This window comes from Photorhabdus africana (genome assembly GCF_035181445.1).
Lineage (GTDB): Bacteria > Pseudomonadota > Gammaproteobacteria > Enterobacterales > Enterobacteriaceae > Photorhabdus > Photorhabdus laumondii.
This window is the reverse complement of sequence record NZ_JAXBVE010000018.1, coordinates 1-57,671: the sequence shown is the minus strand read 5'-3', so window position 1 is coordinate 57,671 and position 57,671 is coordinate 1. Positions and strand designations below refer to the sequence as shown.

At 42.5% G+C, this 57,671-nt stretch carries 58 protein-coding genes, 1 tRNA gene and 3 pseudogenes (1 of these 62 running past the window's edge); 36 read left to right on the top strand and 26 right to left on the bottom strand.

Going from position 1 to position 57,671, the window contains the following annotated elements:
* Window positions 1-171 carry the final stretch of a beta-Ala-His dipeptidase gene (pepD, locus tag SLS51_RS12215; RefSeq protein ID WP_323838677.1) on the top strand. 1,290 nt of this gene lie to the left of the window's left edge, so the window shows 171 of its 1,461 coding nt (coding positions 1,291-1,461); its start codon lies beyond the left edge, outside the window; its stop codon occupies window positions 169-171.
* A gap of 35 nt (window positions 172-206) precedes the next feature.
* Here the strand turns inward: pepD and dinB are convergent, their stop codons facing one another.
* Window positions 207-1,262, bottom strand: coding sequence for a DNA polymerase IV (gene dinB, locus SLS51_RS12210; RefSeq protein ID WP_323838675.1), 1,056 nt, complete (start codon window positions 1,260-1,262; stop codon window positions 207-209).
* Between the two features lie 260 nt (window positions 1,263-1,522).
* Here dinB and SLS51_RS12205 point away from each other — a divergent pair, with 260 nt between their 5' ends.
* From SLS51_RS12205 to SLS51_RS12195, 3 genes and pseudogenes are all read left to right on the top strand, one after another.
* Entirely contained in the window at window positions 1,523-3,823 is a 2,301-nt protein-coding gene (locus SLS51_RS12205) for a TonB-dependent hemoglobin/transferrin/lactoferrin family receptor (RefSeq protein ID WP_323838673.1), read from the top strand.
* 135 nt (window positions 3,824-3,958) lie between these two features.
* Window positions 3,959-4,450 carry a sigma-70 family RNA polymerase sigma factor gene (locus SLS51_RS12200; RefSeq protein ID WP_323838671.1) on the top strand — a complete coding sequence of 164 codons (492 nt, stop codon included), beginning with the start codon at window positions 3,959-3,961 and terminating at the stop codon, window positions 4,448-4,450.
* Between the two features lie 7 nt (window positions 4,451-4,457).
* A pseudogene (locus SLS51_RS12195) lies at window positions 4,458-4,586 on the top strand (IS200/IS605 family transposase); the annotation flags it as partial.
* Between the two features lie 114 nt (window positions 4,587-4,700).
* Here the strand turns inward: SLS51_RS12195 and SLS51_RS12190 are convergent.
* A complete protein-coding gene (locus SLS51_RS12190) occupies window positions 4,701-6,632 on the bottom strand; it encodes a sigma 54-interacting transcriptional regulator (protein ID WP_323838669.1) in 1,932 nt (643 codons plus the stop codon).
* 277 nt (window positions 6,633-6,909) lie between these two features.
* Here SLS51_RS12190 and SLS51_RS12185 point away from each other — a divergent pair, with 277 nt between their 5' ends.
* The 14 genes and pseudogenes from SLS51_RS12185 (at window position 6,910) to SLS51_RS12120 (ending at window position 18,032) form a co-directional block, all read left to right on the top strand.
* Entirely contained in the window at window positions 6,910-7,392 is a 483-nt protein-coding gene (locus tag SLS51_RS12185; RefSeq protein ID WP_323838667.1) for an MSMEG_0572/Sll0783 family nitrogen starvation response protein, read from the top strand.
* A 29-nt stretch (window positions 7,393-7,421) separates the two neighbouring features.
* Window positions 7,422-8,429 carry a Nit6803 family nitrilase gene (locus tag SLS51_RS12180; RefSeq protein WP_323838665.1) on the top strand — a complete coding sequence of 336 codons (1,008 nt, stop codon included), beginning with the start codon at window positions 7,422-7,424 and terminating at the stop codon, window positions 8,427-8,429.
* Window positions 8,430-8,453: 24 nt separating this feature from the next.
* The gene (locus SLS51_RS12175; protein ID WP_323838663.1) at window positions 8,454-9,551 is read left to right on the top strand and encodes an MSMEG_0568 family radical SAM protein; all 1,098 of its coding nucleotides are present in this window, start codon (window positions 8,454-8,456) and stop codon (window positions 9,549-9,551) included.
* Between the two features lie 12 nt (window positions 9,552-9,563).
* Window positions 9,564-10,127: an MSMEG_0567/Sll0786 family nitrogen starvation N-acetyltransferase gene (locus tag SLS51_RS12170; RefSeq protein ID WP_323838661.1), complete on the top strand. Its 564-nt coding sequence runs from the start codon at window positions 9,564-9,566 to the stop codon at window positions 10,125-10,127.
* Window positions 10,124-11,179 carry a sll0787 family AIR synthase-like protein gene (locus SLS51_RS12165; RefSeq protein WP_323838659.1) on the top strand — a complete coding sequence of 352 codons (1,056 nt, stop codon included), beginning with the start codon at window positions 10,124-10,126 and terminating at the stop codon, window positions 11,177-11,179. The genes SLS51_RS12170 and SLS51_RS12165 overlap by 4 nt, the downstream gene beginning before the upstream one ends.
* A complete protein-coding gene (locus SLS51_RS12160; RefSeq protein WP_323838657.1) occupies window positions 11,167-11,457 on the top strand; it encodes an MSMEG_0570 family nitrogen starvation response protein in 291 nt (96 codons plus the stop codon). The genes SLS51_RS12165 and SLS51_RS12160 overlap by 13 nt, the downstream gene beginning before the upstream one ends.
* 12 nt (window positions 11,458-11,469) lie before the next feature.
* A complete protein-coding gene (locus SLS51_RS12155) occupies window positions 11,470-12,807 on the top strand; it encodes an MSMEG_0569 family flavin-dependent oxidoreductase (protein WP_323838655.1) in 1,338 nt (445 codons plus the stop codon).
* A gap of 473 nt (window positions 12,808-13,280) precedes the next feature.
* On the top strand, window positions 13,281-14,018 hold the full coding sequence (locus tag SLS51_RS12150) for a class I SAM-dependent DNA methyltransferase (protein ID WP_323838652.1): 738 nt from the start codon (window positions 13,281-13,283) through the stop codon (window positions 14,016-14,018).
* A gap of 651 nt (window positions 14,019-14,669) precedes the next feature.
* Entirely contained in the window at window positions 14,670-15,179 is a 510-nt protein-coding gene (locus SLS51_RS12145) for a hypothetical protein (protein ID WP_439126877.1), read from the top strand.
* A 50-nt stretch (window positions 15,180-15,229) separates the two neighbouring features.
* On the top strand, window positions 15,230-15,664 hold the full coding sequence (locus SLS51_RS12140) for a hypothetical protein (protein WP_323838650.1): 435 nt from the start codon (window positions 15,230-15,232) through the stop codon (window positions 15,662-15,664).
* The gene (locus SLS51_RS12135) at window positions 15,654-16,055 is read left to right on the top strand and encodes a DUF1240 domain-containing protein (RefSeq protein ID WP_323838648.1); all 402 of its coding nucleotides are present in this window, start codon (window positions 15,654-15,656) and stop codon (window positions 16,053-16,055) included. Before SLS51_RS12140 ends, SLS51_RS12135 begins: the two co-directional genes overlap by 11 nt.
* A 37-nt stretch (window positions 16,056-16,092) precedes the next feature.
* Window positions 16,093-16,499: pseudogene (locus tag SLS51_RS12130) on the top strand (DUF1240 domain-containing protein).
* A gap of 186 nt (window positions 16,500-16,685) precedes the next feature.
* Entirely contained in the window at window positions 16,686-17,543 is an 858-nt protein-coding gene (locus SLS51_RS12125; protein WP_323838646.1) for a KilA-N domain-containing protein, read from the top strand.
* Window positions 17,544-17,628: 85 nt separating this feature from the next.
* A pseudogene (locus SLS51_RS12120) lies at window positions 17,629-18,032 on the top strand (DUF1240 domain-containing protein).
* A gap of 258 nt (window positions 18,033-18,290) precedes the next feature.
* Here the strand turns inward: SLS51_RS12120 and SLS51_RS12115 are convergent.
* From SLS51_RS12115 to SLS51_RS12075, 9 genes are all read right to left on the bottom strand, one after another.
* Window positions 18,291-18,569, bottom strand: a complete 279-nt coding sequence (locus SLS51_RS12115; protein ID WP_214086752.1) for an LCI fold-containing protein — start codon at window positions 18,567-18,569, stop codon at window positions 18,291-18,293.
* A 571-nt stretch (window positions 18,570-19,140) separates the two neighbouring features.
* Window positions 19,141-19,368, bottom strand: coding sequence for a (Na+)-NQR maturation NqrM (gene nqrM / locus SLS51_RS12110; RefSeq protein ID WP_323838642.1), 228 nt, complete (start codon window positions 19,366-19,368; stop codon window positions 19,141-19,143).
* 12 nt (window positions 19,369-19,380) lie between these two features.
* Window positions 19,381-20,409, bottom strand: a complete 1,029-nt coding sequence (locus SLS51_RS12105) for an FAD:protein FMN transferase (protein WP_323838640.1) — start codon at window positions 20,407-20,409, stop codon at window positions 19,381-19,383.
* A gap of 87 nt (window positions 20,410-20,496) precedes the next feature.
* A complete protein-coding gene (nqrF, locus tag SLS51_RS12100) occupies window positions 20,497-21,723 on the bottom strand; it encodes an NADH:ubiquinone reductase (Na(+)-transporting) subunit F (protein WP_323838638.1) in 1,227 nt (408 codons plus the stop codon).
* Window positions 21,724-21,738: 15 nt separating this feature from the next.
* Window positions 21,739-22,335 carry an NADH:ubiquinone reductase (Na(+)-transporting) subunit E gene (nqrE, locus tag SLS51_RS12095; protein WP_011145527.1) on the bottom strand — a complete coding sequence of 199 codons (597 nt, stop codon included), beginning with the start codon at window positions 22,333-22,335 and terminating at the stop codon, window positions 21,739-21,741.
* An 8-nt stretch (window positions 22,336-22,343) separates the two neighbouring features.
* Window positions 22,344-22,973, bottom strand: a complete 630-nt coding sequence (locus SLS51_RS12090; protein WP_011145526.1) for an NADH:ubiquinone reductase (Na(+)-transporting) subunit D — start codon at window positions 22,971-22,973, stop codon at window positions 22,344-22,346.
* The gene (locus SLS51_RS12085; RefSeq protein WP_323838632.1) at window positions 22,966-23,763 is read right to left on the bottom strand and encodes a Na(+)-translocating NADH-quinone reductase subunit C; all 798 of its coding nucleotides are present in this window, start codon (window positions 23,761-23,763) and stop codon (window positions 22,966-22,968) included. Before SLS51_RS12085 ends, SLS51_RS12090 begins: the two co-directional genes overlap by 8 nt.
* Window positions 23,756-24,994: an NADH:ubiquinone reductase (Na(+)-transporting) subunit B gene (locus SLS51_RS12080; RefSeq protein ID WP_323838630.1), complete on the bottom strand. Its 1,239-nt coding sequence runs from the start codon at window positions 24,992-24,994 to the stop codon at window positions 23,756-23,758. The genes SLS51_RS12085 and SLS51_RS12080 overlap by 8 nt, the downstream gene beginning before the upstream one ends.
* A 4-nt stretch (window positions 24,995-24,998) precedes the next feature.
* On the bottom strand, window positions 24,999-26,342 hold the full coding sequence (locus SLS51_RS12075) for a Na(+)-translocating NADH-quinone reductase subunit A (protein ID WP_323838628.1): 1,344 nt from the start codon (window positions 26,340-26,342) through the stop codon (window positions 24,999-25,001).
* A gap of 419 nt (window positions 26,343-26,761) precedes the next feature.
* Here SLS51_RS12075 and SLS51_RS12070 point away from each other — a divergent pair, with 419 nt between their 5' ends.
* Entirely contained in the window at window positions 26,762-27,496 is a 735-nt protein-coding gene (locus SLS51_RS12070; protein ID WP_323838626.1) for a L,D-transpeptidase family protein, read from the top strand.
* On the opposite strand, the gene SLS51_RS12065 is transcribed toward SLS51_RS12070, so the two are convergent.
* Together SLS51_RS12065 and lpcA are read right to left on the bottom strand one after the other, a co-directional pair.
* Window positions 27,467-28,234, bottom strand: coding sequence for a class II glutamine amidotransferase (locus SLS51_RS12065; protein WP_323838624.1), 768 nt, complete (start codon window positions 28,232-28,234; stop codon window positions 27,467-27,469). The genes SLS51_RS12070 and SLS51_RS12065 overlap by 30 nt on opposite strands.
* Window positions 28,235-28,383: 149 nt before the next feature.
* The gene (gene lpcA / locus SLS51_RS12060; protein WP_323838622.1) at window positions 28,384-28,965 is read right to left on the bottom strand and encodes a D-sedoheptulose 7-phosphate isomerase; all 582 of its coding nucleotides are present in this window, start codon (window positions 28,963-28,965) and stop codon (window positions 28,384-28,386) included.
* A 259-nt stretch (window positions 28,966-29,224) separates the two neighbouring features.
* On the opposite strand from lpcA, the gene fadE reads away from it, so the two are divergent.
* Window positions 29,225-31,660 (top strand): acyl-CoA dehydrogenase FadE, encoded by a 2,436-nt coding sequence (gene fadE, locus SLS51_RS12055; protein WP_323838620.1) that lies wholly within the window; start codon window positions 29,225-29,227, stop codon window positions 31,658-31,660.
* A gap of 72 nt (window positions 31,661-31,732) precedes the next feature.
* Here fadE and lysA read toward each other — a convergent pair whose 3' ends face one another.
* A complete protein-coding gene (gene lysA, locus SLS51_RS12050) occupies window positions 31,733-33,025 on the bottom strand; it encodes a diaminopimelate decarboxylase (protein WP_323838618.1) in 1,293 nt (430 codons plus the stop codon).
* Window positions 33,026-33,153: 128 nt separating this feature from the next.
* Between lysA and SLS51_RS12045 the strand changes: the two genes are divergently transcribed.
* Window positions 33,154-34,089: a LysR family transcriptional regulator gene (locus SLS51_RS12045; protein ID WP_323838616.1), complete on the top strand. Its 936-nt coding sequence runs from the start codon at window positions 33,154-33,156 to the stop codon at window positions 34,087-34,089.
* Here SLS51_RS12045 and SLS51_RS12040 read toward each other — a convergent pair.
* Window positions 34,072-34,986, bottom strand: coding sequence for a LysR family transcriptional regulator (locus SLS51_RS12040; protein ID WP_323838614.1), 915 nt, complete (start codon window positions 34,984-34,986; stop codon window positions 34,072-34,074). The two genes, SLS51_RS12045 and SLS51_RS12040, sit on opposite strands and share 18 nt — an antisense overlap.
* Window positions 34,987-35,091: 105 nt before the next feature.
* Between SLS51_RS12040 and SLS51_RS12035 the strand changes: the two genes are divergently transcribed.
* On the top strand, window positions 35,092-35,976 hold the full coding sequence (locus SLS51_RS12035; RefSeq protein ID WP_323838612.1) for an MBL fold metallo-hydrolase: 885 nt from the start codon (window positions 35,092-35,094) through the stop codon (window positions 35,974-35,976).
* A gap of 31 nt (window positions 35,977-36,007) precedes the next feature.
* Window positions 36,008-36,649: a DsbA family protein gene (locus SLS51_RS12030; protein WP_323838610.1), complete on the top strand. Its 642-nt coding sequence runs from the start codon at window positions 36,008-36,010 to the stop codon at window positions 36,647-36,649.
* A gap of 48 nt (window positions 36,650-36,697) precedes the next feature.
* On the opposite strand, the gene SLS51_RS12025 is transcribed toward SLS51_RS12030, so the two are convergent.
* On the bottom strand, window positions 36,698-37,456 hold the full coding sequence (locus tag SLS51_RS12025; RefSeq protein ID WP_323838608.1) for a prepilin peptidase: 759 nt from the start codon (window positions 37,454-37,456) through the stop codon (window positions 36,698-36,700).
* 324 nt (window positions 37,457-37,780) lie between these two features.
* Between SLS51_RS12025 and rsmE the strand changes: the two genes are divergently transcribed.
* The 4 genes from rsmE to ruvX all read left to right on the top strand — a co-directional run bounded on the left by rsmE (window position 37,781) and on the right by ruvX (window position 40,565).
* A complete protein-coding gene (rsmE, locus tag SLS51_RS12020) occupies window positions 37,781-38,512 on the top strand; it encodes a 16S rRNA (uracil(1498)-N(3))-methyltransferase (protein WP_323838606.1) in 732 nt (243 codons plus the stop codon).
* Between the two features lie 9 nt (window positions 38,513-38,521).
* Entirely contained in the window at window positions 38,522-39,472 is a 951-nt protein-coding gene (gene gshB / locus SLS51_RS12015) for a glutathione synthase (protein ID WP_323838604.1), read from the top strand.
* A gap of 109 nt (window positions 39,473-39,581) precedes the next feature.
* A complete protein-coding gene (locus SLS51_RS12010; RefSeq protein ID WP_112878744.1) occupies window positions 39,582-40,145 on the top strand; it encodes a YqgE/AlgH family protein in 564 nt (187 codons plus the stop codon).
* Complete coding sequence (ruvX, locus tag SLS51_RS12005; protein ID WP_113043283.1) at window positions 40,146-40,565, top strand: Holliday junction resolvase RuvX; 420 nt, start codon at window positions 40,146-40,148, stop codon at window positions 40,563-40,565. It abuts the gene before it with no gap.
* 59 nt (window positions 40,566-40,624) lie between these two features.
* On the opposite strand, the gene SLS51_RS12000 is transcribed toward ruvX, so the two are convergent.
* A complete protein-coding gene (locus SLS51_RS12000) occupies window positions 40,625-41,662 on the bottom strand; it encodes a type IV pilus twitching motility protein PilT (RefSeq protein ID WP_323838601.1) in 1,038 nt (345 codons plus the stop codon).
* Window positions 41,663-41,683: 21 nt separating this feature from the next.
* On the opposite strand from SLS51_RS12000, the gene SLS51_RS11995 reads away from it, so the two are divergent.
* Genes SLS51_RS11995 through hemW form a run of 5 tightly spaced genes read left to right on the top strand, consistent with a single transcriptional unit; the run spans window position 41,684 to window position 45,536 of the window.
* Entirely contained in the window at window positions 41,684-42,379 is a 696-nt protein-coding gene (locus SLS51_RS11995; RefSeq protein WP_323838599.1) for a YggS family pyridoxal phosphate-dependent enzyme, read from the top strand.
* Between the two features lie 25 nt (window positions 42,380-42,404).
* On the top strand, window positions 42,405-43,226 hold the full coding sequence (proC, locus tag SLS51_RS11990) for a pyrroline-5-carboxylate reductase (RefSeq protein WP_323838597.1): 822 nt from the start codon (window positions 42,405-42,407) through the stop codon (window positions 43,224-43,226).
* An 18-nt stretch (window positions 43,227-43,244) separates the two neighbouring features.
* Window positions 43,245-43,793 carry a YggT family protein gene (locus SLS51_RS11985; RefSeq protein WP_323838595.1) on the top strand — a complete coding sequence of 183 codons (549 nt, stop codon included), beginning with the start codon at window positions 43,245-43,247 and terminating at the stop codon, window positions 43,791-43,793.
* Window positions 43,794-43,819: 26 nt separating this feature from the next.
* The gene (locus SLS51_RS11980) at window positions 43,820-44,413 is read left to right on the top strand and encodes an XTP/dITP diphosphatase (RefSeq protein WP_323838593.1); all 594 of its coding nucleotides are present in this window, start codon (window positions 43,820-43,822) and stop codon (window positions 44,411-44,413) included.
* Window positions 44,406-45,536, top strand: a complete 1,131-nt coding sequence (gene hemW / locus SLS51_RS11975) for a radical SAM family heme chaperone HemW (protein WP_323838591.1) — start codon at window positions 44,406-44,408, stop codon at window positions 45,534-45,536. Before SLS51_RS11980 ends, hemW begins: the two co-directional genes overlap by 8 nt.
* 447 nt (window positions 45,537-45,983) lie before the next feature.
* Here hemW and SLS51_RS11970 read toward each other — a convergent pair whose 3' ends face one another.
* The 5 genes from SLS51_RS11970 to trmB all read right to left on the bottom strand — a co-directional run bounded on the left by SLS51_RS11970 (window position 45,984) and on the right by trmB (window position 49,912).
* Window positions 45,984-46,955, bottom strand: coding sequence for a siderophore ABC transporter substrate-binding protein (locus SLS51_RS11970; protein ID WP_323838589.1), 972 nt, complete (start codon window positions 46,953-46,955; stop codon window positions 45,984-45,986).
* A 117-nt stretch (window positions 46,956-47,072) separates the two neighbouring features.
* Window positions 47,073-47,795: a YggN family protein gene (locus tag SLS51_RS11965; RefSeq protein WP_323838587.1), complete on the bottom strand. Its 723-nt coding sequence runs from the start codon at window positions 47,793-47,795 to the stop codon at window positions 47,073-47,075.
* 66 nt (window positions 47,796-47,861) lie between these two features.
* Window positions 47,862-48,788 carry a glutaminase B gene (glsB, locus tag SLS51_RS11960; protein ID WP_058588827.1) on the bottom strand — a complete coding sequence of 309 codons (927 nt, stop codon included), beginning with the start codon at window positions 48,786-48,788 and terminating at the stop codon, window positions 47,862-47,864.
* 78 nt (window positions 48,789-48,866) lie between these two features.
* Window positions 48,867-49,193, bottom strand: a complete 327-nt coding sequence (locus tag SLS51_RS11955; RefSeq protein WP_323838584.1) for a YggL family protein — start codon at window positions 49,191-49,193, stop codon at window positions 48,867-48,869.
* Window positions 49,193-49,912 carry a tRNA (guanosine(46)-N7)-methyltransferase TrmB gene (trmB, locus tag SLS51_RS11950; protein ID WP_323838582.1) on the bottom strand — a complete coding sequence of 240 codons (720 nt, stop codon included), beginning with the start codon at window positions 49,910-49,912 and terminating at the stop codon, window positions 49,193-49,195. Before trmB ends, SLS51_RS11955 begins: the two co-directional genes overlap by 1 nt.
* 363 nt (window positions 49,913-50,275) lie before the next feature.
* Here trmB and mutY point away from each other — a divergent pair, with 363 nt between their 5' ends.
* From mutY to SLS51_RS11930, 4 genes are all read left to right on the top strand, one after another.
* Window positions 50,276-51,316 carry an A/G-specific adenine glycosylase gene (mutY, locus tag SLS51_RS11945; RefSeq protein ID WP_323838580.1) on the top strand — a complete coding sequence of 347 codons (1,041 nt, stop codon included), beginning with the start codon at window positions 50,276-50,278 and terminating at the stop codon, window positions 51,314-51,316.
* A 30-nt stretch (window positions 51,317-51,346) separates the two neighbouring features.
* Entirely contained in the window at window positions 51,347-51,619 is a 273-nt protein-coding gene (locus tag SLS51_RS11940; protein WP_049583168.1) for an oxidative damage protection protein, read from the top strand.
* 63 nt (window positions 51,620-51,682) lie between these two features.
* Window positions 51,683-52,756, top strand: a complete 1,074-nt coding sequence (mltC, locus tag SLS51_RS11935) for a membrane-bound lytic murein transglycosylase MltC (protein ID WP_323838577.1) — start codon at window positions 51,683-51,685, stop codon at window positions 52,754-52,756.
* Window positions 52,757-52,923: 167 nt separating this feature from the next.
* Window positions 52,924-52,999: transfer RNA gene (locus SLS51_RS11930), tRNA-Phe, on the top strand.
* A gap of 387 nt (window positions 53,000-53,386) precedes the next feature.
* Here SLS51_RS11930 and SLS51_RS11925 read toward each other — a convergent pair.
* The 4 genes from SLS51_RS11925 to SLS51_RS11910 form a co-directional block, all read right to left on the bottom strand.
* Window positions 53,387-54,388, bottom strand: coding sequence for a tyrosine-type recombinase/integrase (locus SLS51_RS11925; RefSeq protein ID WP_323838575.1), 1,002 nt, complete (start codon window positions 54,386-54,388; stop codon window positions 53,387-53,389).
* 78 nt (window positions 54,389-54,466) lie between these two features.
* Window positions 54,467-55,984: a conjugal transfer nickase/helicase domain-containing protein gene (locus SLS51_RS11920; protein WP_323838573.1), complete on the bottom strand. Its 1,518-nt coding sequence runs from the start codon at window positions 55,982-55,984 to the stop codon at window positions 54,467-54,469.
* A gap of 436 nt (window positions 55,985-56,420) precedes the next feature.
* Window positions 56,421-56,702 (bottom strand): hypothetical protein, encoded by a 282-nt coding sequence (locus SLS51_RS11915; RefSeq protein ID WP_323838571.1) that lies wholly within the window; start codon window positions 56,700-56,702, stop codon window positions 56,421-56,423.
* A 221-nt stretch (window positions 56,703-56,923) separates the two neighbouring features.
* Window positions 56,924-57,671, bottom strand: a 748-nt coding sequence (locus SLS51_RS11910; RefSeq protein WP_323838569.1) for a DUF1281 domain-containing protein, incomplete at its 5' end; no start/stop codon positions are given.

Below are 57,671 nucleotides of genomic sequence, written 5' to 3'. Positions count from 1 at the left end.
GGGCTGGAATGTGGCCTATTCAAGAAACCTTATCCTGATATGGACATGGTATCTATCGGGCCAACCATTACGGGTGCTCACTCTCCTGACGAACAAGTGCACATCAAGAGTGTCGGGCAATATTGGCAACTGCTGACTGCAATTCTGAAAGCCATTCCTGAAAAGGCTTAATCAGCTCTCCCCTGCCCTATGCGATGGCAGGGGAATTACCATTCAAACAAGAGTTGCCGCTCAATTTCTGGGTCCTGCAACATCACGTGCAAACCCACTAAACGAACGCCACGCCCTTCCCGACGAGATGTCCATGTTTTCTGGGCCAATTGCAGTAAATCCTGCTTATCCAATAGTGGATGGACATGCTCCTGAGTTGTGAGTTGAAAATCATCAAATTTCAGTTTAACCCCCTGACGGGCAATCCGCAGATCAGGTTTAACGTTACTCAACCGTTTTTCTAATTCCAGATATAAACTTTCTATCAGTTCAGTACACTGTTCCCATTGATGAATATCTTTCGCAAGTGTCCGCTCCACACCAATTGATTTTCGCAGACGGTCTGGATTCACCAATCGTTCATCAATACCGTGACAACGATCCCAAAGTACCTGCCCAAATTTCCCCAACTGTTTCACCAAAACAATGACGTCATATTTTTGCACATCAGAACAGGTTTCCAGCCCCATATTAGCCAGCCGTTGCACCATGACTTTGCCAACCCCCGGAATTTTTCGCAAAGGTAAAACCTTAACAAAATCAGCCACTCGATCAGGAGGAATGACATACTGCCCATTCGGTTTATTACTATCAGAAGCGATTTTTGCCAAAAATTTCACCGGTGCAATACCGGCTGATGCCGTCAATTGTAATTCATCAAAAATGGATTGACGGATCTCCTGTGCGATAAGTGTGGCAGATCCATGACAATGATGACTATCAGTAACATTCAAATAAGCTTCATCCAATGACAGAGGCTCTATCCACTCAGTATAACGAGACAATATCTGATGGATATGCCGGGAAACCTCCCTATACAGTGCCATACGCCCCGGAAGAACTTTAAGCTGAGGACAGAGTTTCAGCGCCATTGCAGTAGACATTGCACTACGTACCCCAAAACGACGGGCAGGATAATTAGCTGTACTAATAACACCCCGCTTGTCTGCGTTGCCACCCACCGCAATGGGAATATGACGAAGTGACGGATCATCACGCATTTCAATCGCTGCGTAGAAACAGTCCATATCAATATGAATAATCTTTCGCATTCTGCTTTAGCCTATCAACAACAACTGTATAAACATACATAAAAATAGACTCAAGAGCAATCTAGTAACAATATCGGCTAGTAACACCATCAGAGCGACGGTTAAAAGACACTTTTAGCTCAAATTTGAAAATATCTTGACCAATAAAATAATTAATTAATACCGTTATTAACTTTTCCCTGCCCGATTCCTTGCGTTAAGTGACCTATCCTGTAAGTACAACTTTTCTACTTAACGACATTCCAAGGATGCTAATAACAATGAAAAATAGCGGGAAACCACAAAAAACCCCAATTACAGCGACTACACAGCCAATTAATCGCACTCTTCATTATGCTTTATCAAGCATAATTATGCTGAGTACTGGCCTGCCAGGTTATCTGGCTGCACAAGAAAATGAAGAGCAAAAGTCAAAAGAAAAACCGGAAAAATCAGAGAAAGTCATCACACTTTCTACACTTTCTGTTATTGGCGGATTGAATAACAGCGTCAGTGCCGGAAGCTCCGTATTGAAAAAAGAGGATATTGAACGTACTCAGGCAGATAATATTGCCGAACTGCTCGATCAACTTCCCGGCGTTTCTATGTCAGGATCGCCTCGTCCAGGCGGCCAAACTCTGAATATCTGGGGAATGGGCGATACCGAAGACGTTAAGGTCACCCTGGATGATGCACCGAAAGGCTTCGAGAAATATCGCCAAGGTTCTATCTTTATTGAACCCGAATTAATCAAACGAATCGATGTCGATAAAGGCCCACATAATTTACTTGATGGCAATGGCGGATTTGGTGGAACAGTTAAAGTTGTCACCAAAGATGCCAGTGATTTATTACGGCCGGGAGAAGATTTTGGTGGATTGCTGAAATACAGTTATCACACCAATGATCGCCAAAATATTTATAGCAGTGCAGTTTATGGCCGGACAATAGAAGGTTTCGCTGACGGCCTGTTATATATGAGTAAACGAGATGGCGGCAATATTAAACGACCGGATGGTACCCGCTTTGTTTTCTCTAAAAGTGATCAGGCATCTTATTTATTGAAAACAAATTTTTACCTGAACGATGCTAATACATTGACACTTTCCGCTATGCGTTCTGATTCTGATGGCTGGCAGCCGTGGGCAGCAAAACGTGATGAGATAGCCGTTCCGTCAGAAGCCGACATTGAAAAATATGGTTGGAATGAAGCCTGGCGCCGGAAGTTAGTTTATCGTGATCAAACAGACCAAAATTACACAGCTAAATGGAATATTGCACCAGAAGACAATCCGTTACTTAACCTGACAGCAACCTATGCCTATTCGAAAACCGAACAGCATGATAAACGCTCTGAAAAAGCCCACAGCGGTTTTCTTGGTTCATTAGGAAATGAAAGCTGGATCGACTATGTAGATAACTTAGCAGATATAAATAACAAAAGTGCTTTTATAACCGGACCAATAGAACACACATTATTAGTTGGAGTTCGTTGGCATAAAAATCAACGGAATACCCTTATCCATGATAAAAGTAAAGACAAAAAATCTGAATATAATTATGGCTATTTTCAGCCAACCTATATGCCTTCAGGCGAACAAAAAACGAATAGTTTCTATTTGCAGGATGCAATGGTTATCGGCGATGTTACTTTGACACCCGGTGTTCGCTATGACCATATCACCAATATTGGCAAACCCAATATCGCGGCAATCTACAATAATAATTCACCAAATATAGGGCACGATTACCGCAGTGTTACTTATACTGGCTGGTCTCCTCATTTTGGTATCATGTGGAAAGCAACACAAAACCTGTCACTATTTTCAGATATCAGCCGGACATGGCGCGCTCCGTTGGTGGATGAACAGTATGAAATGCAATATGCCCGGGCAAGTGTTACTGCCACCAGCCGTAACTTAGATGTAGAAAGAATAACGGGTTTACGCTTCGGTGCGATTCTGAATTTCAATAACCTGCTGGCAGACCAAGATAATTTGCAAATCCGTACAACTTTATTCCGTAATAGAGGCAAGGATGAAATATTTACCCGTCGCGGAATAGTGTGTAAATCACCGGATTGCGGAAAACCTTTATCCAACTACCGTAATTTACCGGGATACACCATTCAAGGGCTGGAAATCGAGACTTTCTACGACAGCAATGACTTGTTCGGAAAACTTTCTTATTCAACGATCCGTGGTCAGAGAGATGCTTCACCTCGCGATCCTTGGGGTAATAAAACCTGGATTGCGGAAATTCCACCCACCTCCGCCCGCGCCATGTTAGGGGTAAAAATCCCTCAATGGCAGATGGCAATAGGCTGGACCGGAGATTTTATCCGTAAACAAGACAGATCGCCGAAAGATGGAGATCCCATGGCAACACTCTGGTCAATACCCAAAAGCAAAGGTTATGCACTGCATGGCGTATTCGCCAGTTGGCAACCCAATTTCTGGCAAGGTCTTGAAGCACGTGTCACGGTAAATAACTTGTTTAATCGTGATTATCGCCCATACCTCGGTGAATCGGTTTCCGGGGTTGGACGTAACATTAAATTCAGCGTCTCGCAAAAGTTCTGATTTCTTACCTGATAGTTCCCTCTATTTGAGGGAACTCACTTAAGTCCAACAGCTTGACAGACGATGACCATATGAAAATAATAATCATTTTCATTTATAAAAATTGTTGGAAATCATAATACCAACACCAAAGACATGCCTAAAATTAATAGTTCTGCGCAACAATTTTACTTTGAACATCATGACTGGTTATACAACTGGCTACGCCATAAAGTCCCTTGCCCCTGCCATGCGGAAGATCTCACGCAGGACACTTTCCTGAACGTTTTATCAAGTTCAAATTTGTCAGATATCCGCCAACCACGGCCTTTTCTGGCGACCGTAGCTCGCTGCCTGGTTGCCAACTATTACCGTCGAAGGAAGACCGAAGAGAACTATTTGGAATATATAAACTCGACACCAAAAATGACTATGCCCTCTGCTGAAAGCAGAATCGCCACATTTGAACAGCTTGAGATCACTCTTGATAAATTGCCAGTTCCAGTAAAAAGCGCTTTTTTGCTGGCACAGCTACAGGGACTGCGTTATAGCCAAATAGCTGATCAACTCCAGGTTTCTTCCAGTTCAGTAAAACAGTATTTGCAACGAGCACATAACAAATGTAAAAAAATTCAAATTCTCACTTAAAATTCAAAAAACCATTCTGCGAAAGCAGTCTGATAGTGGGGGGCTATGATCACGCTCTTATTTCGCCTGTGGTGCAGACGGTACAACCATCGAGACACTAAAGGCGTATGTAGAATCGCAGAAAACACCGGGTTAGCTCCCCCTTATATCCCCGCCAGCATTGAGTCCGCAGTTTTTTGCGGGTTTTTGTAACTAGTAAATAAGGCGCTAATACATATAAAACGCATTTTCCAAGCTCCAGATGAGCTTTTTAATAACCAATTCCCAATTTCTTTAAGCGTGAGATCAATGTCGTTGGGTTCATTCCCAACAATTTTGCTGCGCCATCATCACCAAAAATTTTCCCTTTGCATTGTTTAACGGCAAGAGAGAAATTTTTAATTTCCAAGTCTTTCAGTTGCTGCATGGTCAGCACGACTTCAATTTGTTGAAGTCTATTGTGAATATTCTGATACGCAATTTCATTTTGCTGTTGATCTTGTTCTAGCAAATATTTAAAGGAAACAGTGCCTTGTTTCGCTATAATGAGTGCGCGTTCAATGACATTTTGTAATTCACGAATATTACCAGGCCAATCATATTGCTGTAATTCTAAAATATGCCTTTGTGAAAATGGGAGATAATTAATTTTACGCTTGTCACAAATCAACTTAGTAAAATGCGTAACCAAAAGTGGAATATCTTCTTTCCGGTCACGTAAAGCCGGTGAATAAATCGGGAATACATTTAAACGGAAATAGAGGTCTTCACGAAAGCGTTTGTGTTTAACTTCTTCTTTTAAATTGCGGTTGGTGGCGGCAATAATCCGCACATCCACATGTCGCGTTTTTTCTTCGCCGACTCGTTCAAAGGTTCCTTCCTGCAATACACGTAGCAATTTACTTTGTAGCTCGATAGGAATTTCACCAATTTCATCTAAAAATAGTGTGCCCTGATCTGCCAATTCAAAACGTCCGGCACGGTCACGCACAGCCCCAGTAAATGCACCTTTGACATGTCCAAAAAATTCACTTTCAAACAGTTCCGAAGGAATGGCGGCACAATTGACTCGAATAAGTGGTTGCTGTTTACGGTGACTGGATTGGTGAATAGCACGAGCAATCAGCTCTTTGCCTGTACCTGATTCACCATAAATCATCACATTGGCATCGGCTGGGGCGACCACCTTGATTTTTTCAATAATCTGTAAAATGGATGCACTCCTGCCAATAATTTCATCATATTGATTTTCATGTAAAATTTCTTCTTGCAGATATTCATTTTGCTGTTCCAATCGACTTTTTAAATCTTGTAGTTCTTCAAGGGCATGGGTCAGTTGTTTTTCGGTATTCAGCCGATCGGTAATATCACGGAACACCACTACCGCGCCAATAATTTCACTGTCACGAATCACTGGGGTACTGGTAAATTCCACCGGAAAGCAACTACCATCACGACGCCAAAAAATCTCCTGAACCCCTTCATGCACAATACCGTCATGTACCGCTGCATAAATCGGGCACTCTTCTTCAGGATAGGGTTCGCCATTTTCATGGGTATGGTGATGAATCTTATGGATATTGTCACTCAATACATCTTCAGGTTGCAGCCCCAACATTTTAGCCCCAACAGGGTTAATAAAGGTACACAAGCCTTGTTCGTTAATACTGTAAATACCGTCACCAACTGAACTCAGTAATAAATGCTTACCTGTGTCAGAGTCAATAAACAGCTCTTGTAAGGCTTGCGATTCTTTTAAACCTGTACGAATGGCTTTATCGGCATTTTTATTAAGTTGGCGCAGTTCTAACTCTTTGACATCCACCAACGACCATATCAGTAAGGTTTTATTTTTATAGGGCAATGAAACAGCGGTAATATCCAACTGGATTTTTTCACCGTTTTTATCAAAGATATACAACTCATTGTTCCAAGCCCGACCTTTTACCAAAGCTTCTTCGGTAAATGCCACAAGATATGGCAATTGTCTGAAATGACCAAAAATGGAAGTCACCGTTTTTTGAATAATTTCATGACGTTCATATTGTAATAATTGGGTGGCGCTAATATTCACATCAATAAACTGGTTTTGATGTGGATCTAGCACAATTAATGCCTGTGACGTGTGTTCAAATACCAATGGGCGAATCGAGTCTTCGTAAACTACCCAGTCTGAGATAAAGTCAGTTACTATACCCGTCATTTTTCAAGTTACCTCTTAAAATCCATAGGGTATATGAAATTTCATAATTTAAGCTATGAAATTTCATAATACTACGAAAAATCCTCATTCCCTAGCAGTTCAATTTATATCCATGAAAAATATTTTTATAAAAATTAAATGATATTTTTCAATGTGATAAGAATTAACTTCCGTTCCAAAATATCACTTGGCACAGTTCTCGCAATAATTTCTCGCACTAGTACAGACAGACTACATGTTGGTTCATTCCTAAATAACATTGAACTAGGAGTTAGTTATGCCAAAGATTGATATCGAGCAATATAAAGACGGCGATTTTCTTGTTGATTATGAAGAAAAAGTGTTTGAGGACGTCAAAGCCCAGCCAGGTGAAAAGGCATTGGTGACTTTCCATACTGTTGCATTTGAAGGGTCAATTGGCTTGATCAATGTGTTACAGGCAAAACGTCTGTTGCGCAAAGGCTTTGAAACCAAGATTTTGCTTTACGGCCCAGGCGTGCAGTTGGGTGTACAACGGGGTTTTCCAACTTTAGGAGCGGAAGCTTTTCCGGGTCATTTAGCTGTCAACAATCAGTTCAAAGCCTTTATGGAAGAAGGTGGCGAAGTCTATGCCTGCCGTTTTGCGTTACAAGCGTTGTATGGGCAAACCGAAAAAGCGCTTATTCCGGGAATTCGGCCAATTAATCCATTGGATGTGATGGATTTAAGACTGCTGATGCGCCGCGACAATGCCTTAATCATTGATACCTGGACTGCCTAAGTAAACATAAACTATGAGGGGATAAGGTTATGAACCGAATAATTAAAGCTGCCGCAGTGCAATGTAGTCCGGTGCTTTATAGTCAAGCCGCAACGGTAAAAAAAATCTGTGGCATTATTTTAGAGCTTGGAAAACAAGGAGTGCAATTTGCAGTCTTTCCTGAAACCGTCGTGCCTTATTACCCTTATTTTTCCTTTGTACAACCGCCATTTGCTATGGGTAAAGAACATTTAAAGCTGTTAAATGAATCAGTGGTTGTACCCTCCGAAGCAACCTTAGCGATTGGTCAAGCCTGTCTTGAAGCCAACATGGTGGTATCGATTGGCATTAATGAACGTGCGGGCAGTACGATTTATAACGCGCAACTGTTATTTAATGCCGACGGTTCAATCATTCAGCATCGCCGCAAAATTACCCCAACTTACCATGAACGCATGGTGTGGGGACAAGGTGATGGCAGTGGTTTACGTGCCATTAATTCTGCAGTGGGGCGTATTGGTTCGCTGGCATGTTGGGAACATTACAACCCGTTGGCCCGCTTTGCCTTAATGGCAGACGGTGAGCAAATTCATGCTGCCATGTTTCCCGGTTCGTTGGTAGGGCAAGTCTTTGCCGATCAAATCCGCGCAACCATTCAACACCACGCTTTAGAATCTGGCTGCTTTGTGATCAACGCCACCGCATGGCTGCATCCCGAACAGCAACAGCAAATTATGCAGGATACTGGCTGTGATATTGGTCCAATTTCAGGAGGATGTTTTGCCGCTATCGTTTCTCCCGAGGGCAAACTCCTGGCTGAACCGATCACACAAGGTGAAGGTTATTGTATTGCCGATCTGGATTTTAGCCTGATTGATAAACGTAAACGCATGATGGATTCGATTGGACATTACAGCCGACCAGAATTACTCAGCTTATTAATTGATCGTCGCCCAACACACGTATTACATGAGCTGCAAGTTGAAACATCAGCTCAAAGTCATCTCGAAAAGCTCTCAAAATTTAATGAAGAACATGCCGAAACCATATTGATGTAAACCCAATCGATAGAGGGGTTAAAGATGTCTGCAATACAGCGATTAACCAATTTGCAATTATTAACCGACTTGCAATGTAATGGTCTGAAATGGGAAGGCAATTTTGGCTTGTCCCGTAAAGGTGGCGCAGGGCCAAGCGATCATAAGGCGCTGAGCCTTGACGGGCAGACCATGATGATTCCTGTGCTAAACCTTGCTGCACAAGATTCTCCCTACACCGCAAAACCTGAACCGCACTCTGACAAAGTGATTGTCTTTAAAAACCGGATTCCTGTGGCGACCTTAACTGCGCCAGGACGACCACGTTTTTACGATTTAAAAACCGCAGAAGGCATTACCTACGAACAAATTGCCACCTTACACAGCCGTGATGTACTGGCGACAACGGTGTTACAGCATTGCATTCGTATGAAAGACAAGGCCACTGCCTGCCAATTTTGCTCGATTGATCAATCTTTAAAAGAGGGTCGAACCTTGATCCGTAAACGCCCGGAACAACTGGCTGAGGTAGCGAAAGCCGCCGTTGAACTGGATGGCGTTAAACAAATGGTGATCACCACGGGTACGCCAAACACGGGAGATCGTGGCGCCAAGATTTTATATGACTCAGTTAAAGCGATTAAGGCACAAGTCGATTTGCCAATACAGGTACAGTGCGAACCACCTGATGATTTTGCCTGGTTTCAACGTTTAAAAGATGCAGGAGCCGTGTCGATTGGCATGCACCTTGAGGCGGTAAGCGAACGTGTACGGCAGAAAATTATGCCGGGTAAAGCCGAAGTATCGTTGGAAAAATATTTTGCGGCATTTGAGGCAGCCGTTGCGGTGTTCGGTCGAGGACAAGTCAGTACCTACATTTTGGCAGGTTTGGGCGATACCGAACTGGAAATCGTGGAAATGACCGCCAAGCTGACTGAAATTGGGGTATATCCATTTGTAGTGCCGTTTGTACCGATTCGAGGTACACCATTAGAGCATCACCCTAAACCTGATCAAGCTTTTATGCAGTCGCTCTATCCGAAAATTGGACAGCAACTCAAACAACATGGTTTGAACTCGGAAAATACTCAAGCCGGCTGTGCTAAATGTGGCGCTTGCTCTTCGCTGAAAGCGTATGAATAGGGAGAATGTGATATGGAACTTTCTCACTATCCTTGGCTGCTTGAGCCAAATGAAGGGCTGAAACAATTTGTTAGCGATGACATAGCCATCAAAATTGTGTCGGAAGATTGGGAGCGTCGCCAATATTATCGTTTGCGTGAAATGACCTTTCGCGATGAACAGAAAATCTTGCAAGAAGATCGTGACGAATACGATGTTAAAGCATTAGGCATTGTTGCCATTGAGAAAATGTTTGGTGAGCATGACCGAGTGATTGGCGCAGTACGGATTTTCCCTGATGGCAAACAGACGTGGTATGGCGGGCGTTTATGTGTAGAACCTTTATATCGACGTCGCCATATTATTGGTAAAGCGTTAATCAATACTGCGGTATCGACCGCCAAGCACTTGGGATGCCGTACTTTTTTAGCCACCGTGCAAAGTCAAAATGAACACTACTTCCAAAGGCTGTGTTGGGATAGTTTGCGTCAGTTGACCATTGCCAACATTCCACATGTGCTGATGCAAGCACAGATTGAAAACTATCCATTACCGCATGTCCCGATGCAAGCCTATATGCAAAAGGAGGCGCAATGATGAAACTCAATCAATTACTCGAAATGTTAAAACATACACCTGCTATGCAATCCAAGCAGGCGATTGCTCACAATGTTTCAATGAACACAACTTGCCATGTGGATTCATTGGATAGCTTATATGCCTATCCCGGAGATGACACGGCGGCAGTGTCGCTAAATGGTCAATATGTATTGCACGCCTGTGAAGGCATGTTACCAAGCTTTGTGACCAATCATCCTTATTTTGCAGGATGGTCGGCAGTCATGGCGAATATTAGTGATATTGCCGCAATGGGTGGTCGGGCATTGTCAGTGGTGAACAGCTTTTGGCATACCAGTAGCGAACATGCCCAGTTGTTAATGCAAGGTATGCAGGATGCTTGTCGTGCTTATGGTGTGCTATTGGTCGGTGGGCACACCAATATTGGCGTAGTCTATCAGCCCACTTTATCCGTTGCGATTCAAGGCATAGCGCAAAAACTGCTCTCGGTGTTGCATGTCAAACCACAACAAAAAATTCTGATTGCTTTAAATCTGAAAGGGCAATTCCACCCCAATACCACTTATTGGAAATGCTTTGAACGAGTGTCTGACCGCATTTTACAGTCACAAATTGCCTTGTTGCCGCAATTAGCGGAGGCAAATCTGGCTCATGCCGCCCGTGATATTAGCAATGCCGGCATTTTAGGCAGTTTATTGATGCTGCTCGAAGCGACGGCATCGGGGGCACATATCAACTTAGATGCTATTCCTAAACCCAGGAATGTGGACTGGTTTACATGGCTACAAATCTTCCCCAGTTTTGGTTTTTTACTGACTGCCGATACAAATGAATGTGAAGAGATTATCGAGCTGTTTCATCGTCAGGGCATTGCCTGCGCGGTGATTGGTGAAACCAATGTCAGTGGCGTGGTTGCCGTGCAACAGCAACAGCGGCACAGCATATTTTGGGATTTCAACCGCCAAGTATTTACCGGTTTTTGTTATGCCGATGCGTTAAAAAAGTTACAGGCTCAATCCGTACAGATTAAGCCTAAAAGTCAGCAGGAGTCGATGTTATGCCCAATGTGAATTTTACTGTGAAATGGCCTAATGGAGAGCTGATTCAATATTACTCACCCTCAACAGTGATTTATGAATATCTGTCCATTGGTCAGCGTTACCCAAGTATGCAGTTCTTGCATCAGGTTGAAAATGGTCTGCATGCCGCATCGGAAAGGGTACGGGCACGTTATGGCTTTTTCTGTAGTTCAGCCGTGGACAATCTGGCGATAATCAAACGCCAAGCCAAATTCTTCGGGTTAAATCCAGAAGATCAAATTGAAATTATTGAAATGAAGAATCAATGAGAGGGATATTCCATGTTAAGTATCCAAAATCAAATGTTACAGCCAAATTATGATGTGGTGATTATTGGTGGCGGTCAAGCTGGTTTATGTATCAGTCACTATTTGCAAAAATCAGGTATTGACCATGTAGTATTGGAAAAAGAATCCGAGTTAACCCATAGCTGGCGCCATAAACGTTGGGATAATTTTACCTTAGTGACACCAAACTGGCAGTGTCTATTGCCTGAACATCCTTATCAGGGGAACGACCCTGACGGCTTTATGACAAAGCCTGAAATTGTGGCATATCTTGACGAATTTATTGAAAAAACTAATCCTCCAGTCATTTTAAATATTCAGGTAGAACATGTGAAAAAAGTGGCAGCGCATGAGTTTGTCATTGAAACCAATCACGGTACAACCACAGCCAAACAGCTTGTCGTTGCAGCAGGCGGGTATCACACACCGATTTATCCAAAATTAAGCGATACCTTGCCTAAAAATGTGAAAGTGATGCATTCGGAAGAATATTTAAATGTAGAGCAACTGCCTAAAGGTGCGGTGTTGGTGGTCGGGTCAGGACAATCCGGTGCACAGATTGCCGAAGATTTACATCTGGCAGGCAAAAAAGTCTACTTATCGACAGGCAATGCCCCACGTTGTGCTCGCTTCTATCGCGGCAAAGATGTAGTAAAGTGGCTGTTTGATATGGGGTATTACGAAACGACTGTCAAACATCATCGTTATAGTGAAAAAGTACGTAACAGTACCAACCACTATGTCACAGGGCGTGACGGCGGGCGTGATATTGACCTGCGGAAATTTGCCTTAGAAGGTATGCAACTGTTCGGACATTTTGATGACTTTAAAGAGGGTCAATTCTGGTTTAAGCCAAATTTATCAGAAAACCTGGACCTTGCCGACACCACTTATAATCGCATTAATGCCTCGATTGATGAGTATTTAGAGAAAAACAATATTGCAACCGACGAACCCGCATCGGTGTATCAACCGGTTTGGCAGCCTGAACAGGAAATCACACACATTGATTTAGCAAAAGAAAATATTACTTCCGTGATTTGGTGTATTGGTTTTAAACCAGATTATTCATGGCTTGATTTAGATATTTTTCAAGCCAATGGTTATCCAAAACATGACCGTGGTATTACCATCGATCCAGATGTCACATTTATTGGTTTGCCGTGGTTATATACATGGGGCTCTGGACGTTTTCTGGGGATCGATCAGGATGCCGCCTATGTGGTGCAACATATTAAGCAACAAATAAATCAGCAAAATATACATATGCCACCTACTCTAATTAAAGGTGCTAAATCTAAAATCAAAGATAAAAGAATATCTCAAATGTGAAACTTCTTACTTCACCTGACAAAAGATGTTTCTCTTGGGTGAGTAGAACGGACAGATCACTCTAGCCGTTCTACTCACCCACAACCTTATCAAGAGCCTGTCTCACCCTGAGACTGAAAAAACCGGGCTCAAAGGAAAGACATGATGGTGCGAATACATTAAAGGATAAGGCACAATGACGGATTATTGGCATCTCTCTATTATTTAACGCTGAGAATATCGCTCATTTCAACAATTGATGATATGACATCATTATTATAAGAATAATAGTTTCCAAAAAAATATCATAAGTATTTTATATTTACCTCCTGATATTTATCCGAAAATTAACCGATATAAAAAATCATATCTAATTCATCACTAACGTATTAATATATAATAATAGAAAGCCTTGCAGTAATTATTAGATTCATACTAAATAATACATCTCTTCAATAAATAAAGTACTTTGGCCTTTAGCTAAGGATAAAAACATGAAAGACAACGCTTTATATGACCCTATTGCACATCTTTACGAGAGCTTTTCAGATACTGCTGCCCATATAAAAGTAGAAATCAGAACTATCTTCGATCTGGCAGGAGATATACACGGGAAATCAGTGTTAGATTTAGCCTGTGGATATGGTCTCTTTAGTCGAGAATACAAGAATCGTGGCGCGTCAAAAGTCATTGGAGTCGATATATCAGATAACATGATAGCCATTGCGAAAAGCAAATCACAACAATACGGTGACGATATCGAATTTCACGTAAGAAATGTTTGTAAAATGGAGTCATTTGGCAAATTTGATATAGTCAATGCAGCCTGGTTATTCTGCCATGCAGAATCTATTGAAGACCTTGAAACTATGTTCCGTGTCATTGCCGCTCATCTCAAGCCTTCTGGTAAATTAATTGCATATACCGTTGAACCTGATTGTCAATTAGAAAAAATTAATTATGAGAATTATGGTATAAAAATTCTGAGTAAAGAGCCCGTGAAAGACACAACTTTCGTGAGAGCTGAATTTCTTACCACACCACCCAGCCCTTTCACTATGTATCATTGGAGTCGTGAACAGCATCAAACAGCGATTCAAAAGGCGGGGTTCAAACAATTTAGATGGCAAAAACCCATGCTGTTAGAAAGCGATATTGAGGAATATCCCCTAGGTTTTTGGGATGATTATCAACGAAATTGCCTTGATACAGCCCTTATTTGTCAATTTTAACCAGATAATCCCCTGGATCCACTGTCTTTCCTATACAAATCCCCCGATGAAAATCGAGGGATTTTTTTGAATTTCCCTCGTCCCGCCAGACAACGCTTCCAGACCTCCAACCTGACCATTTAAAAACGTGAATATAAAGAGATTAAAACTTTCATATAAACAGGCTAATTTAATTCAAAAATGAGATTTTCAAACAAATAGTAAATTATGTTTAATATAAATTTATTAAACATTAAAAAAGAATTAAAAATAAATCAGCTATTTCCGAAAAAAGGATAAATAAGTAGATGAATGGCTTTAATACTGGGGTTACTTTCTAAAACACAGAGGCTTTTATTTACCTGTTCGAGTTAATCGTTTTATTTGTCGGAAAGGATTGGGAAAACATAATTTAAAGCATTTTATTTTTTCATTTTCATACTTATAAATTCATTTTCGTCTCGTCAGGTTAAATCAGATTTAGATGTGAGGCTTTGCTCTGTTACTCAGTTTTAAGCATGATAAAAGCCTAAGCCTGTAAAGGGGTTGAGTTATTATATAATCGATGTGGCTTTTTTTTACACAATGATGTTATACTCAAATCGTAAACTTCGTCCATTAAATACCGATGTAACGACTTTTGATTTTAAGAATATTAAAGGAAACTTCACGATGACACATAAAAGATACAGCCCCTCTTGGGAAGGCTATATGGGCGATTTTCTAAGAGGTAATGCTGGGATTAATCATTTGAAACCTCAATACCAGTCCTTTGATGCTATTGGTCTTGAGAAACAGTTAAACGAGAATACAGCGTATATTGCGCTGCTATCCTTAGAGGAAGCGAAAGATGTTTTAGAGGATATTGATTCGCCAAAACCAAAAAGTCCATTTATAAAGAAAGTGTTTTCGATTACCGATCCTATATCACCCTATACAGGTAATATACGTGATGCTTTTGACTTTGCAAATGTAGTAGGAGAATTTAAAAAATTAGGAATTAAAGCCACAGAGTATGTTGGTAAAAATGGGCAAAGATATATTAAAATCTCAGGTCATGCGGGGCTTAGAAAAATCATCAATGCTTCAAGATACAGTGCTTCTAACATGAAGATGATACACCCTATAGATTTCAAGATGCATCGCGACGGCAAGGGAGTGAATCCCCGGGAGCATAGGTAACTATGTGACCGGGGTGAGCGAGTGCAGCCAACAAAGAGGCAACTTGAAAGATGACGGGTATATCTATGGGGATAGGGCAACAGGGAGTAAATAGTAGCATAGTTAAAGGAATTAAATTCAATATACTATTTTCCTCAGCTTATCGAGCGGTTGCATACATCTTTAAGGATGAATACACACTGGCTGATTTCTTAGGAAATATTTCAGTAGATATGGCTAAAGCAGCAGTAGCGGCTTTTGCTTCTTGGGTTATTGGAACTTTTGCAGCAACTGCATTTGCTACTGGTGCTAGCGTAATTGTTGTGGCTGGTATTATGCTTGCTATTGGTATTGCAACGACATCTATACTTGATTCTATAGATAAAAATTTTAAAATTAGTGAAACTATAATTAATTTGATCAAAAAAGAATTAGAAAGAAAACCAAAAACACCAGAAGCTAATTTCAATCAATTTCTTCATAACTGGGGGAATTATGGTAAATAAAAAAAAGCTTTTGCATATTATAGGAGCTTTTTCTTTTATTATTCTAACGTTATTTACTTTTTTTTCTAGCGGAGAAAATTTAATTTCATTAGTTAAAATGGAAGATAAAATAATATTCTCAGGCCCTGTTTTTATGCTATTTTTTGCTTTTCCTTTCCTTTCATACTTTATAGTTTCTGTTATTTTCCTTAATATAAAAAATCGCTGGCCAAAACATCACGATAGTTTTATTAACTGTTTTGGGGTGATTGCCATTGTTTCATTCTTTTTAAGTTTTCCCCTATCTTTTTATGTGGATTATAAATTAAAAAGTGAAAATTATTTAATATGTGAAAAAATATCCTGGAGGTCGCCTAATACCTATGTGAAAAACATTAAGCTATGTGATTAATATTATTGCGTTTAATTTCTTTATAACTGGAGGGGTTATGATAAATAAAAAAAAGATTATGCATATCATCGGCGCTTTTGCTATTTTTATTTTAGCACTATCAGGTTTATTTTTGACTGGGGAAAATCTAATTTCCTTAATTAAAATGGAAGAGAAAATAACATTCTCAGGTCCTGTTTTTATGCTATTTTTTTCCTTTCCTTTCCTTTCCTTTCATACTTTATAGTTTCTGTTATTTTCCTTAATATAAAAAATCGCTGGCCAAAACATCACGATAATTTTATTAACTGTTTTGGGGTGATTGCCATTGTTTCATTCTTTTTAAGTTTTCCCCTATCTTTTTATGTAGATTATAAATTAAAAAGTGAGAATTATTTAGTATGTGAAAGAATATCTTTGGCATCACCTAATACCTATGTAAAAGATATTAAGCTATGTGATTAATATTATTGAGTTTAATTTCTTCATAACTGGGGTAATTATGAAAAACCCCTCGTGTTGAATTTCCGTATGCTATACCATAACGACAGAGCTTTCCGCATGTTTTTAGGCGATGTACACACGGGACATCCAGACCATTTTTGCCCGTGTCGTAAAACACTTGTTTACCGACTACCTTGGGGCAACTGAATGAAGAACCGCAACATCACTGTGCATGGCTCTATTGTGACCATTACCACCCGTCATGATCAGGACTACATCTCATTGACCGATATGGTCAGGAGCTTTGGGGACGAGAGTATCCTCTATAACTGGCTGCGTAACCGCAATACTATCGAGTTTCTGGGAATATGGGAGCAGCTCTACAACCCAGCCAATTTTAAACCTGTCGAATTCGAGAGGTTTAAAAGCCAAGCGGGTTTGAACAGCTTTTCACTATCGCCCAAAAAATGGATCGATGCTACCGGTGCCATTGGCCTGTACGCCAAATCAGGCCGGGGTGGCGGCACTTATGCCCACCGCGATATCGCTTTCGAGTTTGGTTCCTGGCTGAGTGCGGAATTCAAGCTGTACCTGATCCGTGAGTTCCAGCGGCTCAAGGAAGAAGAAGCCCGGGTTAACTCATTAGAATGGAATTTCCAACGCACCCTAGCCAAGGTAAATTACCGCATTCACACGGATGCCATCAAAGAAAGACTGATCCCTCCGCAACTGACCAAAACGCAAACTGCCATTATTTATGCCAGCGAAGCTGATTTGCTCAACGTAGCTTTATTCGGTCAGACAGCGGCTCAATGGCGACAAAACAACGGCAGTCAACCCGGTGGTAACATGCGTGACCATGCAACACTTGAGCAACTGGTTGTGTTGTCCAATCTGGAGAGCATCAATGCAGTTCTCATTCATCAGGAACTACCCGCACCGGAACGTCTGGGTCAGTTGAATACGATCGCCATTACTCAGATGCGCTCTCTAGTTGGTCTGTCAGATGTCAAACAGTTGGGAAAGGGTTCACAACAATTACCTGATCCCTCATCGACACAGTAACGAGATTGAAACCTGAAAGAAAACGGGCAACTGCCCGTTGAGTCTGAAAATAGGTGTGAACACAATTCTGATCCATATTCACTAAGTGGCAGTTGGTGACACGACTGTTGGACCTACTCCAATAATCTGTACTCTTGTTATTTTTATTTTATCGTTATGTACTTTCTTTTTGGCAGGAGAAAATTTAATCTCTTTAATTAAAATGGAAGATAAAATAATATACTCAGGCCCTGTTTTTATAATATTCTTTTCTTTTCCTCTGCTTTCGTATTTTATGATTTTTATTATTTTCTTTAATATAACTGGCCGCTGTAAAAAATATCACGATAGTTTTATTAACTGTTTTAGGTTTATTAGCTATTATTTCATTTTTTTAAGTTTCTCCTTATCTTTCTATATAGATTACAAAGTAAAAATTATCTGGTATGTGAAAGAATATCCTGGATGTCACCGAATACCTATGTAAACGATATTAAGCTATGTGATTAATATTATTGTATTTAATTTCTTCATAACTGGGGAAACTTTGACATATATTTTTCGCAATAAACTAACTCCCTCGCAGGGAGAAGTATCGAACATAATAAATAAGATTCCAAAATAGTGCTACATCTTATACCACTCATAATTCTATATATAACAATGGATTGAAGAAGGCTATGTGTAGCATAATTACGAAACGTTATTTATAATGAGCCAAATTTTTATAATATTTGGCTCAGATTATTGAGGTTTTTAGGTAAAATTCTATAACCCTCTACCTTCATATAAAGCGATATATTTTCCACAATAATCTAAATATTTATAACCTTTAAGATACCATCTAACTCCAGCCCAATCATATATATTAGGGAAATTGCCATTATCTTTAGCAATATATTGAGTATATAGGCCATTGTTATGGGATATACCCGAACTATAACAATTGTCCCAAGGAATATATACGCTTGCCGATGCAACCCCAATTCCTCCAGTTAATGTAATACCTGTCGCTAATACCCCAATAGCTAATAATTTCTTAAACATAAAATTTTCTCCTTTAATAGTTTTATAACTTGTATACTTTATAAATTTCACCTTAAGTGTATCGCTTTTATAAAGCTTGTCAAAATTATGAAGTTATAAAAATATTTATTTTAATCTTGGTAATATTGGATAGAAAATTATTTGATAAGAAATATAAAATCATATGTAATAATACATATTAAATCATCATTAACCTATATTACAATTTTAAAAGCTGTTTATATTTTTCATTTTAAATTGGAAGTTTAATTTCTTATTAAAAAAATAACACCTCGCACAATGTAAAGGGTCTTCTGTCGATTAAATAGTTTTCAAAAGGTGCAATTAAATAACCTGAATTTGGAGGATTAGACTAATAAGTACACTTTACCTTAAAACCTTTAGTGATTATATTAACGGAATGTGTATTAGAAAAACCCCCTTCACAGTAAACCACTTAATGTGAAGGGGCTTTTGTCAAACTGGCATCTCTACTTTTTATTTGCTTTATCTCAAACTCCGTGAAATCTCCAAAAGTTCGCTTTGCTCTCAATTAGCATTCGGGAAGAAGAATTCCGCCGATTTGTTAAACTCAGATAATCCGATGTTTCTCTAATTGAACCTGCCGCGCAGCCTCACGAGCTATACGTCTCTTACGAGCATCACAAGGTTCCGGGCAATCACATACTTTCTCCACACCAATACTGCTTAAACCGCCACAGCTCCCTTGTATGCTCTTACGTTTAATCATATAGCCCAACGACATTCCCGCAAAAGCCAGCAGGAAAAAGACGAAGGCTGCAACAAATACTTTCAGCACTTCTTTCCCTCCTCATTGATTTTTCTGTAGGTATGGCTCAAAGGCTTTACTGTAACGCTCTTCAAAACCTTTCTTCGTTTTTATAATCATAAAAACCGGGATATTCAAATTTTCCGCAACTTCCATTCCTTTTTCCGGCCCTAAAACATTCAATCCAGTAGAAAGCCCATCAGCACTCATACAAGCTGGAGCAATCACCGTAATAGAAACTAAGTTATGAGAAATAGGGTTCCCCGTTTTTGGATCAATGGTATGTGAATAGCGCACGCCATTTTGTTCAAAGTAATTACGGTAATCACCAGAAGTCGCTATCGACATATTCCCAGGCATTATCACTTCCTGAGCATTTTGTGCCATGCCAGTGTCAGATGGCTTTTCAATCGCAATTCGCCACAGCAGATCTTTACCATTATGGCCTGATGTGCGGACTTCACCGCCAATATCAACCATATAGTCTTTGATATTCTGCGATTCCAGATATTCAGCAACAACATCCACGCCATAACCTTTAGCGATAGATGATAAATCGATATACAGCTCTGGAACGGTTTTAATCAGGTTATTACCTTCTACTACCAGTTTATCAATCCCAGTCCATTCTCGGCGTTTTTCCAGTTCACTTGCAGAAGGCGCTTTCGTCACGCGTCCCTCAGGACCAAACCCCCATAAATTAACCAATGGGCCAACCGTCACATCCAACGCGCCATCGGTCAATTTATTAATGTAGATCGCTTCTTTAACCACTTTAGCTGTCGCGGCTGATACCGGGAATGGCTGATTAATTTCACGACTTCGATTAAAACGACTTAATTCAGAATCAGGGCGATATGTCGACATCTGACCGTTAACCTCCTCCAGCAAGCGATCAATCTCTTTTTGCAGAGCTTCTGGCGAAGGCGCCGACGAACCCGTGACAAATTTAATGGAATAGTAAGTCCCCATTGTTTGCCCATGAATATTTTTCTGCTCCAGACCATCGCATGCCGCCAGCAGCAATACTGCAAATATTAACGCTATCCAGCTACTTATCTTTTTACGCACAGTTAATTACTCTTTCCGAATTGTTAGCGCCCACAAATTTGTGGGCGCTGGGGTGCCGGTCATTAAAATCAAACTATTTATGGACGATCAGCCGCCAAAATCATCTAACATGATGTTTTCATCCTCAACACCGAGATCTTTCAACATTTTGATCACCGCGGCATTCATAACCGGAGGCCCACACATGTAAAACTCACAATCTTCAGGAGCCGGATGATCCCTCAAATAATTCTCATACAGAACATTATGGATAAAACCGGTGTAACCATCCCAGTTGTCTTCAGGCAGTGCATCTGATAGGGCTACGTTCCAGGTAAAGTTTTCATTTTCAGCCGCTAGCTGATCGAAATCCTCTGTATAGAACATTTCACGTTTAGAACGAGCACCATACCAGAAGCTAATCTTACGTTTGGAATTCAATCGATTAAGCTGATCAAAGATATGAGAACGCATTGGTGCCATACCTGCACCACCACCGATGAAGATCATTTCCGCATCAGTATCTTTTGCGAAAAATTCACCGAACGGACCCGAAATAGTCACTTTATCACCGGATTTCAGTGACCAAATATAAGAAGACATAATTCCCGGAGGCGCTTCCGAATTTTTTGGTGGCGGCGTCGCAATACGAACGTTAAGCATGATAATTCCGTGTTCTTCTGGGTAGTTTGCCATTGAGTAAGCACGAACTGTTGGCTCTTTCACCTCAGAGACAAAACGGAACAAATTAAATTTATCCCAGTCCTCACGGTATTCTTTCGGCACATCATAATCCTCGTAACGAGCAATATGTGGCTGAGCTTCAATCTGAATATAGCCACCTGCGCGGAAAGGTACAACTTCCCCATCAGGGATCTTCAATTTTAGCTCTTTAATGAAAGTTGCTTTGTTATCGTTGGAGATAACTTCACATTCCCATTTCTTAACACCGAATATCTCTTCCGGTAACTTAATTTTCAGGTTCTGTTTTACATTGACCTGACAAGCCAGACGACACCCCTCTTTTGCTTCTCGCTTACTAATGTGAGAAAGCTCTGTTGGCAGAATGTCACCACCACCATCTTTAATCTTTACCCGGCACTGACCACAAGAGCCACCACCACCACAAGCAGAAGAGACAAAAATCCCCTGGCTTGACAACATATTTAACAATTTATCACCGGCAGGAGCGGTAAAGCTCTTTTCCGGATCACCATTAATTTCAACCCTAATATTCCCAGTGTTAACTAACTTTGATTTTGCGAATAAAATCAGCGCCGTCAGTACTAACACAATTAGGGTAAACATCACTACGCCTAAAATTATTATATCCATGAATGCTTCTCGCCTTTATAACTGCACACCAGAGAAGGACATAAAACCCAATGCCATCAAACCCGTAGTGACAAAGGTGATCCCCAATCCTTTCAGACCCGCCGGAACATCAGCATATTTCATTTTTTCACGAATAGAAGCCAGCAGAACAATTGCCAACATCCAACCTATACCTGAGCCAAAACCATACACGATGGATTCAGAAAAGTTATAGTCACGCTGCGCCATGAAAGAGACACCACCAAAAATCGCACAGTTAACGGTAATTAGTGGTAAAAAAATGCCGAGCGCGTTATAGAGTGAAGGGAAATAACGATCAAGGATCATTTCAAGAATCTGCACTAATGCAGCAATCACGCCAATAAATGTAATAAAGTTCAGGAAGCTGAGATCAACCCCTTCAACCAATGCACCGTCACGCAATACCAAGTTATACACCAGGTTATTAGCAGGAACAGAGATTCCTAAAACCACCGTGACAGCAATACCCAGACCAAACGCTGTTGTGACATTTTTCGATACGGCCAAAAAGGTGCACATACCGAGGAAGAAAGCCAACGCCATATTCTCAATAAAGACAGCGCGGACAAACAGGCTTATAAAATGTTCCATGTTGTCAGTTACTCCTTCTCAACCTGCGCCGGTTTCAACGTCCTCAGACCCCAAATCAGCATACCAATAATGAAAAACGCGCTAGGGGCTAACAGGAACAAACCATTAGGTTGATACCAACCACCATTCTGTACCGATTCCATCACGGTAATCCCAAACAGTTTGCCGGAACCAAACAACTCACGCAGGAAACCAACCAGTACCAGAATAACACCGTAACCTAAACCATTACCGATACCATCCATAAAGCTTTCAATGGGTGGAGACTTCATCGCATAGGCTTCCGCACGTCCCATCACGATACAGTTAGTAATGATAAGACCAACAAATACAGACAATTGCTTGGAAATTTCATAAGCATAAGCCTGTAAAATCTGATCTACCACGATAACCAATGATGCAATAATAGCCATCTGGACAATAATTCGCACACTGCCAGGGATGTAATGACGAATCAACGAGATAAAAAAGCTGGAAAAGGCAGTCACCAATGTTACCGCTATTGTCATTACCAACGCCGTTTCCAACTTGGTTGTTACCGCCAGTGCTGAGCAAATCCCCAGAACCTGCAATGCAATCGGGTTATTATCCAAAAGTGGCCCAAGAAGGACTCGTTTTATTTCTTTACTATCAGCCATCTTTCAACGCTCCTTCGCGTACTTTTTTCAGGAACGGACCAAAACCGTTATCCCCTAACCAGAAATTAAACATGTTCTGGACACCGGCAGAGGTGAGAGTCGCACCAGACAAGCCATCAACACCATAAGGGTCATCGGCAGCAGCCCCGCCACGAACAATTTTGATCGCCGGATTGCCTTCATCGTTATACAGTTTTTTACCTATCCACTTTTTACGCCATTGTGGGTTATCCACTTCACCCCCTAACCCCGGCGTTTCGCCATGTGAATAATAAGTGATGCCACGAGCCGTTTTGCCATCCACATCAACGGAGATAAAAGCATACATGACAGACCACAGGCCAGAACCATAAACAGGCAGAACGATTTCGCGAGTTTTACCCTGTTCATTCTTCACCAGATAGACCTCGGCCATATTGGCGCGACGGCGAATTTTCGCCAGATCCTTTTCAGGTGGTAATGCAATACTGGTATCATCACTGCGCAACGCATCGTTCAGGTTAAACTTGCCCTGACTGCTTTCAAGCGTTGCCGTCTCCAGATTCAATAACTCAGTTTTAATGCGGCTTTTGAACGCTTCTTTAACCTCATCGGCACTCATCTGTGGGTTGAGTAACCCCGCAACATCGAGGATATTACGCTGTTTATCCAGCAATTTTTGTTCCTGTTGCTGAGATTTCAGCCCTACCGCAGAACCTGCTACCACAATTGAGCAAACGAGACATAGCACAAAAACAACGATAAATGTTCTGCCGATGCTGTCATTATTTTTTGGTTTATCATTAGCCACGGGCTTTTCTCCGCTTAATATTGGCCTGCACTACCAGATAATCAAACAATGGCGCAAACAGGTTTGCGAACAGAATCGCCAGCATCATACCTTCCGGGTATGCCGGGTTAACAACCCTGATCAGAACGCACATTACACCAATCAGAACGCCGTACCACCATTTACCTTTGTCGGTAAATGAAGCAGACACTGGATCGGTCGCCATAAAAATCATACCAAAAGCAAAACCACCCAGAACCATATGCCAATACCACGGCATAGCAAACAACAGGTTAGTCTCTGAACCGATAGCATTAAATAGGTAGGAAGTTGCAACCATACCCAACATCACCCCGGCGACAATGCGCCATGAAGCAATGCGGGTAAACAGGATAACTGCACCACCGATGAAAATCATCAGCGTAGATACTTCACCGATAGAGCCAGGAATATTACCAATGAAAGCATCCATCCAAGTAACAGGCTGACCGGTAACGGTATTCACTAATCCCTGACTACCACCAGCCGCCCATTGAGATAACGGGGTCGCACCAGAGAAACCATCAGCCGCAGTCCATACCAAATCACCTGAAATCTGTGCAGGGTAAGCAAAGAATAGAAAAGCACGGCCAGCCAGTGCCGGGTTCAGGAAGTTACGACCTGTACCACCGAATACTTCTTTCGCAATGACAACACCGAATGTAATACCCAGCGCCGCCTGCCACAGAGGAATCGTTGGTGGAACAATCAACGCAAATAAAATAGAAGTAACGAAAAATCCTTCGTTAATTTCATGCTTACGGATAAGGGCAAACAGCACTTCCCAGAAGCCACCAACCACAAATACAACGATGTAAACAGGCAAAAAGTAAGTTGCACCAAGCAACATTTTACTGCCCCAACTCGCATCCAGTGTCAGTGATGCCCCCAAAAACTGAGCAACACCATAGTGCCAGTCAGATGCCAGATGTTGTTGTAATTCCGCACCACTGTATAAATGATACAACGCAGGGATCGCCTGCTGACCAACGTTATACATTCCCCAGAACATTGCCGGGAATACGGCCAGCCATACCATGATCATCATACGCTTTAGATCGATAGCATCACGGACATGAGCACCGCCAGAAGTTACGGTACCTGGTGTATAGAAAATCGTCGTTACCGCTTCATACAACGGATAATATTTTTCTAATTTGCCCCCGGGCTCAAAGTGGTGCTCAATTTTTTCAAAATAGTTTTTCAGGCCCATGAAATCATCCTTCCTGCTCAATCTTAGTCAGCACTTCACGCAGTACCGGACCATATTCATATTTGCCAGGACAGACATAGGTACAAAGTGCCAAGTCTTCCTCATCTAACTCCAGACAACCCAGTGCCTGAGCACTATCGGTATCACCCGCCAGCAGATCCCGCAGCAAATGAGTTGCCATAATATCCAAAGGCATAACACGCTCATAGTTACCGATTGGGACCATAGAACGTTCACCACCATTCATTGTCGTTGAAAAAGCAAAGCGCTTATTTTTCAGGAAATGACCAATGGTGGTGCGGGTAATGGAAAATTTATCGATACCCGGCATGATCCAACCAAATAGCTCTTTTTCGCGACCTTCACGCAAAACGGAAACCAAAGTATGGAAACGACCAAGATAGTGATGAACCTCATCTGACTGAGTACCGCACAATACGGAACCTGAAATAATACGGTTTTCACCCTGTTTAAGCTGACCCTGAGTTAACTCAAGCAGATCGGCCCCTAAGCAAGTACGTATAAGACGAGGTTTCTCAACCTGTGGACCGGCCAATGCAACGACACGATCAGTATAAAGTGTGCCGGTAGTGAATAATTTACCGATAGCAATCACATCCTGATATCCCAGGTGCCATACCGTTTTAGTCGCACTGACGGGTTCAATAAAGTGAATGTGAGTTCCCGCTAATCCCGCAGGGTGCGGACCAGAGAACTGATTATACGTGATTTGTGCATTATTACCGACATTCGGCAAACTTCCTGCACTATGGCAAACATGGACTTTACCTTCGGTCAGTTTAGTCAGTACATTCAGACCATCAACAAAAGCCTCTTTATCGGTAGCAATAATCACCTGTGAATTTGCAGCCAGAGGCTGAGTATCCATCGCGGTTACAAAAATTGCTTTTGGCGAAGAGCCGGGAGCAGGGCTTCGGCTGTAAGGGCGGGTACGTAGCGCGGTCCATAACCCGGAATCAATCAGATTCTTTTCCACTTGTTCTCGGGATAATTGAGAAAATTGGGCACGATCATAACGGTCAAACTTAACCTGTTCGTCTCCCGTTATCTCAATCACAATTGACTGCAAAACACGTTGTTCACCACGATTAATCGCCACAACCTGCCCACAGGCTGGGCTGGTGAAAACCACACCTGGATTCTTTTTATCTTCAAAAAGAATCTGGCCCTTCTTAACATGCTCACCTTCCTTCACCAACATAGAAGGACGCATTCCAACATACTCTTCACCCAATAGTGCTACATGGCGAATCGTCGGACCATCTTCTATTACTTGAGCAGGCGCTCCTGCAATCGGGAGGTCGAGTCCTTTTTTAATTTTAATCATAAGATTTGCACAAGTTTATCAATTAAATCATATGCTACAGATTACCTGGTGGTAATATAGCCACTCTATAAAAAATCCCTTAAGTCACGAATCGTGCCCAGGTTATAATTCTCCGATAATTGTTACGATTTTCTGTTAATCTCCGGGCGGCAATTTTAACATCTCCCTTCTTAGACTGTCTGACTAATCAAGTGATTTAGTTCAAGCAAACAGGAATAATTTTGGCTTTGAACGATTAACCGATCGCAAAAAACGAATGATTATATCACCTTTACCGACAACTGATTGTATTTTAACCTAACAATCACTTTGTCGTGATAAAGTTACCGTCATCATTTTCTATTCACAAAGTCGATGACTCATGGCAATCTTAAGCTAAATTTTTAGTTAGTCCGCGACATCGCTATTACGGTAGTCACATGAAAAAAACTGCGGCTTTTCCTGCAATAATATTGTTGTTATTTAGTTCATTCACTCCGGTCTATGCTCAGGATACTTTAGTGCAATTGAAGCAAAATTTCCCTGTGCAGCCTGGCGCTCCTGTCTTTATCCAAATATTTAAAGAAGAGCGGATATTGGAGCTTTATACTAAAAATAGTCATGGAAGCTACCAACTGTCTAAAAGCTACCCCATCTGTAATTACTCTGGCGGCCTTGGTCCCAAAACCACAGAAGGTGATCTGAAAAGCCCGGAAGGCTTCTATCGTGTAAAAACCCATCAACTCAATCCAAATAGTCGGTATTACCGATCTATTAATCTCGGCTTTCCAAATGAATACGATAAATTCAGAGGCTATTCCGGAAACTATTTAATGATCCACGGAGAGTGTAAATCTGTCGGTTGTTATGCTATGACTAATGGTTATATGGATGAGATCTACCATTATATAGAAAGTGCATTATTGCGTGGGCAATATGAAATTAATATCAGTATTTATCCATTCAAAATGACACCACAGAATATGTTACGCCACCGTTCATCCTCCCATTATATGTTTTGGTTACAATTACAGCCGGCTTATGAATATTTTGCAAAAAATCACCAGCCAGCAACGGTCAGCATCATTAACGGCCAATATGTGGTTAATGCTACACCTGAAAAATCGCCACTTTTGCAGCATCAATCACAATATGCGTTCACCAAGATGAAATAGTGCATAGCAACCCGGCTCAATACGATTCCAAGCTTCATTACCCGTTAAAGGTTGAGTAACAATGACGGAAACAACATCATCCGGCTGTGTATGTTGCTGAAAATCAATTTCAATATCCTGATCCAGAAGTTTTGCTTTTCCAAACGGCGCCCGACGGGTAATCCAATAAAGGTTGGTTGAACAATATGCCATCACAAAACGCCCGTCTGACAACAACATATTAAATACACCTTTTTTGCTGATTTCGTCTGCTAGTGAAGCGATAAAACGAAAAACCTTAGGCCAATTGGAGGGGGTTCTTGGATATTTTTGTGAAAGTTGATGCAAAATCCAGCAAAAAGCATATTCGCTATCAGTCTGCCCAACGGGACGATACTGACCCGTTTCAAGCTGCCGATAGCCCCGAAGCTGCCCATTATGGGCATAAGTCCAGTTGCGCCCCCACATCTCACGGATGAAAGGATGAGTATTTTCCAACGTAACATTACCGCGATTAGCCTGCCGGATATGAGAAACCACCACTCTAGATTTAATCGGATACTCTTGTACAAAGCGGGCAACGGGTGAATTGTAACTTGGTTGATGATCTTTAAATGTGCGGCAGCCCCTCCCCTCATAAAAAGTGATCCCCCAACCATCTTTATGGGGCCCAGTATGACCACCTCGTTGAATCAAGCCACCTAAACTAAAGCAGATATCTGTTGGCACATTTGCACTCATGCCAAGTAATTCACACATTGCCCACCTCTGTAGCCTGTATACCCGTCATCTTTCAAGTTGCCTCTTTGTTGGCTGCACTCACTCACCCCGGTCACATCGTTCTCTATGCTCCCGGGGATTCGCTCCCTTGCCGCCGCGATGCATCTTGAAATCCATAGGGTATAAAATCAAGCTTTAACCATCTCTATTTCGATAAGTTGAATCAGGATATGAATAACTTTGATATGAATTTCCTGAATACGATCTGCATAACCAAAATGCGGAACACGAATTTCCACATCAGCAATTCCTGCCATTTTACCGCCATCCTTGCCTGTCAGCGTAATGACTTTCATGCCTTTTAAGCGGGCAGCTTCAACTGCTTTGATAATATTACCGGAATTACCGGAAGTAGAGATACCCAGTAATACATCGCCCTCTTTCCCAACCGCTTCTATATAACGAGAAAAAACAAATTCATACCCGAAATCATTACTGACGCAGGAAAGATGGCTGACATCAGAAATCGCAATCGCTGGATAGCCAGGGCGATTCTCACGGTAACGACCTGTCAATTCTTCGGCAAAATGCATTGCATCACAATGCGAACCCCCATTACCGCAGGACAGTACCTTGCCACCCGCTTTAAATGAATCAGCCAGCAAGACTGCTGCTTTTTGAATTGCTTCAATATTTGCATCGTCACTTAAAAACTTTGCCAACGTATCCGCGGCTTCGTTCAATTCACTACGGATCAGGTCTTGATACATAGGCTCCTCACTTCGGTCAGGTAATCTTTAATGTTGTGCCGGATGGCAGTTTACCGGATCAAGAGAATTGAAAGAAGACAACATCACGTTTCTGGAGAATTAATCCGTTCCCGATCACCATGAGTTTGTGAGCTACATTGTAATTAAGATGTAAAGATATTGCTAAAAGCAATTTCCTGGTCTAAAAAGAGAAGAACACCACAACAGGTCCGACCTCTGATGACTTACCTGACCCTGAGATTAACCAGGAGCTTTTATTATGACCACATTGAGTATTGTTCTATTCTTAGTATTGATTGGGATACTTTGCTATCACAAAGTCAATCTCAGTCTCAGCAGCCTACTGCTCCTTGTCTATACCGTCTTGATGGGCGCTATTGATGCATGGAGCTACTGGATGTTGTTACCAATGGCCATTATTCTGTTCCCGCTGAATTTTGCGCCAATGCGCCACTCCTTACTGACTGTTCCGGCCTTAAAAGCCTTCCGTAAGGTAATGCCAAGTCTATCTCGCACGGAAAAAGAAGCTCTTGACGCAGGTACTACCTGGTGGGAAGGCGAACTGTTCCGCGGTAAACCCGACTGGAAAAAATTGCATGACTATCCAAAGCCTCAGTTAACCGCTGAAGAACAAGCATTTCTGGATGGCCCGGTAGAAGAAGCTTGCCGTATGACCAATGATTTCCAGATAAGCCATGAACTTGCTGATTTGCCGCCTGAATTATGGCGTTACCTGAAAGAACACCGCTTCTTTGCCATGATCATTAAAAAAGAGTATGGCGGTCTGGAATTCTCAGCCTATGCACAGGCACGAGTCCTGCAAAAATTGGCGGGGGCATCCGGTATTTTGGCAATCACCGTAGGTGTACCTAACTCTCTCGGCCCAGGTGAATTGTTACAGCATTATGGCACCGAAGAGCAGAAAAACCTCTATCTACCTGGGCTTGCCCGTGGTGAAGAGATCCCATGTTTCGCACTGACCAGCCCGGAAGCTGGCTCTGATGCCGGATCAATCCCAGATACAGGCGTAGTCTGTATGGGAGAATGGCAAGGTGAACAAATTCTCGGTATGCGCCTGACCTGGAACAAACGTTATATCACACTTGCACCTATCGCCACCGTACTCGGTCTGGCTTTCAAACTCTCTGACCCTGACCATTTATTGGGCGATACAGAAGAATTGGGCATTACCTGTGCATTGATCCCGACCAATGTACCGGGGGTAGAAATTGGCCATCGCCACTTCCCACTGAATATTCCATTCCAGAATGGCCCAACTCGCGGTAAAGATATCTTTGTTCCAATCGACTATATTATTGGCGGGCCAAAAATGGCCGGACAAGGCTGGCGGATGCTGGTTGAGTGTCTGTCTGTCGGCCGCGGTATCACTCTGCCATCAAATGCAACCGGCGGTTTGAAAAGTGTTGCTATGGCGATTGGCGCATACTCTTACATCCGTCGCCAATTCAAAATGCCAATTGGTAAAATGGAAGGGATTGAAGAACCACTGGCACGCATTGCCGGTAACACCTATTTGATGGACGCCGCTTCAACACTTGCAACAACCGGTATCATGCTAGGTGAAAAACCCTCTGTGTTATCCGCTATCGTCAAATATCACTGTACTCACCGAGGCCAACGCTCAATTATTGACGCAATGGATATTGCCGGTGGTAAAGGTATTTGCCTTGGTCCATCCAACTTCCTTGCTCGCGCTTATCAAGGTGCACCTATCGCCATTACCGTTGAAGGTGCCAATATTCTGACCCGTAACATGATTATCTACGGTCAGGGAGCTATCCGCTGCCATCCTTATGTCCTTGACGAAATGGCCGCGGCTGAAAATAACCGTATTAAAGATTTTGATAAGGCACTGTTTAGCCACCTTGGTCACGTTGCTAGTAACACGTTACGCAGCTTCTGGCTTGGCTTAACTAATGGCCGCACCAGCAGCACACCGGTCAATGATGCAACACGCCGTTACTATCAGCAATTAAACCGCCTGAGCACCAACCTTGCGCTATTATCAGATGTGGCAATGGGAGTATTAGGTGGCAGCTTGAAACGTCGCGAACGTGTCTCCGCCCGTCTTGGCGATGTTCTGAGTCAAACCTATCTGGCTTCCGCGACGTTGAAACGCTATGAAGATGAAGGTCGTCAAAAAGAAGATTTGCCGCTAGTTCAGTGGGCCGTTCAAGATAGTTTGTACCAGGCAGAACAGGCGATAGATAACTTACTGAGTAACTTCCCGAATCGTCTGGTTGCCGGTCTGATGCGTGTTATTGTCTTCCCTCTGGGGCGTGTACATTCAGCACCATCTGACCATCTGGATCACAAACTGGCCCAGCTTTTACAACAACCTTCAGCTACCCGTGATCGCATTGGCCGAGGTCAATATCTGACACCAAGCGAGCATAACCCTCACGGATTACTGGAAGAAGCTTTACACGATATTATTGCCGCAGAACCAATCCATGCCCGTTTAAGTCGCGAAGCAGGTAAACGTCTTGGCTTTACTCGCTTGGATAAACTGGCAGAACGCGCACTCGCAGAACGTAAGATCACGCCAGACGAGGCCGCAATTCTAAAACGTGCCGAAGCAAGCCGTCTACGTTCTATTAATGTCGATGAGTTTGAACCAGAAGCACTGGCTGTCGCTGCCCCGGTCGAAAAACCGAGAACAAAAGCCGCCTGAAACTGACGACTAAAGAGAGTTAAACACTACATTAATCACGGGGCGATATCTTAACAAATATCGCCCCGTATTTTATAACGTAGAGGCACAGGATACGTCTTCCAACGCTAACAACTCTTCAATCGTTTGACGGCGACGAATTAATTGAGGCTTACCATTAACAAACAACACTTCAGAGATAAGCGGACGGCTATTGTAATTGGAGGACATTGACGCACCATAGGCACCAGTATCATGAAAAACTAAATAGTCACCAACCTGAACAGATGGCAACGCTCTTGGCGCAATGCCTCCGCCCTCAACCTGCGTAAAGATATCGCCGGATTCACATAACGGCCCCGCAACTAACGTTTCCCGCAATGGAAGTTGTTCAATCTTACGTCCATCAGCGAGCAAAACTGAGATATCGTGATAACTGCCATACATTACTGGACGCATTAAGTCATTGAACCCCGCATCCACTAGAACATAATGACGGTTCCCCATCTGCTTAACCGCCCGGACTTCTGTCATTAGAACGCCAGATTCCGCAACTAAAAAACGCCCCGGTTCAATTTCCAGCTCAATTTTATGACCCAAATGCTGTTCAATTCTTTTACGAGCATCATCCCACAACCCAAAATAATGAGCGATATTGATTCGTTCATCTCCCTGATGATAAGGCGTCGATAAGCCTCCACCGGCTGAAATTGCCTGAATATCTTCACCACAAAGAATAACCTGTTCAACCATCGCATTGCATACACTGGCAAGGTGATGATAATCAACACCAGAGCCAATATGCATATGTAAACCCAGCAATTTCAATCCATAGTGGCGGATTTTCTCGATTGCTTGTGGAAGATCCTGATACCAAATACCATGTTTACTGTTTTCACCCCCCGTATTCGTCTTCTGGCTATGACCATGACCAAACCCAGGATTAATCCGCAACCATACCGGATGTCCTTTTTTATATTGACCAATCTGTTCCAACATATCGATAGAACCCGCATTAACTGGAATATCCAATTCGGTTACTCTTTGCAGCGTCGGCACATCGATTAAATCAGCAGTGAAAACGATGTCTGCTATTTCTTGTCCTGAACAAAACCCAGCCCGTAAAGCACGCTCGATTTCCCCTAGTGAAACGGCATCAACTTTCACACCATACTCACGCATCAGGCGCAAAATATGAGTATTAGAACAAGCCTTCTGAGCAAACCTGACCACATCAAACTGACATAACAACTTAATTTTTTGGGTAATTGTTTCACTATCGTAAACCCATAATGGAGTACCATACGTTTCTGGCAGACGACCCAAATTCTCCGGTATCAGATTAGGACAACTATTGCGGGTAAAATTGCGGATAAAAGTACTCATTAGGGTTTCTCTCACAAAGTCAACAGATAACCCATTATTGGCAGTAAAAAACAGGAATAAAAATATCCATTTCGTTATAGTCTATTCATCTGTGATATAGAATTATCCTTTGAAGGAACAATCAATTTATGTCTTCTTGTTCATGGCGCCATATTGAAATCTTTCATGCGGTAATGACGACAAAAAACCTAACAGAAGCGGCTATTTTATTACAAACATCACAACCAACAGTCAGTCGCGAATTAGCACGATTCGAGCATTTAATAAAATTCAAACTATTTGATCGAGTAAAAGGCCGCCTGCATCCGACAGCACAAGGATTGCGCCTTTTTGAAGAAGTACAGCGCTCTTATTATGGACTTGAAAGAATAATGAATGCGGCTGACAACATACGTAAATTTCAACATGCTCAACTTTCCATTGCCTGCCTGCCGGTATTTTCTCAATCACTGTTACCGAAAGTTTGCCATCACTTCACCCGTCAATATCCTGATACTAATTTAACCATCATTCCACAGGAATCACCGCTACTGGAAGAGTGGCTCTCAGCTCAACGCCATGATCTGGGTTTGACAGAACATTTGCAGACACCACCAGGTACACAGAGAGAAACAATGATCACACTGAATGAAATTTGCGTATTGCCCGCCACTCATCCTCTCAGTCATAAATCGCTATTAACTCCAGAAGATTTCAGCGAACAAAATTTCATCAGTCTTTCAATAACGGATAGCTACCGTCAGCTCATTGATGGCATATTCGCAGAACACCATATTCGCCGCCGCATGATTATGGAAACTCACAGTGCTGCATCAGTATGTGCAATGGTGCGCGAAGGCATTGGTGTTTCTATTGTCAACCCACTGACCGTACTCGATTATTTAGACAGTCACGGCAAATCTGAAATATGCGCTCGCCCATTTAGTATTAACATTCCTTTTACTGTCAGCCTGATAAAACCCATTCACCGCCCTTCTTCTGCCCCAGTCGATACTTTTATTGAACACCTAAAAACACAAGTTGCTCTATTTCCTCAGAAACTAAAATCAGCTTTTCAGCATTAGTGCTTGCCAGTACGGAGAGGAAGCAAACCATTGAACCAGAAAATCCAGTAATGCCCTCAGCGTTGCTGGCATATTTTGACGGCTGGCATAAATACCATAAATTCCCATAGCCTGAGGTCGATATTCTGGCAACAACTGAATCAATTTTCCTGACGCCAAATGCGAAGCAACAGAATAATAAGGTTGCATGGCAATTCCCGCGCCTTGCAATGTTGCTTCCATTAACACCATCGATTCATTGGCACTCAAAGTACCGCTAACAGGAACAGAATACTTTTCCCCTAGATGTTCAAATAACCAAAGACTTTTACCGAAAAAATTATAAGTCATACAGTTATGCAGAGCTAAATCAGCCGGTTTTTGCGGGAGCATTTTTCCCGCCAGATAACAAGGAGCAGCGCAAACCACAGAATGACATGTCGATAACGGTCTGGCGATCAAATTCGGTTCCAAATTATTCGTGATGCGTAACGCTAAATCTATCCGCTCCTCGACCAAATTTATTGCCTTATTGCTCATCTGCATATCAATAGCTATCTGAGGATAAATCTGCATAAACTCAGGAATCGCCACAGACAACGCGCTTACTGCCAGAGATTGAGAACTGCTTATCCGCAAAAGACCACTCAGCTCCTGCGCTTCTACTGGTTGATGAACAGGTATCTCTTCCGACAATTGCAATAACTTACGGCTACGCTGATAGGCGATCTCTCCTGCTGATGTCAGGCTGATCTTTCTCGTTGTACGATGTAACAGACGTACTCCCGCCCATTTTTCCATTTCAGCCAAATAACGGGATACCATTGCCCGCGACATATCTAACCGTTCCGATGCAGCAATCATGCTACCTTGTTCTACAATTATAGTGAACACTTGCGCAGCAGTGATTCTATCCATCAATTAGCTCGATTTATGCAACAAATAATTACCAATTATGCGGTTTTTTCATCGAAAAACGCAACTTATTATGAACCTCGTTCACACAACATCAGGAATTCAATCATGACTCGCAAAACAACACTCAATATTGCGCTGGCAGGTATCCTTTCCTTGGGTACCATTTCTCTGGCACAAGCCGCTGATCTCAAACTAGATGTTTATAATCCGGGTGAGAAAAGCTTATTTCCCGTCTCTTCTGAAATCATCAGTGGAGATAAAGAAGTTGTCCTAATCGATGCTCAGTTTCAAAAAAATGATGCTGAAGCACTGGTCAAAAGAATTAAAGATACCGGCAAAAAGCTGACAACCATTTATATCAGTCAGTCCGATCCTGATTTCTATTTCGGCCTTGAAGTACTGACCAAAGCATTCCCTGACGCCAAAGTCATTGCATCACCAGAAACAATTAAAGAAATCAACAAGACCAAAGATGGCAAACTGGTTTATTGGGGAGGTGTCCTGAAAGAACAGGCACCCAAAAAAGTCATCGTGCCGCAACCACTGGAAGGTCACTCTTTTACAGTTGATGGTGAAAAACTGATCGTCGAAGGTCTTGATGGCCCTGCGGCTGACCGTACTTTCGTTTGGATACCAAAACTAAAAGCGGTAGTAGGCGGTGTCACTGTTTCAAGCAACATTCATGTCTGGATGGCGGATACACAGACTAAAGAGTCCCGCAAAAACTGGATGCAGACATTAGAGCGTATAAAAGAGCTAAAACCGACAATTGTGGTTCCGGGACATTTCATTGGTAACACACCAATGACGTTGGAATCCGTTCATTTCACGCAAAAGTACCTGACTATTTTTGAAAAAGAGCTGGCAAAAGCGAAAGATTCAAAAGCGCTAATAGCGGCAATGGAAAAGCACTATCCAAAACTTGGAGACAAATCCAGTCTCGAATTAAGTGCTAAGGTGCTGAAAGGCGAAATGAAGTGGCCCCAATAAGTGAATTAACTCTTTTTCAGGAATAAGTAATATGCCCGGAATGACTCTGCATTATATCTATGATCCACTATGTGGCTGGTGCTATGGCGTTTCCTCTCTGATACAAGCAGCAAAAGAGGTCGCAAATGTGAAAATTGAATTGCATGGCGGCGGAATGCTGACAGGTGATAACAGACGCCAAATAGACAGCACATGGCGTGATTATGTCCTTAGTCAGGATAAACGGATCGCAAGCCTGACCGGGCAAACTTTCAGTGAGCAATATGTCACATTGTTAAATGATAAATCACTGATTATGGATTCATTACCACCAATATCAGCCATTCTTGCAACAGAAAAATTGGCTGGTAAAGGTGTCGAAATGTTACTGGCAGTACAAAAAGCGCATTATGTTCGTGGACTAAAAATCAGCGAAACTGAAACATTATTGAATTTAGCAAATGAACTACAGCTTAATTCAGAACAGTTCCAGCAAGAGCTGATATTGAATAATGAATCAGAAAGCCTCCAACATATTAGGAAAAGCCGTGAATTATTGGCAAAAGTTGGCGGCTCAGGCTTCCCTACATTTATTTTGGAAAATGACAGAAATGAGCTATCTATTATTTCTCTTGATAAATACTTGGGACAACCTAAACGTTGGCAAGATGCGCTGATTCATTATCAATTTTAATCCCACAGTTCTAATACCACAATTTTAACTACTGGTGCCCATACGTTTTCAGCTATCGGGCACCATCCACGATACCCCATCCATTTCCAATAAGTGCATATAGATCATTATGACCGCAGAAATGGCTATATATGGGCCAAAAGCAACAGGCTCTTGGCAATTTTCTCGTATTCTCCACATCCATAAGCACCCAATAAGACCAAACAGTGAGGATAAGAGCATTAATAAAGGAATTACACCAATCCCCAACCAAGCACTAACCGCCGCCATTAACTTAAAATCACCATACCCTAACCCTTCTTTATGACAAATTATTCTGAATAACCAATAGAACGACCATAAAATCAAATAACCCGCAATCGCACCTGTCACAGCTTGTTCAATGGGCACAAAAATTTGATTCAAATTCAATAGTAACCCTAACCATAACAGTGGATAATTTATTATGTCTGGCAATAATTTAATTTTTATATCAATAAAAGAAAGTATAATTAGCATCCAAACAAATATTAAAACAACATATAAATGAAAATTCAATGGAAAATAAATCATAAAAAAAGCTGTTATAAATAGCGTCACTAATTCAACCTGAAAATAATCAAAAATTATTTTTTCATAGCCATAAATAATTTTAATGAATGCGGGTATCACTTTATTCAAAATTATTCCTGATACTATTCCAACAAAAATAGCCAAAACAACGACCTTAATATTAAAATCCATGTAATAAAACACCTCCAAATTCATTATATACCCGCCATCTTTCAAGTTGCTTCTTTGTTGGCTGCACTCACTCACCCCGGTCACATCGTTATCTATGCGCCCGGGGATCCGCTCCCTTGCCGCCGCGATGCATCTTGAAATCCATAGGGTATACAATGAGCATTTCAATTAAATAATAAAACAAAACAAATATTCATTATGTTTTTGGCATAAAAAAATAATAATAAACACCACTACATTAAAACAACAAAATAAATATAAAACAGTCAAATAAGATATAAATATGCGAGCAGACTCGCAACATTTATTCAGAGATAACAATCTGCATCGAGATAGCTTGATAATTGGATTAAGCCTCCCTTATCATACCCTCTATTATTTATTGCCTTATGTATAGGAAAGAAAAACATGCGCATACCCCGCGTATATCACCCGGAATTACTCTCATCGAATACTGAAATTTATCTGAGTGATGAGGCGGCTAACCATGTTGGGCGGGTACTCAGAATGACTCATGGCCAACAGTTACAACTGTTTGATGGCAGCAATCAGATCTTCAACGCTCAGATTACCGAAGCTAGCAAAAAATCGGTCAAAGTACATATTAGTAATAGCGAACTTGCTGATAATGAATCACCACTTAATCTCCATCTAGGGCAAGTCATATCCCGCGGTGAGAAAATGGAATTCACCATTCAAAAATCTGTAGAACTGGGGGTAAATGTTATTACGCCTTTAATTTCTGAACGTTGCGGTGTAAAGCTGGATGGAGAACGGCTGGCTAAAAAACTTCAACAGTGGCAGAAGATTGCTATTGCTGCCTGTGAGCAATGCTATCGCAACCGTATACCTGAAATTCGCCCAGTGATGCAACTTGAGCACTGGTGTGCAGAAGATGATGACAGTTTAAAATTAAATCTACATCCACGAGCCAGCCAAAGCATCAATACCCTGCCTTTGCCTGTAGAAAAAGTGCGTTTACTGATCGGCCCGGAAGGTGGATTATCGATAGATGAAATTGCCATGACAGCTAATTACCAATTTACTGATATCCTATTAGGACCACGGGTACTGAGAACAGAAACGACAGCGCTCACCGCAATTACTGCATTACAAGTGCGTTTCGGCGATTTGGGTTAAGGAGAAAGAATGATCAAACTCGGCATAGTGATGGACCCCATTTCATCCATCAACATCAAGAAAGACACCAGTTTTGCCATGCTATTAGAAGTACAACGTCGCGGCTGGGAACTCCATTATATGGAGATGAGTGATCTCTATCTGCACCAAGGGGAAGCCCGCGCACGTACTCGCTTATTTCAGGTAGAAAACCATCCACAACAATGGTATCAGTTCGATAGAGAACAAGATCTGGCACTGGAAACATTGGATGTCATCCTGATGCGCAAAGATCCACCATTTGATACCGAATACATTTACGCCACTTATATTTTGGAACGCGCGGAAGAGAAAGGCACTCTCATTGTCAATAAACCACAAAGCCTACGCGATTGTAACGAAAAGCTCTTCACAGCCTGGTTCCCTGATTTAACACCAGATACATTAGTGACTCGCAATGCCACTCACTTACGCGAATTCCACCAGAAACATGGTGATGTCATCTTTAAACCACTAGATGGTATGGGTGGTGCATCAATATTCCGCCTGAAAAAAGATGACCCAAACGTTGGTGTTATTATTGAAACTCTAACGGAACATGGCAATCGCTTCTGCATGGCGCAGAATTTCTTACCGGCCATAAAAGAAGGTGATAAACGAGTATTAATTGTCGATGGCGAACCCGTTCCTTACTGCCTAGCTCGTATCCCTGCCCAAGGTGAAACCCGTGGTAATCTTGCTGCGGGTGGCCGTGGTGAAGCTCGCCCGCTTTCAGAAAGTGACTGGGCTATCGCCAGAGCTGTTGCTCCGACTTTAAAAGAAAAAGGGTTAATCTTTGTTGGTCTGGACATCATTGGTGACAAACTAACTGAAATTAATGTCACCAGTCCAACCTGTGCACGCGAGATAGAAGCCGCTTTCCCTGATATTTCAATCACTGGCATGTTAATGAATGCGATTGAAGAACGATTAGAGAAATAAAAAATTCTTTTTACGAATTTGCCTGTCAAGGTTTGTCATTTATACTTTTAGCCCACATACTGTTGGGCTAAATAATCCTTACATAGCTAGGTTAATTACTAGAAAAAAAATGAATCTACAGCACCATTTTCTTATCGCCATGCCTTCATTATCTGATCCCTATTTCAAACGCTCAGTTGTTTACATATGTGAACACAATGAAAATGGGGCAATGGGATTGGTGATAAATAAACCTATTGAGCAAATCTCCGTTCGGAAAGTTTTACAAAAACTGAAAATATCACCAGAAGATCGGGATGAAAGTATCAATCTAAACAAACCTGTCATGACTGGTGGCCCACTTGCTGAAGATCATGGTTTTATATTGCACACACCAAAACCAGGTTTCAATTCAAGTATCAAAATTTCCGATGACACAATGATCACCACCTCCAAAGATGTCCTTGAAACCTTAGGTACACCACGCCAACCAAAACAGATATTGGTCACGTTGGGGTATGCCAGTTGGGAAAAAGGCCAACTTGAAAAAGAGATAATGGAGAATAGTTGGCTAACAACAAACGCTGATCCACACATTATTTTCAACTCACCCATTGCGGACCGCTGGCGTGAAGCCGCATCTTTGCTCGGAATCAATATCTATAATATCGCTCCACAGGCGGGACATGCATAGATGAATAACCGTACAATAATGGCCTTCGATTTTGGCACCCGCAGTATCGGTGCAGCCATAGGACAAGAAATCACGGGCACCGCCAGAGCATTAACCTCGTTTAAAGCTACAGATGGTATCCCCAATTGGGGGCAAATCGAAAAATTACTTAAAGAATGGCAACCTGATCTGGTTATCGTTGGTCTTCCCCTCAATATGGATGGCACTGAGCAATTCGTCACAGTGCAAGCCCGTAAATTTGCAAACCGGCTACATGGCCGGTTTGGTGTACAAGTTCAACTCCAAGATGAACGCCTGACAACCGTTGAAGCCCGTGCTCATCTGTTCGACCGAGGTGGCTATAAAGCCTTAAATAAAGGAAAAGTAGATGCTACTTCCGCTGTTATTATTCTGGAAAGCTGGTTTGAACAACACTATTAAGCGTTATTAATAGCGATCAACCAACAGTAACAGCAATCACATATAACCGCGATTCGCGATTAACTGATAGCATTTTCTTTAACCTTCCTTTCCGTTTGCTCTGCCAGTAATCCCTGCAATTTACGCTGCTGCCAGCCTTGTTCATAGGTTTGCATCCCACTGGCAGCGCCCGTCTGCATGAGCGTTGTTATTTGATGATTTTTTCCTTCTCGTATCAGATGACTCACTGCCTGATTAACCACCAATACTTCATATATAGCGACTCGCCCCCCTCCCTGTGAAGAGACTAATTGCTGTGCTATCACAGCTTTCAAACTGCCTGCTAGCTGACTACGTACCCACCCTTTTTCTTCAGCAGAAAAAATATCCACCAGCCGGTCAATTGCCTGTACAGCGCCTCTGGTATGCAAAGTCGACAATACCAGATGCCCAGTCTCTGCCGCGGTTAACGCCAAACGTATTGTCTCCTTATCCCGCAACTCCCCCAACAACAATACATCAGGATCTTGCCGGAGAGCCCCTTTTAACGCTGCCTGATAACTGGGAGAATCCAACCCAATTTGCCGCTGTTGTATCAGACAATTGCGGCTGTGGTGGATAAATTCCACGGGATCTTCCAATGTAATAATGTGCTGACAACAGTGGCTGTTCAGCATATCCACAATGGCAGTTAACGTTGTCGACTTCCCGCTGCCTGTAGCACCGGTTACCAGGATCAACCCACTCTCTTCCCGCAAAACCATTTCACGGATAATTTCAGGTGCTTTTAGCTGTTCCAGAGTTGAACACTGAGAGTGAATTAAACGCAAAACGGCTGACAACCCGGAGTGCTGACGAAAGATGTTGCCTCTCAATCGTTGGCCATTTTCTGTCTCCAGCGCAAAATCCACATGTCCACCAGTTAATAGCTGTTGTCGCTGATTTTCTGATAAAAACTGTCTACTCCACTCTTCCAACAATAGATTATTTACAGATGGCAGTTGAGTTTGAGGACAAAGCACTCCATTTATACGTAATACAGGAACTTGCCCAATACAAAGATGCAGATCTGAAGCATTATGCTTTACACTAAGGGCCACTAGCTTATCCATATTCATTTTTTAATCTCCTGAGTCACCATGAACAATATTGAACAAAATTTACAAGATGTCAGGACCCACATAGCCATTGCCGCACAGAAATGCGAACGCGTTCCAGAAGAAATTACCTTGCTTGCAGTCAGTAAAACCAAACCTGTGGAAGATATCGAAAAAGCAATCGCTGCCGGGCAACGCCAGTTTGGTGAAAATTATGTACAGGAAGGTGTAGAAAAAATTGCTCATTTTGCAAATTGTAATGATTTGATATGGCACTTTATCGGTCCGTTACAGTCTAATAAAAGCCGTTTGGTGGCAGAAAATTTTAACTGGTGCCATACCATTGACCGCTTGAAAATAGCACAACGCCTGAACGAACAGCGCCCGGAGGGAATGGAACCGCTGAATATTCTTATTCAAATAAACATCAGCGATGAACGGAGCAAATCAGGTATTCAACTTGATGAACTATCAACGCTGGCAGCCGAAGTGAACAAACTGCCGAATGTCAGGCTCCGGGGTTTAATGGCAATCCCGGCACCAGAACCTGATTATGAACATCAATTAGTGGTTTTCAGGAGAATGGAACAAGCCTTCCTTAACCTGAAAACAAAATATCCTCAAATAGATACTCTTTCAATGGGGATGACTGATGATATGGCTGCCGCTATTAATTGTGGTTCCACATTAGTACGAATTGGAACAGCAATTTTCGGTGCGCGTCAATATCACAATTAACCATTTCAACGCTACGAGGTATTCAATGGAGAAACGTAAAATTACCTTTATTGGTGCGGGTAATATGGCTCACGCCATCATAGCCGGATTAGTAAAAGAAGGGTACCCTGCTGAGCTGATTAATGTCTGCGCACCAAGTCATACTCGCCGTGATGCCCTGGCAACAGAGTATGGCGTTAACAGCAGTAGTGACAATATTCGCTACGCACAGGAAGCCGACGTTGTTATTCTGGCGGTAAAACCGCAAGTGATGGCAAATGTTTGTCAGCCTCTGAAAGAAAATGTAGATTTCAGTAACAAATTGGTTCTGTCTATTGCCTCAGGAATTTCCGTTGCACGCTTTAATGCTTTATTACAAGACAAACTCAATATTGTTCGTATCATGCCAAACACGCCGGCATTAATTGGTCAAGGGGTGAGTGGATTATTCGCGTCTGAACAAGTCAGTCAGTCTGACCGTGATTTCACTCAAACATTAATGAACAGTGTTGGTAAAACTTACTGGGTAAAAGATGAAAACGGCATCAATGACACTATCGCCGTAGCAGGCAGTGCACCCGCTTATTTCTTCCTATTTATGGAATCAATGCAACAGGAAGCAGAACGTTTAGGTTTTGATAACCAAACAGCCCGTGAAATTGTTTTGCAAACGGCAATAGGTTCTGCGGCACTGGCCGCATCAAATGTAGATCTCCCTTTTGCAACCCTGCGTGAACAGGTAACATCTAAAGGCGGTACCACTGCGGAAGCATTACGTATTTTTTATGAAGGCAAATTGCCGGAAACCGTATCCAACGCTATGCAGGCAGCTATTCGCCGGGCACAGGAAATGGAAAAACAATTTTAATTTTATCAAGGCTGCTAAATGCAATTTTTAACCTTTATTCTGTTCACAGTTCTGGATTTATACATCGCTGTTTTATTACTTCGTGTATGGATGCAATGGGCTCGTTGTGATTTTTATAACCCATTTGCCCAATTTATTGTGAAAATGACCCAACCGATTGTTCGGCCATTACGCCGAGTTATACCGTCTATTGGCTCGCTCGATACTGCCTCCATTGTTGTCGCTTACATTCTGGTATTGTTTAAATTAATCATGCAGCTTTGGTTCAGTACCGGTACGGTTGCTTTCCTCACACTTTTCCTTCCTATCGGGTTAATCGAATTGCTGACAGCAGCAGGTAAACTGGTATTTTGGTTAATACTGGCACGTGCTTTACTAAGCTGGATAAGCCAAGGGCGCAATCCGATTGACTATGTTCTAATGCAACTGACAGAACCGTTGATGGCACCTATCCGCCGTATTATCCCAACAATGGGCGGCCTTGATTTTTCAGCAATGATCGTCATTTTGATCCTCTACGCACTGAACTATCTTCGTGCTGATGTTCTCTCATGGCTGATACAGTAAATAAGAATTAAATTGGGTTCAAAATAATGCAAAAAGTCGTTCTGGCAACCGGCAATCCCGGAAAAGTTCGCGAACTGGCACAATTACTGGCTGATTTTGGTCTGGATATTGTTGCTCAAACTGGGTTAGGTGTAGATTCAGCCGAAGAGACCGGGCTGACATTTATTGAAAATGCCATTCTTAAAGCTCGCCACGCCGCACAAATTACCGGCCTGCCCGCAATTGCTGATGATTCTGGTCTATCCGTAGACATCCTTGGCGGCGCTCCGGGTATCTATTCAGCCCGCTATGCAGGTGAAAATGCTACTGACCAGCAAAATTTGGAAAAATTGCTGGATACGATGAAAGATATTCCTGACGATCAACGTCAAGCTCAGTTTAACTGTGTGCTGGTTTATATACGCCATGCAGAAGATCCAACGCCTCTGGTATTTCATGGTCGCTGGCCGGGGATTATCGCTCATAAGCCTGCCGGTAATGGTGGGTTTGGTTATGATCCCATCTTCTACATACCGGAATTAGGCTGTACTGCCGCTGAATTAACTGGTGAACAAAAAAATGCTGTTTCACATCGTGGTCAGGCACTAAAGATGATGTTGGATACACTACGTAATGCTTAAGCTCCCACCACTAAGTCTTTATATCCATATTCCGTGGTGTGTACAAAAGTGTCCTTACTGTGATTTCAACTCTCATGCATTGAAAGGTGATGTTCCACATCAGGAGTATGTTAACCATTTATTGGCAGATCTGAAAACAGATCAGCCAATGGTCAACGGACGGGAAGTTACCTCTATCTTTATTGGCGGAGGAACCCCTAGCCTGCTTAGCTCACAGGCAATGCAACAATTGCTAGATGGCGTTCGTGCTCTCCTACCGGTATCGCCACAAGCTGAAATTACGATGGAAGCCAATCCGGGTACGGTGGAAACCGACCGTTTCAGCGGTTACCAGCAAGCGGGGATTAACCGAATATCCATTGGCGTGCAGAGTTTCAGCCCGGATAAACTGGCACGCCTTGGCCGTATTCACGGACCGGATGAAGCCAAACGGGCAGCACATTTAGCTGCTAGTCTGGGGCTACGCAGTTTTAATCTGGATTTGATGCATGGTTTGCCGAACCAAAGCCTTGATGAAGCGCTGGATGATTTACGTCAGGCAATTGCATTATCACCACCGCATCTTTCATGGTATCAACTGACTATTGAGCCTAATACCAGCTTTGGTTCTCGCCCCCCCGTTCTGCCCGACGACGACGCTTTATGGGATATCTTTTCCCAAGGTCACCAATTGCTGACAGCAGCAGGTTATCAGCAATATGAAACTTCTGCTTATGCCAAACCGGGCTATCAATGCCAACATAATCTCAACTACTGGCGCTTTGGGGATTACCTTGGTATTGGCTGTGGCGCTCATGGAAAAATCACATTTGAAGATGGCCGTATCCTGCGCACAGTGAAAACCAAGCATCCTCGTGGATATATGCAAGGGCGCTATCTGGATAAACAGCATCAGGTAGAAAATGAAGATCGGCCATTTGAATTTTTTATGAACCGATTCCGTCTACTGGAAATGATGCCAAAACAAGATTTCAGTGATTTCACTGGGTTATCTGAAGCTTCAATTCGTACTCAAATTGAACAAGCCTTAGCCGCAGGTTATCTCTCTGAAACAGCAACACACTGGCAAATTACGCAGAAAGGCAAACTGTTCCTAAATTCATTATTGGAACTATTTCTCTAGCACAAAAATTACTTTCGGAAAATTCAGTTCCACAAAGATCATCTTGTGCATAAATTCGTATACTGCGTTTATCTATAATACATTGCCCCTTACTGAACTTCACAGTAGGGGCACCTCGTTATACGATGGCAACTGATTATCCAGTGTCGAATTCCTGCTCTTTTCGGAGAATTGATTATCCCCCAAAATCTAAATAATATATATACCCGTCATCTTTCAAGTTGCCTCTTTGTTGGCTGCACTCACTCACCCCGGTCACATCGTTATCTATGCTCCCGGGGATTCGCTCCCTTGCCGTCGCGATACATTTTGAAATCCATTGGGTATATAGTTCAGACCAAACCTGACAGTTACCAGCATAAAACAACCGATAACTGTCAGACCAAACCTAAAACAATCCATTGTAGATTCAATCACTGTTCAAATTCAAAATGGCACATGACCCGATTAAAGGGCATCAGCCACCGCATTAACTTGTGCTGACAAACTCTCCAAACCACCGCCAGACAAATACCACAGATCAGACTTCAGATAAGTAATTTTGCCATTCTTATACGCTGAAGTAGATTTCACTTTATCATCTTCAAATTTCACTTTATCATCTTCAAACTTCACTTTATCTAGCTTACCAGCACCAATTGCTTCACTGCGGTCAATAATTAAAATCACATCTGGATTAGCCTTAGCGATCATGTCAGAAGTCACTACAACGCGTTTGGTTTTACCTTCACCAGCAGCAATAGCTAATTCCGCTTTCTGTGCCTTAACCACGTCATACACGACACTCTGGTTATTCAGCATTAATTTATCCGCGTTATGCAACAATACTAAAACTTTTGCATCAGCAGATTTAGCTTTATCCTGAGCTTTAGCAATAGTTTTTTCCAGATCGGCAATCTGATCTTTCACTTCACTCTGTTTACTAAATAATTCACCTAATAACGTTATGTTACTTTCAACTGAAACCAGATAATTTTTGCTATCAGTTCCCAAATTAATTGTCGGTGCTATTTTTGACAGATTTTCATAGAAAGAACCTTGACGACCGGTAATAACGATCAAATCAGGTTTAAGCTGCGCCAGTTTTTCCAGATTAGGCTCTTTCATTCCTCCTGCATTTTCTACCTCTTTAGGTAAGCTATTACGGAGATATTCAGGCGTATTACCAGTAGGTAATGCCACAACCCTATCTGATAAACCTAATTTAACTAATGAATCATAAGTGCCGAAATCAAATGAAACAACTTTCTGAGGATTCTTTTTGACCTCAGTTTCACCGGAAAGGTGCTTAACTATAACCTTATCATCAGCCTGAGCTGTAACAGCATTTGGTGTAAATACAGCAGATTTCTGACTAAATGCGGAATGGCTTGCAACAGCAAATAACGATACCAGAACGACAGGGATTATCTTTTTCATATATTGCACTCCAAGAAAGAATATTTAGTAAGCATTTGCATTCTAGGTAGCGAAAAAAATATGTCAATCTAAATAAGAATCAATTTCAAATTGATTCTTATTTGTGATTATTAGCAACTATTTAATAGAATTCAGTAATTCAATTCGTTGTTGCTCAAGGCCACTTACCTTACCGCAAACCTCTTTGCCAAAACGCTGGAAATCTTCCTCCTGAGCCCGCCATTCAGCTTTCAAATTATTCTGCAATCCACCCAAACTACCAAGCAAAGATTGTAGTGCCTGATTATTATCGCCATTCAGGCTAAATTGTTTATTGCCAATCTCATTAATGCTGTCCTGTAACACTCCACCAAGACTTTGCTCAATTAAGCTACGGCTATCTTTTTCAACCTGCTTAATCGCTTGATGGTGGAATGCTATACCATCAGAGCGAGTTTCAATAATTCGGTTTATTTGCTGATTAAGCCCTGACTCAAGATCAGACAACCGATTACGCACATTGCTATCCTTACCGATAGTCTCTACTACTACTTTATCCAAGGATTTACGCGCCGTTATCAGATGTTTTCCGGTTTCTTGTTTAATCCAAGGCAAATCCTGCCGCAAAGCCTGCTGATAACGTTGTGCTTTCTGACGCTGTTCTGTATTTAAACTTAAGTTCTTACCATCACGAATTACTGAACCATCAGGTGAAATCAGGAGATTGCCACTTGCCCCCACAACTTGAACTGATTGAGAAGTAATAATAATGTCATTCTGTGGATTTACCTGGCATTCATAACCTGCCTGAGTCTGAGCAACAAATAGCAAAGATGCAGCAATGATAATTTTGCGTAACATGTTTTCTCCTAAGAAAATCACCTGAGAATTAAAAAATGGATTGAGAGTTAAAAAATGGATTGAAAGTTAAAAAACGGATCGCCCAACACGATCGGCTAACAATTCTAGGGCAGCGCAACCGGCCAAAGAGTTCCCCGATCGATCCAATTCCGGTGACCAGACAGTAACAGTAAACTCTCCCGGCACGACACACACGATCCCGCCACCAACACCCGATTTTCCTGGCATACCAATCCTGAATGCAAATTCACCGGAACCATCATACATACCACAAGTCATCATCAATGCATTAATCTGCCGGGCCTGACGAGGACTAAGGATTTGCTGCTCAGAACCTATCGTACTCCCCTGATTCGCCAAATAAATGAAACATTTAGCAAGCTCAATACAGTTCATTTTCAAAGCGCAATAATGAAAATAAGTTTGCAGTACCGCGAGCACATCGTTATCGAAATTACCGAAGGATTTCATCAGATAGGCAATCGCTGCATTGCGGTGAGAATGTTCCATTTCAGAACGGGCAACTTTGCTGTCGTAACAAATATCAGGACAACCAGCAAGTTTGCGCACCACCTCCAGCATACGCTGTTTAGGTGCACTCAATCGCGACTGCAACATATCACATACAATTAATGCACCCGCGTTAATAAAAGGGTTACGGGGTTTGCCTTTTTCAAGTTCCAACTGAACTAATGAGTTAAATGGCTGACCAGAAGGTTCCTGCCCGACCCGCTGCCAGATCTCTTGTTCCTGATAACGTGTCATGGCTAAAGTCAGACTTAATATTTTAGAAATAGATTGAATCGAAAAACGCTTCTCAGCATCTCCTGCATGAAATATCTGCCCATCGATGGTACAGATAGCTATTGCCAGGTTATCAGCAGGAACTTCCGCCAGTGCAGGAATATAATTTGCCACTTTCCCTTGGCCAATCAGGGGACGAACTTGTCGCAAAATATCCGACAATAACGTATTAGAGAACGTTGTACTCACTGATTTTACTCCAGACAGGGGCACTAATTAATCACCAGGGCCCCTGTTGTGATTCATGCAAGATATTTTATAGATTAATCAATCCCACCAAACATCAAACAATTCAGAGGTCATGACATCTTCCATACCGCGATCTTTCAGCCATTTTTCAACCAATTGGCGGTGTTCTTCTGTACACATACCAATTTTTTGCAAACAGATTAGGCCTTCCCAATTCAGATAACCGCTAGCATCCAATGCTAAGCCATTGGATTCAATCAGCTCATCAATAAATGCATCAACAGTGCTATCGATAATATCTACCGGTGTATTAGATGGGAAATTCCACTTAACAGAAAAACCCAACTCTTTAAATTCATCAATATGCATCTTTTTACGCAAACGACGACTGCGGTTTTTAGCCATTACTTAATCCTCTTAAACATGATATCCCATACGCCATGCCCCAACCGCTGACCGCGCAATTCAAATTTCGTTATCGGGCGTGAAGATGGACGCGGCACATAATCACCATTTTCAGACAAATTAAGGTAATTATCTACGCCATTCATCACTTCCAACATATGCTCAGCATATGGCTGCCAGTCAGTCGCCATATGGAATACGCCACCCACTTTCAACTTGCTTTTTATCAGTTCCGCAAATGGTGGCTGTACAATCCTGCGTTTATTATGACGTGCTTTATGCCACGGATCCGGAAAGAAAAGCTGTACCATTTCCAAGCTATTATCCGGGATCATGTTTTCCAGCACTTCCATCGCATCATGGCACATCACCCGCAAGTTACCGATATTTTCATCTTCGGCGGAAGCCAAACAAGCACCGACACCAGGTGCATGAACTTCAATTCCAAGAAAGTCTTTTTCTGGATTCTGACTTGCCATTGTGACAAGTGATGCCCCCATGCCAAAGCCAATTTCTAACACCACAGAGGCTTCTCGCCCAAAAAGTGCTGCCAGCTCCAGCTTTTCTGCCTGATACTTAACACCTATTTTTGGCCAGAGATTATCAAGTGCTTGTTGCTGACGATTAGTTAACCGGCCCTGACGACGAACAAAACTCCTGACACGGCGCAACGCCCTGCCCTTTTCATCAAATTCCGGCGAAATTACGTTATTTATCATGGTATTTCTGTCAGTTTTAAAGGCATTTATTCAGCCGTTTATGGCTGCTTTACCAGCAAACCACCTATCCCCGTCATCTTTCAAGTTGCCTCTTTGTTGGCTGCACTCACTCCGGTCACATAGTTTGCTATGCTCCCGGGGATTCGCTCCCTTGCCGTCGCGATGCATCTTGAAATCCATTGGGTATAAAAGAGAACGCATTATCCAAAGATGGGCGATTTTAGCAAGTCCGATAGTGATAAGTACAATTTTAATACTAAATTGCGTAGCACTGCGAAAACAAAGTTCCGGTTTACAGCGAGGTTACACTATGTTGCAATCCTATTCACGAAACACTGATTTTCCCTAAAGACAATTATCCAAATGATGGAAGCAAAGCAATTCTCCACAGTGGTACTGGATTGGTACCATCGTTACGGGCGCAAAACCCTGCCCTGGCAATTGGAAAAGACCTCTTACCACGTCTGGCTTTCAGAAGTGATGTTGCAACAAACTCAGGTTGCGACGGTCATTCCCTATTTTCAGCGCTTTATTTCACGTTTTCCCGATGTGACTTTACTTGCCGCAGCCCCCCTTGATGAAGTCCTTCATTTATGGACCGGTCTTGGTTACTACGCCCGCGCTCGTAATTTACATAAAGCAGCACAACAAATTGTAGAGCAGCACCAAGGGAAATTCCCAACAACTTTTGAAGATGTTGTTGCCCTACCCGGTGTTGGTCGTTCAACAGCAGGTGCAATCCTTTCACTTTCTCAAGGTAAACATTTCCCAATTCTTGATGGCAACGTTAAACGGGTATTGGCCCGCTGTTATGCCGTGGAAGGTTGGCCGGGTAAAAAAGAGGTTGAAAGCGGCCTCTGGCAAATCAGCACCAATGTAACGCCGGCGCAAGAGGTAGAATATTTTAATCAGGCGATGATGGATTTAGGCGCAATGGTTTGCACTCGCAGCAAGCCGAAATGTGAAATCTGCCCATTAAATCAAGGATGTATCGCTTACGCTAACCATAGCTGGACAAAATATCCCGGTAAAAAACCTAAACAGAGCATTCCTGAGAAAACAGCTTATTTCTTGCTGATGCAGAATAATGATTCTGTCTGGCTAGAACAACGCCCACCAACAGGGATCTGGGGTGGTTTATTTGCGTTTCCTCAGTTTGAAAGCATGGATTTACTAAATGGCTGGCTAGAACAATCAGGTATTTCTCACAGTAAACATGAACAACTCACTGCATTCCGCCACACATTCAGTCATTTTCATCTAGATATTGTGCCGATAAAAATAAATATTTTATCCTTTACTACCTGCATGGATGAAAATAAAGGACTTTGGTATAACTTACAGCAACCCGCGACTGTTGGGCTGGCAGCGCCAGTTGAATATCTATTACAACAACTGGGCTGAATCCCCTACCCACTATTTTGAGGATTTATTATGAGCAGAACTGTTTTTTGTACTTTCTTACAACGCGAAGCCGAAGGACTGGATTTTCAGCTTTATCCGGGCGAATTGGGCAAACGCATTTTCAATGAAATTTCCAAAGAAGCATGGGGACAATGGATGAGCAAACAAACCATGCTAATCAATGAGAAAAAACTCAGCACCATGAACCCGGAAGATCGTAAATTGCTTGAACAGGAAATGACCAAATTCCTGTTCGAAGGTCATGATATTCAAATTGATGGATATACCCCACCAGAAAAATAATATTTAGCTTTCATCAGAGCCCATGGCTCTGATGTTGTATTCAACACCAGATGGCAATGTAAGATGAAAAAACTGTTAGCGTTGTTTGTTATTGCCCCAATTCTTATTTCCTGTACCAGCAACAAAAATAGTGAATACCGCGAAGAATATATAAAAGATACCAATGGTTTTGATATTTTGATGGGCCAATTTGCTCATAACATTGAGAACATTTGGGGGTTGCATGAAGTATTAATTGCAGGCCCGAAGGATTACGTTAAATATACAGATCAATACCGGACCCGCAGCCATATCAATTTTGAAGCTGGAACGATCACGATTGAGACAATTTCTCCAATTGACCCTACAACCTATTTACGCAAGGCCATTATCACGACCTTATTAATGGGTGATGATCCAGGTTCAGTTGATCTTTATTCTGATACTAACGATATTCAGATCAGTAAAGAACCTTTCCTTTACGGACAAGTTATGGACAATAATGGCCAACCGATTCGTTGGGAATGGCGAGCAACACACTTTGCAGATTATCTGATTGCCAATAAATTACAAAAACGCCAATCCGGTTTACATGTCATTTGGTCTGTCACTATACAACTGGTACCAAACCATTTGGACAAACGTGCTCATAAATATCTGCCACTGATTCGTCAAGCTTCCATTAAATATGGCATAGACGAATCCCTGATTTTGGCCATTATGCAAATAGAATCCAGCTTCAACCCCTATGCAGTCAGCCGTTCTGATGCACTTGGATTGATGCAAGTTGTACAACATACTGCTGGCCGTGATGTTTTTAAAATGAAAGGTAAATCAGGGCAACCGAGCCGTAGTTATCTATTTGATCCAGAAAATAACATCGATGCCGGCACTGCATATTTATCGATATTACAAAACAGTTATCTGGTTGACATCACTAATGCAGCATCTCGCCGCTACGCAGTAATAACGGCTTACAACGGTGGTGCAGGTAGTGTATTACGGGTATTTTCCAGCGATAAGAAAAAAGCGGCTCAAATTATTAATAAAATGGCTCCGGGTGATGTTTATGAAACCCTGACAACCAAACATCCATCAGCAGAATCACGCCGCTATCTGATGAAAGTCAATACTGCCCAGAAAAGTTATCATCACTAGAATATTAAAATGTTAAAACAATAAAGCAATAACGGAGAGCAGTTTTTCTACTCTCCGTTATTTTTTGCTTATATTTTTAGCCATCAGATGAATTTTGGAGCATAAATTACCATTTCAGAATAAATCTATTGACGAGTTCTACCAAATACGGTTTAATGCGCCCCGTTGCCCGGATAGCTCAGTCGGTAGAGCAGAGGATTGAAAATCCTCGTGTCGGTGGTTCGATTCCGCCTCCGGGCACCAATTCAAAGCGCATTGATTGAGAGATAAAAAAGCTCAATGAGCGTCCGATACTGGAACCTGAAAATGCATAATTGTAGATTGATCAGTTTTGCGCCACTTAGATATAAGTATAAAGGTTATAGGGTTAGGATATCTGAGAAATCGGATGTCCTTTTTCGTTCGAGCGCAATACTTACAAGTTCTATTGCAACTGTCAAGCCATCCACACTAAAGTCAATGAATTAATTAACACGATGTTGTATGTTGGTTACTCAACTATCCTAATTTAATTGATCAGAAGAAAGTTAATTACGGGTGATTGTATCAACTCAAAAAAATTCCCTATCTTGCAACAGGGAATTTGTACAGACAAAACAAGTCCAGGCAACAGCAAAAATATTTTCGGTTTTACCTGATTAATATTTCTCCTTTTTCTGGCTCAGCATCGATATAAAGCATTAATTCACGCTCCAACGCACGCCCGGCAGTATCCAGATTGATATCAATATATTCCATCGTCGTGGCAATACTGCGATGCCCCAGTAATCCGCGCACCATTTGCAAATTACGATCAGGCGCTTTCATCAGTTCAGTTGCCAAGGTATGCCGGAAACGGTGTGGACCCACATCAAATCCACACTCTTTTGATAAGCGCCGAAAGAATGATTTTATCGTCTGTAACTGGTCGGTTTCACTTCCTCTGTCTATTTTTGCGGTAAAATAGTTCACACAGAACAGAGGATCACTCAGTTTTGCCCCAGCCGCCAGGGCACGTTCCAGCAAAACTTCCAGTCGCGGATACAACCATTTCACCACCGGCACCAGGTGTTCATAATGGTTCTTACTCCCCTCGGAGCAAAGAATAATCCGGCGTTCTTTCAGATCAACATCTCCAAGCCGAATATGTAATAGCTGATTTTGCCGCATCCCGGTATAACGCAATGTATCCAGTACCGTCAGCCAATACCAGGTCGGATATAATGCACAGCGGGCACGATGGTTATCCCCTGCCTGTCGCTCCCGCTCTTCAAATTGCCCCATCGTGAGATACAGGGCTGTCAGCTGTTTTTTGGTTAATGTTTTCTTTTTCTTCTTGTTTGCATTAACCACGACACCATTAAATGGGTTTTCCGTTTGAGGCAGTATTTTTTCTTTTATCGCAAAATTAAACAACGCCCGCATATGCGCAATCTTACTGTTCCAGGTCACACCTTTCCGTCCGGACTGATGCAACACATATCTGCGCCACGCCAGCACCTGTTGTCGGGTCACTTGAGCAGGCCGATTATCCACACCTGCAAACACCTGGAAGGTATTCACCACCTTGCGATAACTTGACTCCGTATCCGGCCGCAACATTTTGGTAAAGAAATACTCATCCAGCAGGTTATCCCAGGTCATACTGTCCATCTCTACTTCCTCACTTCATCAATTTAAAAACCCATTGCGGGGCGCAGAAAATAACATATTGTTATTAAAGATGCTTTCTCATGAAATCATGAGAAAAGGGCTATCCTCTGGTACAGAACGGTCACGATAAAGCAACGTGTTTTTGATTAAGTAGCCATGAATACGTTGATAGGAGCCAGTCCGATCAGCCGAATCATAAAGATGACAACAACAAAAACACTTTCCACCACTGACTCGATGTCGTCCCAACCGCTCAAATGCGGTTTGTACCCGTTTCCATTTTTCGCTAACCTCTTTGCCATCCACCTGCTTCTTCTCACTGAGAAACTGGAAGAAAATGGCCGGCGCACTCACAAACACAAAACCACTGACCAGATGTATCCGGGCTTTCGGCGTATTAATGGTCATCACCCCATGCCTTAATCCAGCGGACAACCAGTCCCAGAATTGCTCTCCAATACAGGATGTCTCAATCGCATTTTCGTTCTGCAATGTTGCCTGAACCGAGTGTTGTGAAGGCACCGGCGTGTCTGGAGGTACGATTTCTGCTTTACTCGCCATAACCTGTTCTGTCACTGTGCCCGCGACATTCATCCCCATTAATGACAATAGCTGTTGCGTGCTCCCATCCACCGGTACCCCCTTCTCCGGCGCGACTGTCATGACGGTAGAAGAGCTCTCATCAACAGGCTTCACGGCTGATGAAACAATTTCAGTCATCGGGTTACCTTCCTGCCGGCTCTGAGAGGGCAGAACACTGTCCATTGTTGTTGATAAAGGCGTAGCAGAAACATCGGGATTTCCTGAAACAATCATTTGCGGTGATGCAGCCGCGACAGATAATATTTCTGATATTGTCGGTGCACCCGCTTTATTCAAAGCTTCTGTCATTATCTGATTGATTGCGTCATCTTCCTTCATGTCACTGGATAAAATACAAAACAGCGCAGGCAAGGCATGAGGTACTGACGCCAGCCAGGTCAACGCCTTAGCCGGCAGCAATCGTCCGGCGAGTACCCCTCCGAAATGACAGGCAACCCTCGTCTCCACTGGAGGAGTTTTGAACCGGAAACGATACGGCCCCTGCGGTACAACCAATCCCGGGTACCAGGGTTGGCCTTCATCCAGTTCCCCGTCAAACTGGGCCAAAACAGGTAAAAAATGAAATAACGCAGCGTAAAACACCACCGTGTTCCATATCACACTTTGTTCTGCCTGTGTTTCAGGGGACACCCCCGGCGGTAACATCTGTCCTTTCGCCAGACGTACGGCAGAGGCAGTACATTGCAGAGTCACATCTATCAAGCCGCCTGGGTGGGCATAAGGCCCCTGCGGCGCGGCCGGAAGTTGTTGCATCAATGCAACACACTCATGTAACGGGGCCAGCCACAATGCCTGATAGTGTGTTTTAGGTAATGCACTGTTGTCCCACAGACACTGTAAACACTGCCGTCGCCGGAAAATATCCAGCAAGAGCCTGGACTCAGACGGCAAAAAGTAGCCTGCTTTGACCGTTTCTGGGATGGAAGTGGGTTGTGGAAGTGACTTTTTTCCTGCGGAGGTTCCCGCCAGCAGGATTTTAATTTTTTTCAACACGATTAATCTCCTCTTTTTTCCCAAAACCCTAATACATCCTCTGGCAGGGACAAGGCAAAACTCTTTTCCGGGAATAAAAATTAATCGATGAAAACCGCACGCAATGATTCAAACGTTTCCAATTCCGTCACGGGTAAACGCAGCGTGTATCCGGTTATTTCGTTGAATCAATCATGATAAGTACAAAAGGCACATGGCGGCTCATGCAAGAAAGGATTAAGGGAAATAGAATGTGTCCAGTGCATCTGGGAAGCACTGCCGATTCAGACCAAAACGTGTCAGGGATAAACAAAACAACTTCAATCGATTTATTTTTCATCTCCGTCCTGTTGGATAAAACTCCGGCCCAAGAGCCGGATAAGGTGAAAAAGGGATGCTTCGCTAAAAATTGCCGAATGTCACTCAACTGCATGTTTGCCATCACCCGGCTAATATGTCAGGGTGTGAAGAATTGCTTCAGATGTTTGCTACCCAGATTCATCTCCATAAAAATGCTGCCAAGAAAATCATGGGGTTCACATTCCAACCCTATGATGACATGGACAAGCAGTTGAGATAACCGGCTCACATCTTCCGGTTCATAATGTTTTATGATTTGCAAATACTGTTGTTCTAACTTACGGTCTGGGCGAACAGCATTATGCAGACTAATCGCCGCACACGGCACAAAATAGCCAAATACCCGATAGCGATGAGGGTAACGCGCCGTTTCATTCAATCAAGCCATAAAAGCTTTTTTATGATTCATCAATACAGACAAAACGTGTTCCTGAGAAAAGGGGGGAACACGCCCCCTCAGAGGAAATATTCCCCAATGGGTAAATCGCCGGCGTCATATCCGCCGGCAACAGCGTTATCAGATGCTCAGGCAAATCTGAACCTGTTTTTTTATGTCAATTCACCACAGAAATTCCCCTACGGGATAACATTGTCAGTGCACTAACACCCGTCATGTGAAACATTGCCGAGAATGTAGTCCGGTCCGACCACTTTACGGGTACCGTCCTCATCTTCCTCACCAAATTCCAGTTCATCAATAATACCCACTTCCCACTGCCCATTCCGGTATTTGTCGTAGCCACAACAGCCACAGACCTCCTTAAAATAATGGGTGATACGGCAGTGATATTGCCTGGATAAAGGCACTATGATTTTTTCATACCACAGCTCCCTGGGTGTTTTGTCAAAATGTCCGGTCAGACTGCCATCATCATGGTGCTTCCAGGCTATTTCATAACCTCGCGGCTGTGCCATACCGTACAATCGGATATACAACTCACGAGTCGTCTCATGATCCTTTAACAATCCGCCGTAAAATCCATTGATTTCACTCGCAAGACGGGTCGGTATCAGCAGAAACAAGTCACAAGGAACTGTCTCTGTCAGCCTGTCATCAAGATGAGACCACAGCATTTCCGTGTCACGTTCTGCATTCCAGTCAACCAGACCGAACCAGTCGCAGGACTTTTGGTTAAACAACGCCATGATGGTTTCCTGCGCTGCCGGAAGCAACGTCTCCCATTTTCGCGCGGCCAGACCACTTTGTTGGTATAGCCTGTCAATCTGTTGGCTGGTAACTTCATCAAGCGCCACATTATCTTTTAACAAGGCCAGCCATTGCTCAAACGCCCGGTTTTCCGGTGAGTCTACCCCTGTTCCTTTCGCTACCAGCGCCGGATAAAGTGGG

What these genes read in the sequence shown, in the direction of transcription:
- dinB (WP_323838675.1), bottom strand. Translation starts at nt 1,262, where the DNA reads ATGCGAAAGATTATTCATATTGATATGGACTGTTTCTACGCAGCGATT.
- SLS51_RS12205 (WP_323838673.1), top strand. Translation starts at nt 1,523, where the DNA reads ATGAAAAATAGCGGGAAACCACAAAAAACCCCAATTACAGCGACTACA.
- SLS51_RS12200 (WP_323838671.1), top strand. Translation starts at nt 3,959, where the DNA reads ATGCCTAAAATTAATAGTTCTGCGCAACAATTTTACTTTGAACATCAT.
- SLS51_RS12190 (WP_323838669.1), bottom strand. Translation starts at nt 6,632, where the DNA reads ATGACGGGTATAGTAACTGACTTTATCTCAGACTGGGTAGTTTACGAA.
- SLS51_RS12185 (WP_323838667.1), top strand. Translation starts at nt 6,910, where the DNA reads ATGCCAAAGATTGATATCGAGCAATATAAAGACGGCGATTTTCTTGTT.
- SLS51_RS12180 (WP_323838665.1), top strand. Translation starts at nt 7,422, where the DNA reads ATGAACCGAATAATTAAAGCTGCCGCAGTGCAATGTAGTCCGGTGCTT.
- SLS51_RS12175 (WP_323838663.1), top strand. Translation starts at nt 8,454, where the DNA reads ATGTCTGCAATACAGCGATTAACCAATTTGCAATTATTAACCGACTTG.
- SLS51_RS12170 (WP_323838661.1), top strand. Translation starts at nt 9,564, where the DNA reads ATGGAACTTTCTCACTATCCTTGGCTGCTTGAGCCAAATGAAGGGCTG.
- SLS51_RS12165 (WP_323838659.1), top strand. Translation starts at nt 10,124, where the DNA reads ATGATGAAACTCAATCAATTACTCGAAATGTTAAAACATACACCTGCT.
- SLS51_RS12160 (WP_323838657.1), top strand. Translation starts at nt 11,167, where the DNA reads ATGCCCAATGTGAATTTTACTGTGAAATGGCCTAATGGAGAGCTGATT.
- SLS51_RS12155 (WP_323838655.1), top strand. Translation starts at nt 11,470, where the DNA reads ATGTTAAGTATCCAAAATCAAATGTTACAGCCAAATTATGATGTGGTG.
- SLS51_RS12150 (WP_323838652.1), top strand. Translation starts at nt 13,281, where the DNA reads ATGAAAGACAACGCTTTATATGACCCTATTGCACATCTTTACGAGAGC.
- SLS51_RS12145 (WP_439126877.1), top strand. Translation starts at nt 14,670, where the DNA reads ATGACACATAAAAGATACAGCCCCTCTTGGGAAGGCTATATGGGCGAT.
- SLS51_RS12140 (WP_323838650.1), top strand. Translation starts at nt 15,230, where the DNA reads ATGACGGGTATATCTATGGGGATAGGGCAACAGGGAGTAAATAGTAGC.
- SLS51_RS12135 (WP_323838648.1), top strand. Translation starts at nt 15,654, where the DNA reads ATGGTAAATAAAAAAAAGCTTTTGCATATTATAGGAGCTTTTTCTTTT.
- SLS51_RS12125 (WP_323838646.1), top strand. Translation starts at nt 16,686, where the DNA reads ATGAAGAACCGCAACATCACTGTGCATGGCTCTATTGTGACCATTACC.
- SLS51_RS12115 (WP_214086752.1), bottom strand. Translation starts at nt 18,569, where the DNA reads ATGTTTAAGAAATTATTAGCTATTGGGGTATTAGCGACAGGTATTACA.
- nqrF (WP_323838638.1), bottom strand. Translation starts at nt 21,723, where the DNA reads ATGGATATAATAATTTTAGGCGTAGTGATGTTTACCCTAATTGTGTTA.
- nqrE (WP_011145527.1), bottom strand. Translation starts at nt 22,335, where the DNA reads ATGGAACATTTTATAAGCCTGTTTGTCCGCGCTGTCTTTATTGAGAAT.
- SLS51_RS12090 (WP_011145526.1), bottom strand. Translation starts at nt 22,973, where the DNA reads ATGGCTGATAGTAAAGAAATAAAACGAGTCCTTCTTGGGCCACTTTTG.
- SLS51_RS12080 (WP_323838630.1), bottom strand. Translation starts at nt 24,994, where the DNA reads ATGGGCCTGAAAAACTATTTTGAAAAAATTGAGCACCACTTTGAGCCC.
- SLS51_RS12075 (WP_323838628.1), bottom strand. Translation starts at nt 26,342, where the DNA reads ATGATTAAAATTAAAAAAGGACTCGACCTCCCGATTGCAGGAGCGCCT.
- SLS51_RS12070 (WP_323838626.1), top strand. Translation starts at nt 26,762, where the DNA reads ATGAAAAAAACTGCGGCTTTTCCTGCAATAATATTGTTGTTATTTAGT.
- SLS51_RS12065 (WP_323838624.1), bottom strand. Translation starts at nt 28,234, where the DNA reads ATGTGTGAATTACTTGGCATGAGTGCAAATGTGCCAACAGATATCTGC.
- lpcA (WP_323838622.1), bottom strand. Translation starts at nt 28,965, where the DNA reads ATGTATCAAGACCTGATCCGTAGTGAATTGAACGAAGCCGCGGATACG.
- fadE (WP_323838620.1), top strand. Translation starts at nt 29,225, where the DNA reads ATGACCACATTGAGTATTGTTCTATTCTTAGTATTGATTGGGATACTT.
- lysA (WP_323838618.1), bottom strand. Translation starts at nt 33,025, where the DNA reads ATGAGTACTTTTATCCGCAATTTTACCCGCAATAGTTGTCCTAATCTG.
- SLS51_RS12045 (WP_323838616.1), top strand. Translation starts at nt 33,154, where the DNA reads ATGTCTTCTTGTTCATGGCGCCATATTGAAATCTTTCATGCGGTAATG.
- SLS51_RS12040 (WP_323838614.1), bottom strand. Translation starts at nt 34,986, where the DNA reads ATGGATAGAATCACTGCTGCGCAAGTGTTCACTATAATTGTAGAACAA.
- SLS51_RS12035 (WP_323838612.1), top strand. Translation starts at nt 35,092, where the DNA reads ATGACTCGCAAAACAACACTCAATATTGCGCTGGCAGGTATCCTTTCC.
- SLS51_RS12030 (WP_323838610.1), top strand. Translation starts at nt 36,008, where the DNA reads ATGCCCGGAATGACTCTGCATTATATCTATGATCCACTATGTGGCTGG.
- rsmE (WP_323838606.1), top strand. Translation starts at nt 37,781, where the DNA reads ATGCGCATACCCCGCGTATATCACCCGGAATTACTCTCATCGAATACT.
- gshB (WP_323838604.1), top strand. Translation starts at nt 38,522, where the DNA reads ATGATCAAACTCGGCATAGTGATGGACCCCATTTCATCCATCAACATC.
- SLS51_RS12010 (WP_112878744.1), top strand. Translation starts at nt 39,582, where the DNA reads ATGAATCTACAGCACCATTTTCTTATCGCCATGCCTTCATTATCTGAT.
- ruvX (WP_113043283.1), top strand. Translation starts at nt 40,146, where the DNA reads ATGAATAACCGTACAATAATGGCCTTCGATTTTGGCACCCGCAGTATC.
- SLS51_RS12000 (WP_323838601.1), bottom strand. Translation starts at nt 41,662, where the DNA reads ATGAATATGGATAAGCTAGTGGCCCTTAGTGTAAAGCATAATGCTTCA.
- SLS51_RS11995 (WP_323838599.1), top strand. Translation starts at nt 41,684, where the DNA reads ATGAACAATATTGAACAAAATTTACAAGATGTCAGGACCCACATAGCC.
- proC (WP_323838597.1), top strand. Translation starts at nt 42,405, where the DNA reads ATGGAGAAACGTAAAATTACCTTTATTGGTGCGGGTAATATGGCTCAC.
- SLS51_RS11985 (WP_323838595.1), top strand. Translation starts at nt 43,245, where the DNA reads ATGCAATTTTTAACCTTTATTCTGTTCACAGTTCTGGATTTATACATC.
- SLS51_RS11980 (WP_323838593.1), top strand. Translation starts at nt 43,820, where the DNA reads ATGCAAAAAGTCGTTCTGGCAACCGGCAATCCCGGAAAAGTTCGCGAA.
- hemW (WP_323838591.1), top strand. Translation starts at nt 44,406, where the DNA reads ATGCTTAAGCTCCCACCACTAAGTCTTTATATCCATATTCCGTGGTGT.
- SLS51_RS11970 (WP_323838589.1), bottom strand. Translation starts at nt 46,955, where the DNA reads ATGAAAAAGATAATCCCTGTCGTTCTGGTATCGTTATTTGCTGTTGCA.
- SLS51_RS11965 (WP_323838587.1), bottom strand. Translation starts at nt 47,795, where the DNA reads ATGTTACGCAAAATTATCATTGCTGCATCTTTGCTATTTGTTGCTCAG.
- SLS51_RS11955 (WP_323838584.1), bottom strand. Translation starts at nt 49,193, where the DNA reads ATGGCTAAAAACCGCAGTCGTCGTTTGCGTAAAAAGATGCATATTGAT.
- trmB (WP_323838582.1), bottom strand. Translation starts at nt 49,912, where the DNA reads ATGATAAATAACGTAATTTCGCCGGAATTTGATGAAAAGGGCAGGGCG.
- mutY (WP_323838580.1), top strand. Translation starts at nt 50,276, where the DNA reads ATGATGGAAGCAAAGCAATTCTCCACAGTGGTACTGGATTGGTACCAT.
- SLS51_RS11940 (WP_049583168.1), top strand. Translation starts at nt 51,347, where the DNA reads ATGAGCAGAACTGTTTTTTGTACTTTCTTACAACGCGAAGCCGAAGGA.
- mltC (WP_323838577.1), top strand. Translation starts at nt 51,683, where the DNA reads ATGAAAAAACTGTTAGCGTTGTTTGTTATTGCCCCAATTCTTATTTCC.
- SLS51_RS11925 (WP_323838575.1), bottom strand. Translation starts at nt 54,388, where the DNA reads ATGGACAGTATGACCTGGGATAACCTGCTGGATGAGTATTTCTTTACC.